Origin of the sequence: Cohnella zeiphila, from assembly GCF_014212055.1 — a bacterium.
Taxonomy (GTDB): domain Bacteria; phylum Bacillota; class Bacilli; order Paenibacillales; family Paenibacillaceae; genus Cohnella; species Cohnella zeiphila.
This window is the reverse complement of the sequence record NZ_JACJVO010000016.1, coordinates 57672-113123: the sequence shown is the minus strand read 5'-3', so window position 1 is coordinate 113123 and position 55452 is coordinate 57672. Positions and strand designations below refer to the sequence as shown.

70 protein-coding genes (1 of these 70 cut by a window edge) are annotated in these 55452 nt (G+C 50.4%); 62 read left to right on the top strand and 8 right to left on the bottom strand.

Annotated features, from left to right (window positions below; genetic code table 11):
* Nucleotides 1-505: 505 nt before the first annotated feature.
* The 14 genes from yyaC (at nt 506) to H7C18_RS13565 (ending at nt 17931) form a co-directional block, all read left to right on the top strand.
* Nucleotides 506-1036: a spore protease YyaC gene (yyaC, locus tag H7C18_RS13630; protein WP_185129624.1), complete on the top strand. Its 531-nt coding sequence runs from the start codon at nt 506-508 to the stop codon at nt 1034-1036.
* Between the two features lie 18 nt (nt 1037-1054).
* A complete protein-coding gene (locus tag H7C18_RS13625) occupies nt 1055-1855 on the top strand; it encodes an alpha/beta fold hydrolase (protein WP_185129623.1) in 801 nt (266 codons plus the stop codon).
* Between the two features lie 7 nt (nt 1856-1862).
* Nucleotides 1863-2534, top strand: coding sequence for a DUF6483 family protein (locus H7C18_RS13620; protein WP_185129622.1), 672 nt, complete (start codon nt 1863-1865; stop codon nt 2532-2534).
* 34 nt (nt 2535-2568) lie between these two features.
* Complete coding sequence (locus H7C18_RS13615) at nt 2569-3795, top strand: class I SAM-dependent methyltransferase (protein WP_185129621.1); 1227 nt, start codon at nt 2569-2571, stop codon at nt 3793-3795.
* A gap of 90 nt (nt 3796-3885) precedes the next feature.
* A complete protein-coding gene (locus H7C18_RS13610; protein WP_238357674.1) occupies nt 3886-5541 on the top strand; it encodes a histidine kinase N-terminal 7TM domain-containing diguanylate cyclase in 1656 nt (551 codons plus the stop codon).
* Between the two features lie 35 nt (nt 5542-5576).
* The gene (locus H7C18_RS13605) at nt 5577-6254 is read left to right on the top strand and encodes a GGDEF domain-containing protein (RefSeq protein WP_185129620.1); all 678 of its coding nucleotides are present in this window, start codon (nt 5577-5579) and stop codon (nt 6252-6254) included.
* 33 nt (nt 6255-6287) lie between these two features.
* Entirely contained in the window at nt 6288-6980 is a 693-nt protein-coding gene (locus tag H7C18_RS13600; protein WP_185129619.1) for a PilZ domain-containing protein, read from the top strand.
* A 169-nt stretch (nt 6981-7149) separates the two neighbouring features.
* A complete protein-coding gene (locus H7C18_RS13595; RefSeq protein ID WP_185129618.1) occupies nt 7150-9009 on the top strand; it encodes a cache domain-containing sensor histidine kinase in 1860 nt (619 codons plus the stop codon).
* Entirely contained in the window at nt 8987-10573 is a 1587-nt protein-coding gene (locus H7C18_RS13590) for a response regulator transcription factor (RefSeq protein WP_185129617.1), read from the top strand. Before H7C18_RS13595 ends, H7C18_RS13590 begins: the two co-directional genes overlap by 23 nt.
* A gap of 107 nt (nt 10574-10680) precedes the next feature.
* Entirely contained in the window at nt 10681-12450 is a 1770-nt protein-coding gene (locus H7C18_RS13585; RefSeq protein WP_185129616.1) for a glycoside hydrolase family 2 protein, read from the top strand.
* Between the two features lie 121 nt (nt 12451-12571).
* Nucleotides 12572-13822, top strand: a complete 1251-nt coding sequence (locus H7C18_RS13580; RefSeq protein WP_185129615.1) for an ABC transporter substrate-binding protein — start codon at nt 12572-12574, stop codon at nt 13820-13822.
* Between the two features lie 78 nt (nt 13823-13900).
* Nucleotides 13901-14803 carry a carbohydrate ABC transporter permease gene (locus tag H7C18_RS13575; RefSeq protein WP_185129614.1) on the top strand — a complete coding sequence of 301 codons (903 nt, stop codon included), beginning with the start codon at nt 13901-13903 and terminating at the stop codon, nt 14801-14803.
* Complete coding sequence (locus H7C18_RS13570; protein ID WP_185129613.1) at nt 14800-15642, top strand: carbohydrate ABC transporter permease; 843 nt, start codon at nt 14800-14802, stop codon at nt 15640-15642. The genes H7C18_RS13575 and H7C18_RS13570 overlap by 4 nt, the downstream gene beginning before the upstream one ends.
* Before the next feature lie 99 nt (nt 15643-15741).
* Nucleotides 15742-17931, top strand: coding sequence for an O-antigen ligase family protein (locus tag H7C18_RS13565; protein WP_185129612.1), 2190 nt, complete (start codon nt 15742-15744; stop codon nt 17929-17931).
* Between the two features lie 435 nt (nt 17932-18366).
* Here the strand turns inward: H7C18_RS13565 and H7C18_RS13560 are convergent, their stop codons facing one another.
* Both H7C18_RS13560 and H7C18_RS13555 read right to left on the bottom strand, forming a co-directional pair.
* Nucleotides 18367-18678 carry a dehydrogenase gene (locus H7C18_RS13560; protein WP_185129611.1) on the bottom strand — a complete coding sequence of 104 codons (312 nt, stop codon included), beginning with the start codon at nt 18676-18678 and terminating at the stop codon, nt 18367-18369.
* Nucleotides 18679-18884: 206 nt separating this feature from the next.
* Entirely contained in the window at nt 18885-19322 is a 438-nt protein-coding gene (locus H7C18_RS13555; protein ID WP_185129610.1) for a cupredoxin domain-containing protein, read from the bottom strand.
* 186 nt (nt 19323-19508) lie between these two features.
* On the opposite strand from H7C18_RS13555, the gene uptA reads away from it, so the two are divergent.
* The 9 genes from uptA (at nt 19509) to H7C18_RS13510 (ending at nt 27819) form a co-directional block, all read left to right on the top strand.
* Nucleotides 19509-20117 (top strand): undecaprenyl phosphate transporter UptA, encoded by a 609-nt coding sequence (gene uptA / locus H7C18_RS13550; RefSeq protein ID WP_185129714.1) that lies wholly within the window; start codon nt 19509-19511, stop codon nt 20115-20117.
* Nucleotides 20118-20472: 355 nt separating this feature from the next.
* Nucleotides 20473-21441: an ABC transporter permease gene (locus tag H7C18_RS13545; RefSeq protein ID WP_337913455.1), complete on the top strand. Its 969-nt coding sequence runs from the start codon at nt 20473-20475 to the stop codon at nt 21439-21441.
* A 13-nt stretch (nt 21442-21454) separates the two neighbouring features.
* Complete coding sequence (locus H7C18_RS13540; protein WP_185129609.1) at nt 21455-22315, top strand: carbohydrate ABC transporter permease; 861 nt, start codon at nt 21455-21457, stop codon at nt 22313-22315.
* A gap of 97 nt (nt 22316-22412) precedes the next feature.
* Complete coding sequence (locus H7C18_RS13535; protein WP_185129608.1) at nt 22413-24050, top strand: extracellular solute-binding protein; 1638 nt, start codon at nt 22413-22415, stop codon at nt 24048-24050.
* Nucleotides 24051-24321: 271 nt separating this feature from the next.
* Nucleotides 24322-25020, top strand: coding sequence for a GntR family transcriptional regulator (locus tag H7C18_RS13530; RefSeq protein ID WP_185129607.1), 699 nt, complete (start codon nt 24322-24324; stop codon nt 25018-25020).
* A gap of 307 nt (nt 25021-25327) precedes the next feature.
* A complete protein-coding gene (locus H7C18_RS13525) occupies nt 25328-25894 on the top strand; it encodes a thioredoxin family protein (protein WP_185129606.1) in 567 nt (188 codons plus the stop codon).
* 9 nt (nt 25895-25903) lie between these two features.
* A complete protein-coding gene (locus tag H7C18_RS13520) occupies nt 25904-26536 on the top strand; it encodes an MBL fold metallo-hydrolase (protein ID WP_185129605.1) in 633 nt (210 codons plus the stop codon).
* Between the two features lie 150 nt (nt 26537-26686).
* The gene (locus H7C18_RS13515) at nt 26687-27406 is read left to right on the top strand and encodes an SAF domain-containing protein (protein ID WP_185129604.1); all 720 of its coding nucleotides are present in this window, start codon (nt 26687-26689) and stop codon (nt 27404-27406) included.
* Nucleotides 27403-27819 carry a CpaE/TadZ family protein gene (locus H7C18_RS13510; RefSeq protein ID WP_185129603.1) on the top strand — a complete coding sequence of 139 codons (417 nt, stop codon included), beginning with the start codon at nt 27403-27405 and terminating at the stop codon, nt 27817-27819. Before H7C18_RS13515 ends, H7C18_RS13510 begins: the two co-directional genes overlap by 4 nt.
* 1 nt (nt 27820) lies before the next feature.
* Here H7C18_RS13510 and H7C18_RS13505 read toward each other — a convergent pair whose 3' ends face one another.
* From H7C18_RS13505 to H7C18_RS13490, 4 genes are all read right to left on the bottom strand, one after another.
* Entirely contained in the window at nt 27821-29245 is a 1425-nt protein-coding gene (locus H7C18_RS13505; protein WP_185129602.1) for a recombinase family protein, read from the bottom strand.
* A 62-nt stretch (nt 29246-29307) separates the two neighbouring features.
* Nucleotides 29308-29802 carry a hypothetical protein gene (locus H7C18_RS13500; protein ID WP_185129601.1) on the bottom strand — a complete coding sequence of 165 codons (495 nt, stop codon included), beginning with the start codon at nt 29800-29802 and terminating at the stop codon, nt 29308-29310.
* Nucleotides 29803-30010: 208 nt separating this feature from the next.
* Nucleotides 30011-30241 (bottom strand): helix-turn-helix transcriptional regulator, encoded by a 231-nt coding sequence (locus tag H7C18_RS36015; protein WP_420481860.1) that lies wholly within the window; start codon nt 30239-30241, stop codon nt 30011-30013.
* Between the two features lie 239 nt (nt 30242-30480).
* Entirely contained in the window at nt 30481-30873 is a 393-nt protein-coding gene (locus H7C18_RS13490; RefSeq protein ID WP_185129599.1) for a helix-turn-helix domain-containing protein, read from the bottom strand.
* 124 nt (nt 30874-30997) lie between these two features.
* Between H7C18_RS13490 and H7C18_RS13485 the strand changes: the two genes are divergently transcribed.
* The 14 genes from H7C18_RS13485 to H7C18_RS13420 all read left to right on the top strand — a co-directional run bounded on the left by H7C18_RS13485 (nt 30998) and on the right by H7C18_RS13420 (nt 37622).
* Entirely contained in the window at nt 30998-31219 is a 222-nt protein-coding gene (locus H7C18_RS13485) for a helix-turn-helix transcriptional regulator (protein WP_238357673.1), read from the top strand.
* A 43-nt stretch (nt 31220-31262) separates the two neighbouring features.
* Nucleotides 31263-32138 (top strand): DUF3102 domain-containing protein, encoded by an 876-nt coding sequence (locus H7C18_RS13480; protein WP_185129598.1) that lies wholly within the window; start codon nt 31263-31265, stop codon nt 32136-32138.
* A gap of 14 nt (nt 32139-32152) precedes the next feature.
* The gene (locus tag H7C18_RS13475) at nt 32153-32530 is read left to right on the top strand and encodes an ORF6C domain-containing protein (RefSeq protein ID WP_185129597.1); all 378 of its coding nucleotides are present in this window, start codon (nt 32153-32155) and stop codon (nt 32528-32530) included.
* Between the two features lie 26 nt (nt 32531-32556).
* Entirely contained in the window at nt 32557-32874 is a 318-nt protein-coding gene (locus H7C18_RS13470) for a hypothetical protein (RefSeq protein ID WP_185129596.1), read from the top strand.
* 128 nt (nt 32875-33002) lie between these two features.
* On the top strand, nt 33003-33182 hold the full coding sequence (locus H7C18_RS13465) for a hypothetical protein (RefSeq protein WP_185129595.1): 180 nt from the start codon (nt 33003-33005) through the stop codon (nt 33180-33182).
* A complete protein-coding gene (locus H7C18_RS13460) occupies nt 33166-33393 on the top strand; it encodes a hypothetical protein (protein ID WP_185129594.1) in 228 nt (75 codons plus the stop codon). The genes H7C18_RS13465 and H7C18_RS13460 overlap by 17 nt, the downstream gene beginning before the upstream one ends.
* 91 nt (nt 33394-33484) lie before the next feature.
* Complete coding sequence (locus tag H7C18_RS13455) at nt 33485-33706, top strand: hypothetical protein (protein ID WP_185129593.1); 222 nt, start codon at nt 33485-33487, stop codon at nt 33704-33706.
* 48 nt (nt 33707-33754) lie between these two features.
* Entirely contained in the window at nt 33755-34117 is a 363-nt protein-coding gene (locus H7C18_RS13450) for a DUF1642 domain-containing protein (protein ID WP_337913479.1), read from the top strand.
* Nucleotides 34096-34281: a hypothetical protein gene (locus H7C18_RS13445; protein ID WP_185129591.1), complete on the top strand. Its 186-nt coding sequence runs from the start codon at nt 34096-34098 to the stop codon at nt 34279-34281. The genes H7C18_RS13450 and H7C18_RS13445 overlap by 22 nt, the downstream gene beginning before the upstream one ends.
* A 220-nt stretch (nt 34282-34501) precedes the next feature.
* Entirely contained in the window at nt 34502-34744 is a 243-nt protein-coding gene (locus tag H7C18_RS13440) for a hypothetical protein (RefSeq protein ID WP_185129590.1), read from the top strand.
* Nucleotides 34745-34833: 89 nt separating this feature from the next.
* Nucleotides 34834-35049 (top strand): hypothetical protein, encoded by a 216-nt coding sequence (locus tag H7C18_RS13435; protein WP_185129589.1) that lies wholly within the window; start codon nt 34834-34836, stop codon nt 35047-35049.
* Nucleotides 35039-35749 carry an ERF family protein gene (locus H7C18_RS13430; protein ID WP_185129588.1) on the top strand — a complete coding sequence of 237 codons (711 nt, stop codon included), beginning with the start codon at nt 35039-35041 and terminating at the stop codon, nt 35747-35749. The genes H7C18_RS13435 and H7C18_RS13430 overlap by 11 nt, the downstream gene beginning before the upstream one ends.
* A 425-nt stretch (nt 35750-36174) precedes the next feature.
* On the top strand, nt 36175-36696 hold the full coding sequence (locus H7C18_RS13425; RefSeq protein WP_185129587.1) for a hypothetical protein: 522 nt from the start codon (nt 36175-36177) through the stop codon (nt 36694-36696).
* A gap of 53 nt (nt 36697-36749) precedes the next feature.
* Nucleotides 36750-37622 carry a DNA cytosine methyltransferase gene (locus H7C18_RS13420; RefSeq protein WP_185129586.1) on the top strand — a complete coding sequence of 291 codons (873 nt, stop codon included), beginning with the start codon at nt 36750-36752 and terminating at the stop codon, nt 37620-37622.
* A gap of 41 nt (nt 37623-37663) precedes the next feature.
* Here H7C18_RS13420 and H7C18_RS13415 read toward each other — a convergent pair whose 3' ends face one another.
* Complete coding sequence (locus H7C18_RS13415) at nt 37664-37831, bottom strand: hypothetical protein (protein ID WP_185129585.1); 168 nt, start codon at nt 37829-37831, stop codon at nt 37664-37666.
* Between the two features lie 273 nt (nt 37832-38104).
* Between H7C18_RS13415 and H7C18_RS13410 the strand changes: the two genes are divergently transcribed.
* The 14 genes from H7C18_RS13410 (at nt 38105) to H7C18_RS13345 (ending at nt 46601) form a co-directional block, all read left to right on the top strand.
* Nucleotides 38105-38371 (top strand): hypothetical protein, encoded by a 267-nt coding sequence (locus tag H7C18_RS13410; RefSeq protein ID WP_185129584.1) that lies wholly within the window; start codon nt 38105-38107, stop codon nt 38369-38371.
* Complete coding sequence (locus H7C18_RS13405; RefSeq protein ID WP_185129583.1) at nt 38364-38639, top strand: HD domain-containing protein; 276 nt, start codon at nt 38364-38366, stop codon at nt 38637-38639. The genes H7C18_RS13410 and H7C18_RS13405 overlap by 8 nt, the downstream gene beginning before the upstream one ends.
* Nucleotides 38636-38908: a hypothetical protein gene (locus H7C18_RS13400; protein ID WP_185129582.1), complete on the top strand. Its 273-nt coding sequence runs from the start codon at nt 38636-38638 to the stop codon at nt 38906-38908. The genes H7C18_RS13405 and H7C18_RS13400 overlap by 4 nt, the downstream gene beginning before the upstream one ends.
* Nucleotides 38901-39362, top strand: a complete 462-nt coding sequence (locus tag H7C18_RS13395) for a hypothetical protein (RefSeq protein ID WP_185129581.1) — start codon at nt 38901-38903, stop codon at nt 39360-39362. The genes H7C18_RS13400 and H7C18_RS13395 overlap by 8 nt, the downstream gene beginning before the upstream one ends.
* Nucleotides 39346-39786 (top strand): YopX family protein, encoded by a 441-nt coding sequence (locus H7C18_RS13390; RefSeq protein ID WP_185129580.1) that lies wholly within the window; start codon nt 39346-39348, stop codon nt 39784-39786. The genes H7C18_RS13395 and H7C18_RS13390 overlap by 17 nt, the downstream gene beginning before the upstream one ends.
* 57 nt (nt 39787-39843) lie before the next feature.
* Nucleotides 39844-40170 carry a hypothetical protein gene (locus tag H7C18_RS13385; RefSeq protein WP_185129579.1) on the top strand — a complete coding sequence of 109 codons (327 nt, stop codon included), beginning with the start codon at nt 39844-39846 and terminating at the stop codon, nt 40168-40170.
* 300 nt (nt 40171-40470) lie between these two features.
* Nucleotides 40471-41280 carry a DnaD domain protein gene (locus tag H7C18_RS13380; protein WP_185129578.1) on the top strand — a complete coding sequence of 270 codons (810 nt, stop codon included), beginning with the start codon at nt 40471-40473 and terminating at the stop codon, nt 41278-41280.
* Complete coding sequence (locus H7C18_RS13375) at nt 41255-42628, top strand: replicative DNA helicase (RefSeq protein WP_185129577.1); 1374 nt, start codon at nt 41255-41257, stop codon at nt 42626-42628. Before H7C18_RS13380 ends, H7C18_RS13375 begins: the two co-directional genes overlap by 26 nt.
* 69 nt (nt 42629-42697) lie before the next feature.
* Nucleotides 42698-43051, top strand: coding sequence for a BC1872 family protein (locus tag H7C18_RS13370; RefSeq protein ID WP_185129576.1), 354 nt, complete (start codon nt 42698-42700; stop codon nt 43049-43051).
* Nucleotides 43052-43057: 6 nt separating this feature from the next.
* Nucleotides 43058-43282 carry a hypothetical protein gene (locus tag H7C18_RS13365; RefSeq protein ID WP_185129575.1) on the top strand — a complete coding sequence of 75 codons (225 nt, stop codon included), beginning with the start codon at nt 43058-43060 and terminating at the stop codon, nt 43280-43282.
* The gene (locus tag H7C18_RS13360; protein WP_185129574.1) at nt 43257-43616 is read left to right on the top strand and encodes a RusA family crossover junction endodeoxyribonuclease; all 360 of its coding nucleotides are present in this window, start codon (nt 43257-43259) and stop codon (nt 43614-43616) included. Before H7C18_RS13365 ends, H7C18_RS13360 begins: the two co-directional genes overlap by 26 nt.
* A 916-nt stretch (nt 43617-44532) precedes the next feature.
* A complete protein-coding gene (locus H7C18_RS13355; protein ID WP_185129573.1) occupies nt 44533-45576 on the top strand; it encodes a coiled-coil domain-containing protein in 1044 nt (347 codons plus the stop codon).
* Entirely contained in the window at nt 45576-45788 is a 213-nt protein-coding gene (locus tag H7C18_RS13350) for a hypothetical protein (RefSeq protein WP_185129572.1), read from the top strand. The genes H7C18_RS13355 and H7C18_RS13350 overlap by 1 nt, the downstream gene beginning before the upstream one ends.
* A gap of 366 nt (nt 45789-46154) precedes the next feature.
* A complete protein-coding gene (locus tag H7C18_RS13345) occupies nt 46155-46601 on the top strand; it encodes a hypothetical protein (protein ID WP_185129571.1) in 447 nt (148 codons plus the stop codon).
* Nucleotides 46602-46611: 10 nt separating this feature from the next.
* On the opposite strand, the gene H7C18_RS13340 is transcribed toward H7C18_RS13345, so the two are convergent.
* A complete protein-coding gene (locus tag H7C18_RS13340) occupies nt 46612-46785 on the bottom strand; it encodes a ribbon-helix-helix domain-containing protein (RefSeq protein WP_185129570.1) in 174 nt (57 codons plus the stop codon).
* A 129-nt stretch (nt 46786-46914) separates the two neighbouring features.
* Between H7C18_RS13340 and H7C18_RS13335 the strand changes: the two genes are divergently transcribed.
* The 11 genes from H7C18_RS13335 to H7C18_RS13290 form a co-directional block, all read left to right on the top strand.
* Nucleotides 46915-47136 (top strand): 3-isopropylmalate dehydratase, encoded by a 222-nt coding sequence (locus H7C18_RS13335; protein WP_185129725.1) that lies wholly within the window; start codon nt 46915-46917, stop codon nt 47134-47136.
* 38 nt (nt 47137-47174) lie between these two features.
* On the top strand, nt 47175-47384 hold the full coding sequence (locus H7C18_RS13330) for a hypothetical protein (protein ID WP_185129569.1): 210 nt from the start codon (nt 47175-47177) through the stop codon (nt 47382-47384).
* A gap of 606 nt (nt 47385-47990) precedes the next feature.
* Nucleotides 47991-48116: a hypothetical protein gene (locus tag H7C18_RS35525; protein ID WP_273386666.1), complete on the top strand. Its 126-nt coding sequence runs from the start codon at nt 47991-47993 to the stop codon at nt 48114-48116.
* A 119-nt stretch (nt 48117-48235) separates the two neighbouring features.
* Nucleotides 48236-48406 (top strand): hypothetical protein, encoded by a 171-nt coding sequence (locus H7C18_RS13325; RefSeq protein WP_185129568.1) that lies wholly within the window; start codon nt 48236-48238, stop codon nt 48404-48406.
* A 217-nt stretch (nt 48407-48623) separates the two neighbouring features.
* Nucleotides 48624-49016, top strand: coding sequence for a terminase small subunit (locus tag H7C18_RS13320; RefSeq protein ID WP_185129567.1), 393 nt, complete (start codon nt 48624-48626; stop codon nt 49014-49016).
* Entirely contained in the window at nt 49013-50710 is a 1698-nt protein-coding gene (locus H7C18_RS13315) for a phage terminase large subunit family protein (RefSeq protein ID WP_185129566.1), read from the top strand. Before H7C18_RS13320 ends, H7C18_RS13315 begins: the two co-directional genes overlap by 4 nt.
* Entirely contained in the window at nt 50710-52863 is a 2154-nt protein-coding gene (locus H7C18_RS13310) for a portal protein (RefSeq protein ID WP_185129565.1), read from the top strand. Before H7C18_RS13315 ends, H7C18_RS13310 begins: the two co-directional genes overlap by 1 nt.
* A 90-nt stretch (nt 52864-52953) precedes the next feature.
* Nucleotides 52954-53913 carry a hypothetical protein gene (locus H7C18_RS13305; RefSeq protein ID WP_185129564.1) on the top strand — a complete coding sequence of 320 codons (960 nt, stop codon included), beginning with the start codon at nt 52954-52956 and terminating at the stop codon, nt 53911-53913.
* A 15-nt stretch (nt 53914-53928) separates the two neighbouring features.
* Entirely contained in the window at nt 53929-54894 is a 966-nt protein-coding gene (locus H7C18_RS13300) for a phage major capsid protein (RefSeq protein ID WP_185129563.1), read from the top strand.
* A gap of 22 nt (nt 54895-54916) precedes the next feature.
* On the top strand, nt 54917-55135 hold the full coding sequence (locus H7C18_RS13295) for a hypothetical protein (RefSeq protein WP_185129562.1): 219 nt from the start codon (nt 54917-54919) through the stop codon (nt 55133-55135).
* A 63-nt stretch (nt 55136-55198) separates the two neighbouring features.
* Nucleotides 55199-55452 carry the 5' portion of a hypothetical protein gene (locus H7C18_RS13290; RefSeq protein WP_185129561.1) on the top strand. 37 nt of this gene lie beyond the right edge of the window, so the window shows 254 of its 291 coding nt (coding positions 1-254); the start codon lies at nt 55199-55201; the stop codon falls past the right edge of the window.

The window sequence follows — 55452 nt, the reverse complement described above, 5'->3', positions numbered from 1 at the left end:
CATTCCGCTTTGCGAACGGTGCGGCGGCTCCTTTGAAGCATTTCGCAGCCGCCATCGATATCATCCAAGCGGCTTCGCCTGAAGCGAAAGGGTCGGACCGGCTTGCCAAACTTTCGGTTCCTGCCCATTGTACCATACGGGACCGGGCCTCGATACGGCCCTTTAGGGACCCCAATGGCCGTTTTAGTGGCTTTCCGCGGCTTGCCGTGATACCCTGATGGCATAACGTTTCGGCAAAAAGAAGGAGGGGTCCGCCATAACCGACGATAGAACCGGCAATCCAGGCACGGCGCGCCAAAGGGAGTCGGCTCCCCTCGCCGGCTCGGCCGCCGCTCCGTCGTCAAGCCCAGGATCGGGGGAAGAAGCTTCCGGAGTTCCCGACAGAGCCACCGGGCAGCAATCCCAATCCGGCTTCGGCTCCGCGCAAGGCATAGACTCCGAAGCTTCGCGGCTAAAGGCGCCCGAAGGCGGCCGTCCGGCCTCGCGGATCACGGGAGCCGAAGGCATGCGGAGCTTCCTGAAGGCGGTCGCGGAAAATCATCGAGGCGAGCCGATCGTATTCTTGTGCATCGGCACGGACCGCTCGACGGGGGACAGCCTCGGCCCGTGGGTCGGAACAATGCTGCGGAGCGCGCTCCTGCCGGCTAGCAAGGTCACGGTCATCGGCTCGCTGGAACATCCTTGCGATGCGGACCGGCTGCCCGGCGTGATGGCATCGCTCCCCGAGGGAGTCGCGGTCGTCGCTATCGACGCTTCCCTTGGACGGTCTGAGAACGTCGGCAAGTACGCCGTCGCGGCCGGGCCGCTGCAACCGGCTAGAGCGGTGGGCAAGCCGTTCTCGCCGGTCGGAACCTACAGCGTGGCCGCCATCGTCGGCGCGAACGGGCCGAAGCCGTATTGGACGCTGCAGACGGCTTCGCTTTATCATGTGATCGGACAGGCTCAGGAGATTGCGGACGCGATCGCGGCGGGCTGGGGGGACGGCGCCGATTTGAATTCGTGGAGACCGATTCGTTACAATAACGGTAATTCATAGAGAGGACGTGAATCCGACATGCCTACCGCCAAGCTGGCCAATTCTTTGCGGGTCGCTTACGCCGACGAAGGGCGGGGAACGCCCGTACTGCTGCTACATGGCTACTGCGGGAGCCGCCGCTACTGGGACGACGTGCTGCCCGCGCTGTCGGCGAGATTCCGGGTGATCGCCCCCGATTGCCGCGGACACGGAGAGACGGAAGCGACCGGGGGAAGTTACGCGATGGAACAGCTTGCCGAAGACGCCGTCCAATTGCTGGACGAGCTCGGCGTCGACCGGGCGTTCGTGCTCGGCCATTCCATGGGAGGTTACGCGGCGCTCGCTCTGAGCGAACGTTATGAAGACCGGCTGCTCGGGTTGGGACTGCTGCACTCGACAACTTTCCCCGACGACGGGGCGGGCAAGGCCGGGCGCGAGAAAGTGGCGAAGCGCGTCGCGGAGGAAGGCATCGCCGGGCATATCAACGATCTGATCCCGAAGCTGTTCGCGCCGGAGCATCGCGAGTCCATGCCGGAGAAGCTGCGGACAGCGCTGGACATCGGCTACGGGACGTCGCCGCTCGGCGCGATCGGCGGGGCGCTCGGCATGAAGGAGCGGCCGGACCGCCGCTTCGTGCTGGAGCGGCTGAGCGTTCCCGCGCTGCTGCTGGCGGGCGAAGCGGACGCCGTCATCGCGCCGGAGAAGCGGTTCCCCGTATCCCGGGCCGATATTTCGGCAGTAGAATTGGCCCGCTGCGGGCATATGGGGATGATGGAGGCTCCGGAAGCTTTCGCGGAAGCGATCGTATCGTTTGTCCGATCAAACGGGGAAGAAGGTTGAGGGACCGATGTACAGCCGCGATTACCTGATGAGACTGATCTCCCAGACGACGTCCATGCTGGCGCAGATCATGGGGCTCAAAGAGCAGAAAAAGCATGAAGAAGCGATGAACCTCATCGACGAATTTTTGAATCGGGAATTGCGGCTGCGCACCCGGCTCGCCCTCGGCTTGTCGGACGAAGACCTGCTGCAAATGCTGAGCGTGGGAGGCCAACCCAACCTGGAGCAAGTGGCGATGATGGCCGCATTCCTGCAGGAAGAAGGGGAGCTCCTGGAAGAAGAGGGGCGGCAGGCGGACGGTTTGCTGCGGTACGAGAAGGCGCTGCGCCTGATGCTTTACGTCCTGCGGGAAGGGGGGGAAATCCCCGCGCTTCGCTTGACGGAGAGGTCGGAACGGCTGATCCGGATTCTCGCTCCGTTCGAGCAGGAGCCGGAGACGAAACGGGCCGTCTGGCGCTACCGGGAGAGCGGCGGGGATTGGGCGGAAGCGGAAAATTTATTGTACGAGCTGTACGACGACGGGGCGGCGACCGAAGAGGACGGGGCGGCGTTCTACGACAGACTGGCGGAAAAGGACGACGATTTGCTCGAGCAAGGCGGCCTCTCCCGCCAGGAGCTGGAGGAAGGGCGAAGGCAGTGGCTGTCGCTGACGGACAGCGCCAAGGACGCGGCCCGGTAACGGGAGGCAGCATCGGGAAAGGAAGGCAATGAGAATGAGCGCGCAGACACAGCATGAAGAAGTAAGCAAGCTGATCGAAGATATCGTCCGGGAGGGAAACCTGCTGCAGGCGACCTTCAGCCAGCCGAGAAGCAAGGAAGACGGCACGGCGGTCAAAGTGTCGGTACGTCCGGTTCGGCTCAAAGGCGGTCTCGCCTATCAGTTCGAACGGCGGGTCGGCGCCAAGGCGCTGCATGCCAATCTGGCCCCCGACGAGGCGGCGGCGGACATGCTCCGGTTGACGGAGGGTTACCGCCAGGCGCTGCTCAAGACCCCGGATGAGGACATCCAGATCCTGGTCGGCAAGAAAGGCAAGCCCGCCCTGCTTCGCCGTCCGCCGACGGCCAAGGACCGCTCGGCCGCTGCTCCGGCCGTCCACAACCGGACCAAGTCGTACGTCCTGCCGGAAGGAGAGCCGGTCCCGTTCCTCGCGGAGCTGGGCGTCATGACCGAAGACGGCCGGGTGGTCAAAGCGAAGTACGACAAGTTCCGGCAGATCAACCGCTTCCTGGAGACGGTCGTCGACGTGCTGCCCGCGCTTCCGGAAGACCGTGAGCTGACGATCGTCGATTTCGGCTGCGGCAAATCGTATCTGACCTTCGCGCTCTATCATTTGCTGTCCGTCAAAGAACGGAGAAACGTACGGATTTACGGTCTCGATCTCAAAAAGGACGTAATCGAGTCGTGCTCACGGCTTGCCGGGCGACTTGGCTGGGACAAGCTCCATTTCGCCGTCGGGGACATCTCGCAATACCGCGAGACGAGCCGGGTGGACATGGTCGTTACGCTGCACGCCTGCGACACCGCGACGGACGCGGCGCTGCTTCAGGCGATCGGCTGGGAATCGCGGGTTATTCTGTCGGTTCCGTGCTGCCAGCACGAGCTGTTCGGCCAGATCAGCCAGCCTCTGCTCAAGCCGCTGCTGAAGCACGGCTTGCTCAAGGAGCGCTTCTCTGCGCTCGTCACCGACGCCGTCCGCGCGCAGCTGCTGGAGCTGGCCGGCTACCGGACGCAGCTTCTGGAATTCGTCGACATGGAGAACACCCCCAAGAACCTGCTCATCCGCGCCGTCCGCACCGGCCGGCCGGCTTCCTCCCGGGAACAGCTGGAGGAGTATGCGAGAATGAGAGATTTCCTGGGCATCTCCCCGTATATGGAAAACCATGCGGACGGCAGACTCTCCGCCTTATTGCGCGGCGAGGACAAATCGAATACAATCTAATTGATATTGTCGAAAAAAACCAGACTATGGTAGAATGAAGGAATTAAGTCCCACAATTTCCGGGAACAGAAACGTGAAAAGGTGAACGCCTTGGGACTCTTTCGACCTGATTTTCTTCTATTCGCATGTCTGTTCGTCCTGTTCGGGATCGTCATCGCAATTAACCGAATCACCCTTACGCACAAGGTCTATTTGGCGTTCCACTTTGTGATGATGCTTTGGCCGCTCGGGCAGTTCGCGGTTTCGACCACCGACCTTCCGCAGTACCAGGCGCTATTCTCTCAGATGTCTTTCGCAGCAGTCGGATTGCTCGGTCCCGGCTGGCTTTTTTTCGTTCTGTTCTTGACCCAGCGCTCCTCCCTGCTTACGCCGGCGCGCGCCGCTCTGTCCATGATTCCTTCGGTTCTGTGCATTGCGGCCATCGTCTGGAATCCGCAGCATTGGTTCTTCAGGCCGATTGACGGGCAGTACGCGGAACGCGGTTACGGTCCGCTTTTTTGGCTGCTCGCTTTGATCCAATTGGGCTACTTTTTCGCCACGCTGATCTTCATGTTCCAGACGCTGAAAAACGATTCCTCCGTCAACAAACGCAAGCAGATCGCCGCCGCCCTGATCGGAATGTTCGTGCTGACCGGCTTCGCCGTGCTCGATATTCTCGTCAACGTGCTGCTTCGCGACTCGCTTCCGGTCATTCCCGGGCTGATGTCGCTCGGCCTTCTACTTGCCGACTGCTGCTTTATCCTGGCCGTTTACCGCTACGGGATGTTCGATATTCTGACGATGGCCCAGCAGGATATCGTCAATCACATGGCGATCGGCATCGTCGTCATCGACGAGGAAGGCAAAGTGCTGGAGTCGAACCGGGGAGCGCGGCCGTTCGTGTCGACGGCCAAGGGCGGAATCTTCAGCATGGAAGCCTTCCTGGCGCCGGTGGAAGCGCAGGAGGAGGTCCGCGAGTTTCTGTATCGCTACCGTCACCATCCGGAGGAGAGGATGCGCACGGACGTCAGCCTGGCGGACGAACGATACGTGTCCGTCGAGATCTCCCCGGTTCTGGACGAGACCAAATCGGCGCTGGGGCGGGTCATCATGCTCCACGACGTGTCGGAGCAGCGGAAGCTCGTCGACGAGATGAACCGCAAGAACGAGGCGCTGCATGAGCGCAATCTGGAATTGATCACGATCCAGGAAGAGCTGTTCCGGGTGAATCAAAAGCTGGAGCAGATGGCCATTACCGACAGTTTGACCGGATGCTATAACCGCAGGTTTTTGATGCAGCAGCTGGAGCATGAAGTGCTGCTGAATTTGCGGTACCGCATTCCGTTCTCCATCTTCCTGTTCGATATCGACCATTTCAAGCAGATCAACGACATCCACGGTCATCTTGTCGGAGACGAAGTCATCCGCCGAACGGCCGACGCCGTGCGGACAAGCCTGAGAAGAACCGACATCCTGGCACGGTACGGCGGAGAGGAGTTTACCGTCTACTTGCCCCACACGAACCAGGAACAAGCCGGAATGCTGGCCGAGCGCATTATGCAATCCGTCATGGAGAACCGAGTCGAAGCGGGACGAGAGAAGGTCGGAATCACGATCAGCATGGGCATCGTCTCGGTGGATACGTTCGACCAGCAGGTCGTGGAAGTCAAGGAATACTTGCGCTCGCTGTTTTCTCGCGCAGATTCCGCCTTATACAAAGCGAAGAACGAGGGACGCAATCGGGTCATCGTGGCCCAGACAAGCTGATCGGGAAACAAGGCGATCGAATGGGGGAGAGAAGGATGGGCAACGTGGGGCGCCGCTGGGGGTGCGGACTGGCAGTGTCGATCGGAGCCGCGGCAGGAGCACTGTCCGCGTTTGCAACCGACGCGTGGACGTTCGCCGTCTGCTCCGGGGCCGGCTTCGCGGCCGCTTTGCTTCTTCCCGGCTGGCTGCTCGGCCGCAAGTACGACCGGGTCGTCGCCGAGTCGGAGAGGGACTGCCTGACCGCCTTGTTCAATCGAAGCTTCATGGAACGCTGCTTCTCCGGCCTTTCCGAACAGGCCACGCGGGGCCGCAAGAAAATATCGGTGACGCTCGTCGACGTCAACGATTTCAAATCGATCAACGATACATACGGCCACGGGGCGGGCGATCGGGTGCTTGTCCAATTGGCCAAGGCGCTGCAGACTTGCTCCGATCGGGGCGAGATCGTCGGCCGCTGGGGCGGAGACGAATTCGTGCTGCTCAGCCCTTACGCAGAGCGGGGGAGTTCCCCCTCGCTGCACCGCCACATCGCGGAGCGTATGGAGCAGCTCTCCCGCCAGGAGGACAAGCCGATCTCGGTTGCTGTCGGAACGGCCGTTTTTCCCGAAGACGGCCTTTACCTGGACGAGCTGCTGCACGAGGCGGACCGGCGAATGTACGCGGACAAGCTTGAACGCAAGCGGGGAGAAAGTCCGAGCCGGATGAACGCGTAATAGGCTTGCCGATCATGACATAGGGAGGGCGCAATGACGGGCAAGGGATCGACGGGCCAGGACAAGGAATTGTTGTCGCTGAAGGTGCTGCTTCATTGCAGGACGGTTGTGGAGAAGACGAATTTCGTGTCCACCGGAGTCATGACGCAAGTAGAGGGCGAGCTGTTCGAAGTGGAGCTCGGCGAGTTCGAATTGTTCGAGCTGGGGGAGAAGGTCAAGCTGACGGTGTACTCGCCGGCGGGCATTCAGACGTTTCATTCGATCGTCTTCGCCAAATACGAAGGAGCCATCGCGGTCATTCAGCCCCCGGTCGTGGGCCAGCGTTTTCAGGAAAAAAGAGAATTTTACCGCGTGGAAGCGGATGGGGTAGCCCGGGTCATGCGCGTCGTTCGCGACAGCGGCGAAGTGAAGCTGCTTGCAGCCCCGTTGGAGGCTATGCTCAGCGACATCAGTCTGGGCGGCGTCGGCCTCGTGACGGCGGACGCTTATCCGGAACTGGAAGCGGCGAAGCGCCTGGGCGCGGTGATCGACCTGGGGTTCACCTTCGCTTGCGATCTGGAGATGGTCAGACGAGAGCGCAGGGACCAGCTATTCGTATACGGATTGAAAATGAAAGTTCTCGATCCGGAAATGCTCCGTCCGCTGCGGGCGTTCCTTCTCCGCCGCCAGGTGGAGAAGCATATTATCAGCCGGGAAGAATCGTCGCGAAAACGCGGCATGAGCTAAGCCATCCTTTGGCGGATGGGCGGGAAGAGCGGACAGCGTCCGGGCCGGAAGCGGCCCGGCTTTTTTTTGCCCGTCGGCTTGGGCGCTTTCCATAGATTGACGCCAAGGATTCCGTGCACAAATGTCTAATAACTAGAGGAAAGCGACAGAAGACTGGGGGAACTGTCATATGAAGCTGAATTCTGCTTTGCGGAAAGCGGTAAATGTGAATAGAAATTATTACAAAAATTTACTTTTGAGAAATAAAATAGCTATTATCTTTTCCTTGCTTGTCACGATTATGCTGATCATACAAGGAAATATTTTCTATTCCTATTCTGTTAGAACCGTAAAAAATGAAATCATGAATCAAGCCAAGCAGACAGTGGAGCAAATCAGTTTGAATATCGATACGTATTTTAATTTTATCAATACATTGACCATGAATATCGCTGCTATGGATACCATAAGCGAAGCGGTTAAAAATTACGACGTCAACAATCCCAAGTGGGTCGACTACAACAGCTATCTCAAAAGTATCCTCGGGCAATATCCGCTTACGATCCAGTATGTTGTAGACGCTATCATGGTAAAAGACGGGTTCTCCATTACCGATAAGTCGTCATCCGTCCGGAAAGACTTTAATTTTTACAAGCAGCCTTGGTTTATCACGGATAGCAGCAACAGGCTGAAAGTCTCCTTCTCCGAACCTCATTTGAACAATTACTACTACAACAATTCCAATGAAAAGTATGTCATCTCTGCCATCGTCCCGGTGAGAAATTGGCAGGAGAGCAGCAAAACCCAATATGGGACCTTGGTATTCGATATCGGCATCGAAAAAATAAGCAATATTTTCAACGAAATGAATATAAGAAACTCTCAAACGATCTATATCATCGATAGTAAAGGCAAAATCATCGCAAACACGAACAGTAAACTTATCAATACGGATCTCCAATTGCCGTTTTTGAATGAAGTATTGGACAATGAAAAAGGGTCTTTCGTGAAAAATTCGAATGGCGGCGACCTTCTGGTGAACTATTCGACTTCTCCCATCACGGGTTGGAAGACCCTGATCATCACAGATATGACGGAGTTGCAGCACGTATCCGAAAAAATGGGGCTCACGACGGCCATCATCGTCATAGCGGGTATTTTCATTGCCATTTACTTTTCCGCATTCGTATCGACGAGAATCACCAAATCGATTTCCAGACTAAAAAATAAAATGTACGAAGTCAGCATCGGCAATTATCATGTCAAAGTACCGGTTGAAAGCAATGACGAGGTCGGCATCCTAAGCAAATATTTCAACAGCATGGTGGATGAGCTGAAAAAACTGATCGATGAAAATTACATTGTCAGGATCAAGCAAAAAGAAGCCGAGATCCATGCGCTGCAGGCCCAGATCCAGCCGCATTTCTTAAATAACACCCTGCAATTGATCCATTCCATGGCCGTATTGGGCAGAAACGCTGATATTGAAAAGACCATCCAAATGCTAAGCAGCCTGCTGGATTATGTGCTCTTTGAGAACGAAGATTTCGTATCGATCAAGGACGAGGTTCGATATCTTGAATGCTTTTTGCAGATCCAATACGGCAGCAATAAACGGCTGAATTACAGCATTCAGTTGGATGAAGCGCTTGAGCTTCATGTGATGCCCAAATTGCTGCTGCAGCCTCTGGTTGAAAATGCGTTGATCCATGGATTATCAAACCGGACTTCAGCTTGCGTGATCGAGATCGAGATCAAATTGGAAAATTCCTTTGTCACGTTCCGTATACATGACAATGGAAAAGGGATGTCGCCGAAGGAGCTTGAACATGTCTACGAGAGGATGAAGAAAAAGGATATGAATGCGAAGAGCATCGGACTGCGCAATGTCTATGAAAGAATAAAGCTGAAATATTACGAGGAAGGAATGCTTGAGATCCAGACCAAAGAAGGAGAGGGAACGAGCATTCTGATTAAAATACCCGAGAAGTATATGATCAACGCTGCAGCAAGGAGGTTGAAGGATCATGAAGATACTGATCGTCGATGACGATGAAATCATTGTGGAAGCGATATGCCAATTGATCAGAAGGTCCGGTATCGATCTTGTCATTGCAGGAACCGCCTACAATGCAAAGGACGCCATCCGGATTGCCCAACGGGAAGCTCCCGATATGATTCTTACCGACATCTATATGCCCGAAATGAACGGAATCGATCTGATGCGTGAAATCCACAACCAAGGGATGAGGGCCAAATTTATCGTTCTAAGCGCGTACAGGGATTTCGCCTATGCCCAGCAATCGCTCAAATTCGGGGCTTCGGAGTACATTTTGAAACCGGTATCAGAGCAAACGCTGGCCGATACCTTAACCCGTGTCATGACGATCATCGTCGACGAAAACAAGGAAAAGGATCTGAAACGGGAATTGGTAAAAGACAGACTCTACTATGCCTTAACCTCCGATAAAATGCGTGAAAAGAACGAATCGGCCCTTAACAGCTTGTTGCCTTCCGATGGCGAGGAAGGGTGCTTTAGAGTTGCCGTATTCGAATTCAACGAAATCGATAGCGAAGTCAATCTGTACGACAAGGATAATGTCATGGAAGTCGTTCAAATCATCCAAAGCATTTTCTGCGATCCTTCTCCGAATATCGTTTTTGACCACGACCCTCATCATATTGTCGTTCTGATGAAAGCCTATCAAAGCCAATGCGGGAATGACGCCGGGAATATTTTGATCGGTCATGCCATAAAGGCCAAAAACGAACTCATGGCAAAGTTGGGGCTTAAAACGAATATAGGGATAAGCAATCCGGTAAAGGCAAGATCCGATCTTCCATCCGCGTACAAAAAGGCCGTTTATGCGACAAGAAATAAATTTTATATGGGGATGGAGACCGTTACGGTCTTTGACGGCCGGAAAGAGATGGACACGGATCTTACGAACCTTATGAGTACCATATCCAAAAAGGTCGTTGAACTGGCCGAACAGATCAATCTTTTGGCATCCGAGAAAGCACGGGGTGCCCTCGACGAAATTTTTGAGATGTTCTCTGAAAATAGCAGCTTGCATCCTGACAGTATCTACACGGCTTGTTTTGAAATCGTTCTTGTCCTGAAATACGAAACTTCAAAGCTGATGCCGGACTGGCAGACACACCAACGTCTTTTTAAATTAACGATCGACGATATAAGAAAATACGGCACGATGAAAGAGATCCATCATTTTCTGGTCAAGCTTGTCGCGAATTGCATCGCGTCCCTGTCGCAGGAGCAGCAGGAAGGCGGGTCTGCCGTTATATCCAAGGCCATCAAGTTTTGTAAAAACAACTTATCGTCAGATATAACGCTGGAGATTATGGCCGAGCACCTCAATATGAATAAGAGCTACTTCTCCTTTTTGTTCAAAAAGGAAATGGGAGAGAACTTCTGGAAATACCTTACGCAGCTTAAATTGGAAAAAGCCAAAGAATTGCTGACGGAAACGAATCTGAAATCCTACGAAATTGCCGAGATGGTGGGATATAAAAATGCGAGTCATTTCGGCAAGGTATTCAAGGAGCATGAAGGCCTGACCCCTTCCGAATACAAAGAAAAGCATATCTATTGAAGTCCCAAATATCCGAATAGAAATCCAAAAAGCCCGTTATTTCAAGATGCGCATTCCGGGTTTAACATGAAATTGTAATCGGACAGCTTATTCAAGGAGGAAGCACGATGCTGAATGACAAAGCAGTGCCAAGGCCGGAATATCCGCGGCCGCAGATGGTACGCGACCGATGGATGAATCTGAACGGCGAATGGGAATTCGAAATGGATCATGGCAAAAGCGGCAGGGCAAGAAAGCTCCATGCAGCGGATCGGCTTGCAGGGAAGATCATCGTGCCGTTCTGCCCCGAAAGCAGCCTTTCGGGCGTGGAGTATAAAGATTTCATGGCATCCGTATGGTACAGGAGGGAGTTTCACGTGCCTGCCGAATGGCAAGGGCAGAGGGTCCTGCTGCATTTCGGGGCGGTGGACTATGAAGCGGAGGTCTGGATCAACGGAGTTTCCGCCGGCAGGCACCAGGGAGGCTATTCCCCCTTCTGGATAGACATCACAGATCTTCTGGTTGCCGGAGACAATACCGTTACCGTGTGCGCCGAGGACGATATCCGCTCAGGCTTGCAATCAAGGGGCAAACAGAGCGCCCAGTATCATTCTCACCAATGCGATTATACCCGAACAACCGGAATCTGGCAGACGGTCTGGCTGGAGTGCGTTCCCCGGCATTATATATCCGGGTTGAAATATATCCCCGATCCTGATAATCGCTGCTTGCATATCGAAGGGTCGTTGATTGGAGAAGCCGACGGTTTCGTCTTCAGCGCTGAAGCCACGTTCGGTTCAAAGAACGCCGGAAACGGTCGCGCGGTCGTTACAGGACAGAAGGTTGAATTGACCCTTTCGCTTGCGGAAATTCATCTCTGGGAGCCGGGAGTGCCAAATCTCTACGATCTCGAGGTCCGACTGTATCATGGAAATGAATGCGTTGACAAAGTATCGAGCTATTTTGGCTTGCGATCCGTCAAATGGAACGATCGTGCGATTCTCATCAATGGCAAGCCCATCTTTCAAAGGCTGATTCTGGATCAAGGCTTCTATCCGGACGGCATTTATACGGCTCCCTCGGATGCCGCATTGAAAAACGACATCGAAATTTCCATCGGCTTGGGCTTTAACGGAGCGCGGCTGCATCAGAAGATCTTCGAACCAAGGTTCCTGTACTGGGCCGACAAGCTTGGATATCTCGTATGGGGAGAACACGGCAGCCGTGGACTGGATATCACCTCCCCCATGGGCCTGGAAAGAATGCTGCCGGAATGGATGGAAATTGTTGAAAGGGATTTCAACAGTCCTGCCCTGATCGGATGGTGTCCTTTTAATGAGACGTGGGACGTCAAGGCGGGTCCGAGCCGGATCGCGCAGGATGACGAGGTGCTGCGGATTGTCTATCATGTCACCAAAGCGATCGATCGCACGAGGCCTGTCATCGATGCAAGCGGCAACTATCACGTTATAACGGACATATTCGACATCCATGATTATGAACAGGATGTGGAGAAATTTTCCGCCAGATACGAGCCGATGAAGACCGGGGGAGAAGTGTTCAATACATTCCCGGACAGGCAGAAATATGAGGGACAGCCGTATTTCCTCAGCGAATACGGCGGCATCTGGTGGAACCCCGAGCAGAAGGACGACAAGTCATGGGGCTACGGGGACAGGCCGAAGAGCGAAGAGGAGTTTATCGCCAGATATAAGGGGCTGACGGATTGTTTGCTGGATAACCCCCGGATCTGCGCCTTCTGCTACACCCAGCTTTACGACGTGGAGCAGGAAGTGAACGGCTTGTACACCTATGACAGAAAATCCAAGTTCGATCCCGAAATCATCCGGAAGATCAATTCGCGTACGGCGGCGATAGAAAAAGAAAGCTCCCGATAAAATCCCGTCAATATCGCCTCCCGTACGCCGATCAGGGACTGGGATTCCGCCAAAGTCGCAAGCGGGGGGCATTATAAGACATAATTTTAAAGCGCTTACGAATGAAAAGAGGAGGATCTACATGAAAAAACCGGTCGCTTTGCTGTCGAGCTGTTTGATCGTCTTCTCCGTCTTATCGGGGTGCGGTAACGGTTCCGGTTCGAATGATTCAACAAAGCCTGAAGAGCAAGATAAAAACAAAGTGCATATCAGTTTTGAAACGACGCATAACCCGGCTCTCTTTGCGGAATTTAAGGCGGACTTCGAGAAGAAAAATCCAAATATCATTTTAGATATGACCTATATAGACGACAACAACAACAACTCGGCAGCCAAGCTTGCAGCAGGAACGGCGCCGGATATTATCGGCGTAGATGCGAATAGAGTCAAGGGCGGCTTCGCGCTCGACTTGACCGGCCAACCGTTTATCGACAGACTGACGGATACGGCAAAGCTTAGCGTCCAGGAACCCGACGGGAAATTTTACAAGGTTCCTTTGGATACATGGTTTCAAGGCATCATGTACAACAAAAAGATTTTCGCGGAAAACAACATAGAGGTTCCCAAAACATGGGACGAATTTATCAAAGTTTGCGAGAAATTAAAGGCGGCAGGTATTAAACCGATCTCAGCGGGCAATAAAGCCGGAGACGTTCTTGGGAAGGAAGCCATCGGCGTCATCCTGTCGACAGGTGCGATCAACGAGCCGGATATTGAGGCGGGAAAAGCTACCTATTCCGAAAGATGGAAAGCGGGACTTACGGAATGGTACAAAATCGTTCAGGCCGGATATGAAGGAACCGATTCCTTCGGCATGACCGTGGACGATATGATCAACGAGTTCCTGGCGGGTAAAGTCGCCATGATCGATATGGGGAACTGGCAGGTTGCAGACATGCACGAGAAAGCGCCGGACCTGGAATTCGATACCATGCCGTATCCATCCGTTGAAGCAGGACAGGATCGATGGATTGTCGGCGGCTCGGGCGGCGGATTCGGGGTATATGCGCAATCGAAGCACAAGGAGGAAGCACTTGCATTTCTGGACTATGTCATGACGCCGGAAGGCAATGCGCTCTATATCAAAGCCTCGCAGGGCGGCCCGACCGTAAAGGGCGTCGAGACGGAAATCGATCCTTCCATGAGTGGAGTGTCGGATGCTTTGGAGGCCGGTCGAGTCTATGCCCCTTGGGAAAGTCTGAAAAAGATAGGCGGAGGAGCCTTCATTAGAACTTGGTTCAAGATCAATCAAGAACTGATTGCCGGCGGCAAGACCGTCGATCAAGCCCTGAAAGAGTTGGACGATTACGTAGCAAGCCAACTGAATCCGTGATCTTGCTTTCCTATAACGGGACCGAAACATAAGGTGGATTCGTCCACCTTATGTTTTAAGAGAGAGGTGCAGCATAACTTGATTAGCGCGAAAAAAAAGAAATTCAAATCGGCAATTGAATATGAGATTTTGCTTCTTCCCGCGCTGTTGGGGTTTGCGATTATTTTTCTATATCCCGCAGTGAAATCGATTATTTATAGCTTTACGGACTTTTCGGTATTCAACAGGACCATCAGCTTTATCGGATTGAAGAACTTTATTGACATCTTTCATGATGACAGGCTGACGGCGGCCATTAAAAATTCAACCTTGTACGCCGTTAGTTTTACTGTCCTGCAGTCCGCATTTGCCATTCCGCTGGCCGTTGCGTTGGATTCAAAAATAAAGACCCGCAATATATTAAGAACCGTATACTACATGCCTCATATTTTCAGCGCCTTAATCATCGGATATGTCTGGTCTTTCAATTTTTCAACCAGTTCTTTTGGCCTTATCAACAATACGTTGAAGGACATCGGATTGGGCTTCCTGGCGCAGAATTGGCTCGGAGACCCGCGCATCGCCATTTATTCGTGTATTTTCGTGGCGGTATGGCAGGGAACCGGATATGCCATGATGCTCTATGTAGCCAACTTGCAGAGCATACCGCGCGAAATGTATGAGTCGGCAGTGATTGACGGTGCCAGTCCGTTTCAGTCATTTCGACATATCACGTTCAGTTTTTTGGCTCCTGCCATGACCATTACGACTCTGACCGGCATGATCGGAGGGTTAAAGGTTTATGAGCAAATCGTCGCATTGACAAACGGCGGTCCGGGCTATGCGACGGAGACGTTGACAACGGCTCTCATGTACAGAGGCTTTACGGAGAATCGATACGGCTACGCCTCCGCATTGGCGGTTATTATGATGATTGGCATCATGATCATATCCTTTATACAGCTTCAAATTCTTTCCAAACGCGAGGATAAATTGTTATGAGGATAAGTCATGAAAAATATAAATCGCGCGATTATATCATGGAAATCGTTCTTTGGATCTTATCCCTGATCATCCTGATCCCTTTTTACTATCTGGCGGTAAATACATTCAAGTCTCCGGCGCATGTCACCCATGCTCCAATGGCGCTTCCGGGCGCAGATTTCTCCTTCTCCTCGTATCAAGAGGCATGGAGCAAAATGAACTACCCCAGGGTATTTATCAATAACCTTATTTACACGGGAGCCAGCGTTGTTCTGAACTTGTTCGTATCTTCGATGGCCGCCTACGCTTTGGTGATGAAAAGAACCAGGTTTCATCGATTTATTTATCTGCTGTTTATTTCGTCGATCATGATCCCGTTCCAAATGCTGATCATTCCGTTGATGAGAATGTTCTCGGATTTTCATATGATGAATACTTATCAAGGGGTTATCTTGGTTTATGTATTTACAAATATTTCATTTGTAACCTTTTTGTACTATAGTTTTGTCAAAACGATTCCCCCTCAGCTTGAAGAAGCGGCGAGAATGGATGGCGCAACGGTCATGCAGACCTTCTGGCGCATTTATTTCCCTCTATTGGTCCCGGTTACGGTAACGGCCGGCATTAATTTGGTTATTGGCTTCTGGAACGATTTTTTGGTTCAGGTGCTGTTCATCAGCAAACCGGAAATGCAAAACATTACGAGAGCCGTTTTCTCGAATGTCGGTCAATTTACAACGGATTGGAGCACGCTTTTGCCGATGTTCATGCTCAGTATGCTTCCGCTGATCGTTTTCTTTTTTTTCATGCAAAAGTATATCGTGAAAGGACTCGTCGCCGGCTCGGTTAAAGGTTAACGGGCGAACCGCGATTTTCTATAAGTCGGGGGTCGAATGTGCTATTATTTGGAAGTGGGGGACAAATAATAGGGAAGAACCGATGACCGGAGGAAAATCATGATCGGCTTTTTCAGGCGAATAACGGGCGTTGCGATCGCTTGCGCCATGGCGTTCGTCCTCTGCCTGTCCGCTTATCGCCAAGGCCTTTTTTTCGACCCGGACCTGTACCCGTTTGAACTCGCGCTGATCGGGTGCGCGGCGATCGCGGGACTGGCCGGAGCGCTAGGAGTCGGCTCTCTGCGGGTAAGACCATGGATGCTGGCGCCGCTCGCGGTGGCCGCGGCTTATGCGCTGCAGCTGGCGATTCATCCGGAATCGGTGAAAGGGACGGAGGACCACTTCCTGCGTTGGACCGCCTACGGCTGCTGGACGGTGCTGCTCGGCTTGGCGCTGGCGAGTCCGAAGCGCCGGACGGCAGGCTGGATCGCGTTTCAGGCCGCGGGGGCGTTCGTCGTCCTCGGAGGCTGGGCCGGTTGGGCGGGCTTGCTGCGCTTCCCGGAAGTCATTTTCCGTTCGGACGAATCGGAGCTTGCGTCGACCGGCGCGCGGCTGGCCGGCTTCCTGCAATACCCGAATGCTTACGGGGCGGTCGTCGCCTTCCTGACGCTGGTGCAATGGCAGCTTCTTCGGTCCGGGCGCAAGGGGGCAGCGGCCTATGGGGCGTATGCGCTCGTTCCGTGCCTTTCAGCTCTGATGCTGACGGAATCGCGGGGGGCGATGCTTGCGCTTGCGCTCGGTTTCGTCCTGTCGCTGGCGCTGGGCAAGAGGAGCGATCGGGGAATCGGAATGGCGGTAGCCGGCCTGTCGCTTGCTATCTCCGCCGGCGTTGCCAGCGTCGCTTTCGCCGCCATGCGGTCCGGCTTTCCGGGGCCGAGCCTATGGGCGCTGGCGGCCGGCACGATCGTCGGCGGTCCGGCGCTCCGCGCGCTGTGCCCGCGGAGCGGCGATGCCGGAGACGGCAGCGGCTGGAGACGGAGATCGGGTTGGGAGACCGCCGCCGATCGGATTCGTTCGTTTCCCGGCGGACTCGTCCTGTTGCTGCTGGGGATGGCGGCGGCGTATCTGCTGTTGGCCGGGGGCGGACACATTCCTTCCGATGGGGGAGAATCGCGGCTGAACGGCAACCTGGAGACCGCCGCCTCCCGCCAGATCTACTACGCGGACGCACTGCGGATGTTCCGGGACCGTCCTTGGCTCGGCGCGGGGGGGGAGAGCTGGCGCATGCTCGTCGGCTTGTATCAGACGAGTTCGTACTCCGCCGGGGAGGTTCACAGCGGTTACTTGAATATTTTGATCGATGTCGGTCTGGCCGGCTTGCTGGCGCTTCTGGCGTTCCTCGTAGGATACGCCGCTCGCCTGTGGGGGAGCAGAGCCGTCTCCTGGGGCCCGGCGGCGGTATTGCTTGCCCATGCGGCCGTCGACTTCGACTGGTCGTACGGCTTCGTGTGGCTGCTGCTGCTCGCCTGGCTCGCCTTGCATATGCCCGCGGCGGAAGAAGACGCCGCGGGCGTCCGGCGCCGCCGCTTCGCGTTGGCGCCGCGCCGGGCAGCGCCGCTGTGCGCCGCGCTGCTGCTCGGCTTCGCCGCCGCGGCGCTGCCCGCGGCTTGGCGCAGCGCTTCCGCCGTGCGCGAGTACGATGCCGCGCTGGCGTCGAATTACGCGCGCGAGTCGCATCTGCGCGCGGCGCTGGCCGCGAATCCGGAGTGGACCCGGATTCGCCTCGAGCTCGTCCCTCTCCTGCCGGCGGCGGAGAGGGAGAGCTTGCTGGCGGCGGGGCTGCGGTACGAGCCGCATTCGCCGCCGTTGGAGCTGCAGCTCGGCATGACCGATGTCGAGCTGGGCAAAGCCGCCGCCGCCCGCGGTCATTTTCGCGAAGGCTTGCGGCTCTCGCGCTTCGACCGCGAGGCGCAGAACGCGGCGATCGCGCAGATGGCGTCGCTCGCCGACCGGCTCGCGAACGCCGGAAGGCAGGACGAAGCCCGCGTCGCGGCTGCCGGCGCGGTCGAATTTTACGAGAATTACCGGCAGTTGTACCGTGACGCGTATGCGGGAACCGACAATCCCTGGGACGACAAAGAGCGGGCTCTGTTCGTCGGCGCCAAAGTCAACGCGGCGAGGGCGCTGATTCTGCTGGGCCGCCGGGAAGAAGCCCGGGAGATTCTGCTGGAGGCGAGCGAAGAGAACGCTCCCGACTGGCAGGAGCAGGCGAACGACCTGCTTCGGCAGTTCTCCTCTTCCGGCGGTTAGGCATCGCCGGATGATCCACGGGCGGATAAGGGCCGCGGCAGCTCGAAGAGAGCAACTCGATTCATCACTTGAACGAAATTACCGCGCAGTGGCGCCAAGAGAGCAACCAGCTTACGCACATGATCGGAATATCGGTGAAGTAGCGCCAAGAAAGCAACCAGCTTACGCACATGATCGGAATATCGGAGAAGTAGCGCCAAGAGAGCAACCAGCTTACGCACATGATCGGAATATCGGTGAAGTAGCGCCAAGAGAGCAACCAGATTACTCACCTGATCGGGATATCGGCAAAGTGGCACCAAGAGCGTAAGGAGGTTACACACATGTCACCTAAGCCGAAATCGGACGCCTACCGAGCCTCGTTCATTCATGAAGAAGGGGACTGCCGGCCGGCAGTCCCCTTCTCTCGTAGGTCACCGACCCTGCGCCACCGGCCTAACCCCCGAAGGCCGAGCGGAAGGCTGAGGCTAACGAATCGGAGTCCACGCTCCAAAGTTCGGCGATTTCTCCGCATACTTCTTTTTCCCACCAATCCGCCAGCTTTTTGCGATCGCTGCGATTTTCATGAATCCAGAGCAGGTTGGCGACGACCTTTTTGACGTATTGTTCTTCCGCTTGCTTGACCAGCTCGGCGGGAACGTACTGGCGGAGCCGCTTCACGGTACGGTACAACTCGACGCCGCACGCTCTGCGGATGCTCCGAAGGCTGGGCAGCGGGGCTTCGTGCTTCGGCTGTCCGGTTCTCATCTGTCATCCTCTCCCGCCATACTTTATGCGGGCGCGGAGAAGAGGGTCACAAAGGGAAGTTCGGAATAGGCCCGCCAACCATACCACACCGGCACTCGAAGCGACAATTCGCCGAAAGAAGCGCAACAGTTGAACTGCTAAAGCGTCCTGCCCTCAAACATCGAAAAGCCCCGCCGAAGAGCGGGGCGATTCTGGTAAATGTCAGATTACTGAACGACGAGATAGCCGACCATCGGCGGATCGGTATGCGTCGTGCAGATGATCGGGTAAGTGCCGGCTTGCTTCGGAGTGAATTTGACGATCGTCGTTTTGCCCTTGGCGATTTCGCCGGAAACGCCCAGCCCCTGAATCTCGAAAGGGTGAGACTCCCCATTGACGCCGCTTAACCGCAGTTCGACTTCTACCCCTTTTTGCACGACGATGGTTCCCGGATCGAAACGGTAACCCTCCTGTTGTTTGCCGCTCGAGTCCGTCATGTTGAACTCGACGGTCTTCACTTGCTGGACCTGAGGCCCGCCCCCGATCGGGGCCAAAGCGGGTTTCGACTGCTGCCAGCCGACATATGCACCGACCAATACGACCGCCACCGCCAGAATCAAATACCATTGCAGCCTTCTTTTGCTGATAAAAAAGACTCTGTTCATGGCCTGCTCTCCTCTTAGCGTTTTCTTGTCCATTAAGAATGTATGCCGGGGCCCGTCCGCTCATGACAAGCCTTTTCCGGCAGATTTGCAATCGCGGCGTCCGCCCCCTTATGATAGAATAGGCTTGCCATTCGCAGGGGCCAAATATAGTTACAAAAAAGAACGGGGAGTGGGAGAGCGAGGATGATGGATACGCTGCACGAGTGGCTGAGCCAGCTGTTAAGTTGGATTGAGAGCCTGGGCTATTTCGGAATCATTATCGGGCTCGCGATCGAGGTGATCCCGAGCGAAGTCGTTCTCGCTTACGGCGGGTACCTGGTATCAAAGGGCGATATCAACTTTTGGGTTGCCGTTTTGTGCGGTACGATTGGCGCCATTTTGCAGCAATGGCTGCTGTATGCGATCGGGCGCTACGGCGGGCGGCCTTTTCTGGATAAATTTGGAAAATTTCTGCATTTAAAGCCGAAGCATATCGATCTCGCGGAAAAATGGTTCGACAAATACGGCCCGATCATCGTGTTTACCGGGCGATTCGTTCCGGTCATGCGCCAGGTCGTGTCCATTCCGGCCGGCATCGCGCGGATGAACCTGACCAAATTCACGATTCTGACGGTGGCCGCCTCCCTGCCTTGGTCGATCCTGTTTATCTGGCTTGGCAAGACGCTCGGTTCCCAGTGGGAGAATATCGACGAGAAAGCCGCGCCGTACGTGCAGCCGGCCATACTGATCGCGCTCGCGTTGCTTGTCGTTTACTTCATGTATCAGTTCATTCGCCGCCGCAGCAAGTCGGTTTAAGGAACCGGCTCCTGCACAATCGAACCAGCGCCTGCCGACGAGCGGGCGTTTTGTTTTTCATCGGGCTTCTTCTCTGTTTCTCGTGCTGTTTTTTGCTTATGGCATTGACAATTCTTCCAGTGGATCATTATAATTGAACTAGTCATACAAGTGATCCTAATAATTCTTCTATTACCATGTGAATGTTCGTTGTCCGGAGTACTGCACCTGTAATGCTAGGATTTGAGAAGGTGATGTCTATTATTTTTGCGTTATTATGAATGCGCTGTCATGAATCTGGGAAGCGGCTTTAAATTTGACAGCGCTTTCAGAGAGGGGATGTTGATTTTATTTGAGGAGTAAGGGGTTGTGGCTGATGAAAGCAATGAATAACAGCGCTGCTCTGGAAAAAAGGAAGACCATTGAAAATCCGTTGAAAAGAAAGAAGGGATTCGAGTACTATATCAAGCGCGATTTTTTGCTTTACCTTATGTTGTGTATCCCTGTTGCGTATATCGTGTTATTTAAATATGCCCCTATGTATGGCATACAGATCGCTTTTAAGGACTACAACATCTTCCAGGGAGCCGGCAAGAGTCCGTGGAATGATTTTGCAACTTTTAAGCAAATTTTTTCATCGCTGCAATTCTATCAGGTTGTCAGAAACACATTGGTACTGAACGGTTTGGATTTGATTGTGGGATTTCCGGCGCCGATCCTATTGGCTCTGTTAATCAACGAGTTGATATGGACCAAGTTTAAAAAGGTAAGCCAGACGATCCTGTATCTACCGCATTTTCTTTCCTGGGTTATTATCGGCGGCATTGTTGCCCAGTTGCTTTCGCCCACAGGCATGATAAACTCCTTGATCACCCATATGGGCGGCGAACCGTTGCCATTCCTGACGAACAAATATGCTTGGGTTGCTACTTATGCTTTCATCGGAGTATGGCAGAACGCGGGATGGGGAACGATTTTGTATCTTGCGGCGATGACGGGAATTGACAGGCAATTGTATGAAGCGGCCGATGTAGACGGTTCGGGAAGGTTGGGGAAAATTTGGTATGTTACGTTGCCGGGGATCAGACCGACCATTGTGATTCTTCTGATCCTGCAGCTTGGCAATATAATGGCGATTAACTTCGACCGCCCGTTCAACGTTCAAAACAACCTTGTTATGGATTTTGGCGACGTTATCAGCACCTATGTTTATCGTGTAGGCATTCAATCTGCAAATTTTTCGGTCGGTGCGGCTGTCGGTTTGTTCCAGTCGGTTATATGCTTGATATTCCTGTTAACTTCCAATTTCATATCCCGCAAATTAGGGGATAATGGCATTTGGTAAGGAGGCGCTGTCCATGTCTCTGAGATTAAAAAACAGAATAGTCGACTATTCATTGGCGTTCATTGTTTTAATTGCTGTTTTTGTATGCCTTGCTCCTTTTCTTTATATTCTTTCGCAATCGCTCAGCTCGAATAGGGCAATTGTGTCCCAGGCCGTTACCATCTATCCAATAGACTTCAATATAGAAGCCTATAAGGTTGTTTTCGGGGATTCCGGTATGTTGTACTCGTTGTTCTATACGGTGGTTCTGGCGGTTGTATTTGTGTTCATAGCTCTGACCGTTACCATATTGTCGGCGTACCCGCTGACGAAAAAAAGGTTAAAGGGCAGAAACTTTTTATTGCTCGTCATGCTATTCACCATGTATTTCAGCGGCGGACTGATTCCGGATTATTTGAACGTAAAGAATCTGAATCTTTTGAACACGCCGTGGGCGCTGATTCTTCCGGGAATGATGAGCGTTTACTATATGATCATTCTGAAATCATTCTTCCAGAACCTGCCCGACAGCCTGGAGGAAGCCGCTTATCTCGACGGATGCAACGACCTGCAGATTCTGCTGAAGATCGTGCTGCCTCTTTCCAAGCCGGCGCTTGCCACGATCAGCTTATTGTATGCCGTATTCAGATGGAATTATTTTCAGGATGCTCTCTTCTACATTACAGACCAGGATTTGTACACGATACAGCTTAAACTTTACAACGTGATCAACGTTTCGCAGCAAATGGCCGGGGAGAATATCAATGTCAATCTGCCTTCGGAGGCATTGAAAGCGGCCAGCATCATGTTTGGCACGGTTCCGATTCTTCTGGCCTATCCTTGGCTCCAGAGATACTTTGTATCCGGCATCATGATCGGTTCTGTCAAAGGTTGATATAGATGCGCGAATCGGATGATTTCATCCCGTTCACGAATTTATATAAACAATTGTAAATTTTCCAAGTATCCCATTGAAAAAGGAGTGGTCTTTCTTGAAGACAAAGGCACTCAAATTGACTAGTATCCTCTTGGTAGCGCTAACAATTGCATCGGCACTGGCCGCTTGTCAGAGCAAATCGTCAAACGGTTCGGCAAGCGACACGCCAGGCGGGACAGCAAGCGGGACAACAAACGATACGGCAAGCGCTCCGAAAGAGCATCGAACCCTGACGGTCGAAGTATTCGACCGGGGTAAACCCGGACAGCCGGATTTGAACAATAACTTCTGGACCAAGTATGTCAACGATAACTTCGGGAAGCAGTTCAATGTCACCGTAAACTTCGTTCCGGTTCCCAGAGCCCAGGAAGTGGACAAGCTGAACGTATTGATGGCAGCAGGCCAGGCGCCTGACATTGTCTTCACCTACAACCAGGGCGTGGTTTACAATTATGTACAGCAGGGCGGTTTGGCAGAGCTTGATTCGGTTCTCCAGCAGTACGGAGCTACTCTTACCAACTATCTCGGCGATGATGTGCTTAAGTACGGCAAATTTAATGGCAAGCAGTATGCAATACCGGGCAAGAGGACTGTGCTCGCTGGCGACAATACGTTTATCCGAAAAGACTGGCTCGATAAACTGGGCCTTCCTGTTCCTACTACGCCGGATCAGTTCTATGACACCATGGTTGCCTTCAAGGAGAAGAATCCTGGAAATGTTAGCGGCGTTATTCCTTTTGGATATTCTTTGCAACCTCCGTATCCCGGGCTGGGCTATATACCGGAGGCCTTCAAACCATCCAATCTGACTGAAGAACAGTTTGCCACCTTCCAGGCGCAACCAATCTGGATGTCCAACTGGAATCTTCCGGGATACGACAAAGCTGTTCAGTATATGAACAAGATGTACAATGCAGGCTTGATTAGTCCGAATTTCGCCATTGACAAGGACGGCAAGATGCTCGATGCCGATGTTTCCAATGGCAAAGTCGGGGCGTTCATTACCAACTGGGATGGTCCGTATCGAACGGCTCCCGGAACCTTAACCAACCTTAAGAAGAATGTTCCTGGCGCCGAGCTCATTCCTATCGATCCATGGCAGAATGACGCGGGCAAGCATCCCAAGAACGGATACAGCCCGAATGGCATGTATATCATTATGCCGAAATCAAGCAAGAATGTTGATCTTGCCGTCCAGTACCTCAACTGGATGGCCGATTCCAAGGTAACCCTCTTCCTCCAGAACGGGGAGGAAGGCGTGGACTACAACATGGTGAACGGTGTTCCTAAACAGACAGGAACGACGAATTCGGGCGAGAAGATGATGACGGTTGCCAACAACCTTGACTATGATTTGCTTTCGAACGGCATCGAACTTGGGGATCCGCAGAAGAATGCCGCAGCCATATCTGCCGGGTACCCCGGCTTTGAGAAGGAAGTGGAGAATGCGTTGAAAGTCGGGATGACGGACTATTATTCTCTATATTACTATTCGTCGCCGAATACGGCTGATGCGAAATACAACTCTGCGCTTACGAACCTTTCGGCACAAATGCTTGCGAAGCTAATCGTTTCCAAACCTGCCGATTTGGATAAGTTGTACAAAACATTGGTTCAACAATATATGGATCAGGGGGGCCAGGAGGTTCAAGACGAGTATGTTAAGAATTACAAGGCTCAGAATAGCCAATAATAAGGCTTCTTGCTCAAGGAATGATGGATATGGGCGGCATAGCGGCTAATCGTAAAGCGTACGAGGAATTTTACGAATATCCCCGAATAAGTTCATGCTGAAACGTCAGCCGGTTCCCCGTTTTTCGGGGAACCGGTTCCATTAAATAAGCAGGAGGGAGGATGCTCTTATAACGGGGGTAATGTCGAAGTTCCGACCGGACGGTTCTTTGAACTTTGCCAACGCTTTGTTATACTAGTATTACTTGTGCTGCCGGAGGAGAGACGAAACAATGAACAAAAGGCTGGACGCTGCACGAGATTCGAAAGGGCTGATTCGGGACTACGTCTACGACACCCTCAAAAGGGAAATTATGGAACTGAAGCTGGAGCCAGGCCGCTTCATCTCGGAGAAAGACGTCATCGAGATGCTTCAGGTCAGCAGGACGCCGATTCGCGAATCGCTGGTCAAGCTCTCGCAGGAGGAGCTGATCGAGACGATTCCCCAGAAAGGCTCTTTCATCTCATTGATCGATCTGGAGCTGGTGGAAGAGTCGCGGTTTGTGCGCGAGAATCTGGAGAAGGCAATCGTGAGGCAAGCGTGCCAGCTGCTAAGCTCGGAACAAGTGCTGCAGCTGCAAAATCTGATCTCGCTGCAGGAACTGTGCGTCGAAGAGAAAAACTTCGAGCGGTTGTTCGAATTGGACGAGGAATTTCACAAAACGATCGTCGTCGGCTGCGGCAAGACGAGGACCTGGGGGATGCTGCAGCAACTGAACACGCACTACAACAGGATGCGCTTTCTGCGGCTGGCCGTGAATTACGATTGGGAGATCATCTTGTCGGAGCATCGCGCGATCACCCGCGCCATCAAGGAAAAAGATCCGGACGCTGCGGAGCATGCAATGTCAGAGCATCTGAGCAGAGTCATCTTTGAGAAGGAAGAGCTGCTGCAGAAGTACCCGTCCTTTTTCAAAAGATTATCTAAGTAAGAATAATGGATGTTGGATGAAAGACTGATTCTTTGCATGGACTCAGGATCAGCTTTTTCATTTTTTGGCTCTGTTAAACTTTAGGGTTGATTTTCTTGTTGAAAGCCGCAACGTTCGGCTCTGCGTGCGCAATCCGGTTGCGCTCCTGCGACGAAGCGGTTAAAGCTGCAGCCTGCAAAGGTGGCATCGCCGCAGCCTCGCGTCGCCAAACGTCGCAAGGGCTCCTGCCCGCCCCGCTGCGGCCGCCGGTGGAATCTGCTACAATGGAGGTTGAAGCGAACTAGAACGAGAAAAGAGGGATTTCGCGATGAGCCAGCAAGTAGCGGACAAGCTGAACAAGGGCATTTCGCCGCAGCAGTTCATGGACGGGATGGAGAAAAACAAGGACGCGTTCCGCCAAAATTACGACGATTTCGCTTGGCCGGACGACGAGACGCGCGAGTATTTCGAATCGCTCAACAATCGCGACGATCTGCGCGCCATGATCATTACGGCGGATTGGTGCGGCGACGCGCTTCGCAGCGTACCGATCGCGTTCCGCGCGCTGGAAGCGGGAGGCGTCCCGACGGAAGTGATGATCATCGAGCAGCATTACGACTTGATCGACCGGTTCCTGACGCTGGGCGGCCGTTCCATTCCGATCGTGCTGATCGTCGATACCGGCGGCGCGGTACTGGGCAAATGGGGCCCGCGCCCAAGCCAGGTCCAGGAAGTGATGATCGCCTTCAAAGAGGCCAATCCCGACCGGGAGGCGCCGTCCTACCAAGAGAACCTTTCGGCGGCGCGCGAAGAGATGAAGCGCCGGTACGGCGAGGCGTCGAACTATACGCCGGCCGTTCTGCAGGAGCTTCAAGATCTGATTTCGCGGGTGTAAGGAGAGCGCATGCTGACTTTTCAACGATTCGAGCTCGGCCCGCTTCAGACCAATGCATACGTTCTGGTCGATAAAACCCGGACGAAAGCGGCGGTTATCGACCCCGGCACGCCGGATCCGGCGCTTTTGCGGCGTCTGGAGGGGCTGAAGGTCGAGGCGATCCTGCTCACCCACGCCCATTTCGACCATATCGGGGGCGTTGCGGAGCTTCGCAAGCGCTTCGGGTGCCCGGTATATTTGCACGCGTTGGAAAAGGATTGGCTGACCGATCCGGTCAAGAACGGTTCCGCCCGCTGGTCGGACGTCACGGCCCCCGTCAGCTCGGATCCGCCGGATAGGGGCTGGACGGACGGCCAGAAGCTGGAACTGCTTGGAGAGACGTTCGAGGTGCTCCACACGCCCGGTCATTCCCCAGGCAGCGTCAGCTTGCTTTGCGGCGATCTTTTGTTCGCCGGGGACGCCTTGTTCCGGCGCTCCGTCGGGAGAACCGACCTTCCGGGAGGGGACGGAGCCGCGCTCGCGCGTTCGATCCGGGAGAAGCTGTACGTCCTGCCGGACGAAGTACTCGTCCTGCCGGGACACGGTCCCGAGACGACGATCGGCGAGGAGAAGCGGGACAATCCATACGTCCGTGCCAAATAACGCTTTACACAACCATCCAGATCTGCTAGTATTAACTCTATCGAATCTATTATATATGGCTACGGCTGCGAAGAACGCAGGCGATTGAGAGCTAACGGCTCTCTCGCTTGCGTTTTTTTTTATTTTGATTCCGAAAAAGGAGGCGAGACCGTGAATCGCAGACGGCAGATGGCGATCAGTTTAGCAGCCGCCTTGTTGTCGGGATTGCTCGTCTACGGCATTTATTGGCTGCAGCTCCGGCATATCCGCTTGGAGGAGAAGGTGCCGGTCGTCGTTCCGAAGCAGTTCATCCCGGCGGGGACCGTTCTGGACAAGAGCATGCTGACGACGGCGCTCATTCCGAGAAGTTCGCTGAAGGAGGACATGTTGTCACGGCCGTCCGACGCGGACGGCATGCAGACGTTCGCGCCGCTCGGGACCGGAGAGCCGCTGCTGGACTGGAAGGTGTCCATGTACCCGCTGCTGCCGAAGGAAGGGGAAGAGACGTTTCAGGTTCCCCGCGACTATATCAAGTCGGTGTCCAACGGCATTCGCGCCGGAGACTGGGTCGTCGTTTACTTGTCCTCGGAGGCGGAAGGCTCCCGCAGGCTGTACGCCGAGCCGGTCATCGTCGCCGCCGTCAAGACGGCGGCGAATACGGAGATCGACGACCCGTCCAATCCGAGCGTGCTGTCGATGGCATCCGGCGACAAGGAAAAGATGTACGCTTCGCGCCGGGACGCCAACGGCAACATCGACGCCGTAAACTTGAATCTGACGGAGCGGCAGTGGCTGGAGATGGATGCCGCTTGCAAGGACGGGAACGGGAAACTCGTGATCGCTTTCGCGTCTTCCGCTCCCGGCATGGATGGGAAGGAGGCGGGATCATGAGGCACGAAACGGGAGGCTTGGCCGTGTTCGCGGGTTCGACGCCGAATATCGGCACGTCGGTCGCCGCTTTCGGAACTGCGTTTCGGATCGCCACCGTCACCGGCAAGCGAGTCGGATTTCTGTGCTTGAATTTGAAAAGCGCCAAGACGCATCTCTACTTGGGCATCGATCGGCCGGAGGTAACGCTGGACGGGCTTCGGCCGGAGTTGAAGGCCGGCACGCTGACGGGAGAGAAGCTGCGGGGGTATGCGTTTGCTCCCTCCCGGCTGAACGGAGTACACGTCCTGTTCGGCAATCTGTCGCGCGACCAGGCGGAGTATTACGAGCCGGAGCAGATTGAACGGCTGCTGGCGGCCGCCAGGCAAGCGTTCGATCTGACGATCGCCGAAGTCAGAATCAAATTATGGGGATAATTTATAGAGTGATCGGTGTCGGATAAGTATTAAATGTGATTTCCGGATTCGTGCCTCTAGAGTGAATCTTGATCGAAAGCACGATCTTCCGCAACATGATTTTCTGTTCTTCTTCGCTCCATTCGTCCCAAGCGTCCCCAATTTCCTGGATTAATGATACATCCACAGTTTCAGTTGTGGCCGCAGCTTCGCTATCCTTAAATTCTTCCATGAGTTTTTCCGCAGATTCCTTTTCCTCTTCCAGATCCTTAATCCGTTTCGCAACGGCAGAGGCTTTTACCGCACCGATTTGAATGGCTTCCATTAAGTTTTCGAGTCCTGTTTCCGCCACATTGATCCGCGCCTCAAGTGCCGCAATAATGTCTGAATTGTCCTGCTTATTATCAACACTTTCATTTTTAATATCATCCATATGTGTGGACATGTTCTTAATCATGTTGATAACATAGTCTTCTACCTTCACGCGTTGATGATATCCCATATTACAACTATACGGCTTGAACTTTTGATTTTTACAGCAAATATAGTCTTTGTAATAAAGTCTGCCGTTACTCTTATGCTTATATTGTTTTGTCTCATGGACAACGGACGATCCGCATAGTGCACATCGGCAAAGTCCAGTAAGCAAATATTCGCCGCGCGGCGGAAGTCCGTCGTTCCTGCGCTGTATCTCAACTTGTGATTTTTTCCATGTCTCCGCATCAAGGATCGGTTCGGTTGTGCTTTCGTACATCGTACCAGAATAAAGCATCTTGCCAGCATAAGCAGGACGGCATAGGAGCCGCTTAATGACGCTGGCGTCGAATGTATGGGTTGGGTGCCTCTCCTGAGCCCATTTGCCAAGTTGACTGTAAGATTCGCCATCAAGAAACCGTTCGAATACTTCTCTTACCGTTTCGGCCTCGTCGGGGACCATCTCTAAAAAGTCTCCAGATTCGTGCCATGTGTAGCCAAATGGCGCATGCCCTCCATGCCACTTACCGCCGCGTATACGCTGCAATTTTCCGCCTACCGTACGTTCCACAATCATATCCCGTTCGAGCTGTGCAAAGACCGCCAGAACGCCGATCATCGCCTTTCCCAAAGGCGTACCGGTATTGAACGGTTCTGTTGCCGAAACGAAAGACACGCCGTGCTTTTCGAATACATCTTCCAGCAGATAAAGGACATCTTTTTGCTTCCGCGAAAGCCGGTCAAGCTTCAACACGATAACGGCATCTATTTTCTTTTCCTCGATATGACGAATCATACGACGCATACCTGGCCTATTTAGGTTTGTAGCGGTTTCGCCGTCGTCCATGTAGAAAGTAGAGTCGTCCCATCCCTGAGCCTTACAGTAGGCTTCTAGGCGCTCTCGCTGCATGTCCAGCGAATAGCCTTGAACCTGATCTAATGTACTGACGCGTAAATAACAGGCAACGCGCATGATATCACCTCAATGTCATTGTATAAGGAATGAGAGAAATAAGAAAACCCCCGAGTGGGGGGTTAACGATCCATTTCAATAATGTCTGGATTATCATTTATTTTTTGTTGCATTTCCAAATAATCTCTAGCCGGTTGATTATATTTAAAGTCAATTAAAGCAATTCCTTTGTGATACCACCACATAGACATGAGAGCAAGTATTGGATATAAGATCTGATAAACAATTCCATTGTACGGGTTTTTGAATAAATCATGTACAGATACGCCAAGAAATATAAGTTGTAGCACAGACCAAAGACTTATTGCATAATAGAGAACTTTTACCTTCAAATTATTGATAATTGCAAACTGATCTCTTGGTAATATGAAGTATGCAACGGCAATCGCAAAATAAATTGCAACAAATGTATTAGCTATTAATCCTTCGATTGACCAGAATGTTTCATAAGGTACAATCTTAACGCCCCATCTTACAAAATCAACATTAATCTTCATGATTAAATAGTAGACATAATATCCAATCGGTATTCCAACAATCCAACGTATGCCTCGCATCTAAATACACCTTATACTTTCCCCATCGGCTGGGGGAGTTGCTGTGATTCATTCCGACTATATACGACTAATTTATAGTTCAATTGACATGTTTTCAAGTTTTAATTTTATTCATTATTGAAACCGATATCAAATGAGCCTATTATTAACAGTACACATCATGTAAGATTGTAACGTAGGGACGTTACTTGTGGCCAAGAGTAGTTTCCTACTCCCTGCCTATCCCCGAAACTTTAATTTCGTATAGGTCGTCCAGTTTGCAGTTTAATGCTTCCGCGATGATTGCAGACACCGGAATGGTCATGATCACACGCAAATGAATATATGCAGATATTCTTTGCTTTGATATTCCGGTTTTCTCTGCCAGCCAAACTTGCGACTTTCTCTTACGATAAAGTAATTCGGGGATTCGGCATCGTACAATCTCGGCTGAGATCATGACGAAGCCACCCACATATAATATTTTTTTTACCTCAAAACCCGAACGTATATTCCCATCCATCCAGTCGCATGATATCATGTTTACCATAATGGCAAAAGCGGCTGCATCATGATAAGGGAGCTGAGCGAATGGAGGCTGAGTTAATTGAACTGGCAAGACTGATCATCGAGAAAAAGAATCTGTGCATTTCTGAGTCTGAGCTTGCGAGATTGATTCAGCAAGAAGTTAGAGAATCATTATTTTTTGTTTTTAATGACGTTGGCAAGAGTCGTTAGATAGTTCTCCAAACTTTCCATGATGAGGGGGTCATCAGATAAAGTAACATTTAGTTTTCTTTCTACTCGTTTCACAATTTCATCTATTTTACTTTTAGGGAGCGTAGATTCGCTCTCTTCTTTGTCTTCATCTAAGTATCCAGCAACCTTCATTAGTTCTTCATATGGGTAGTTGTAACCTTTTGAAATAGCCCTCAATGTATCAGGGGTTGGACTAATAGGTGCGTGTGTCCTCGGATCCACTCCTTTTTCGAGAATACTCCAGTAAGTGTAGCTGATTCCCGTTTTATCATTTGCCTTTCTTAACGAATCCTTACCTCTTATTTTCCTTATCAGATCATTTATCTCAGACAATGTTTTTCCTCCTCGTCAACCATACATTACACTATGTTACACAAGAAAAAAACACGGGATACGTTAATCATACTTGACACCTTTGACAACCATGTGCTACTATCCAATCAAGGAGGTGTTACACATGGATAACAAGTTGCGAGAGATTAGATTGGACATTGGAATGCCAATAGCAGAACTAGCAAGACGAGCAAAGACAAGTCGGCAAACCATCCACGCTATTGAAAACAAGTCTCGCAAAAGTATTAGCGGATCGCTTATGTTCAGAATCGCTGATGCACTAAAACGAGACGAACGCGAAATTTTTTTTGATCATCATGTTACACATGTTGAACAGTCAGCATAACAATTTCGACAACTTAATTAAAACACCTTTAAGGATGATGACCATGAGTCAAATTGTGTTATCTGACGATCTGGTTGAAATCACGGCAGAGATCAATAGTTACAAGCAAGTCGCTGGACAAGCTGTATTCGAGATTGGCAAACGGCTTAAGCATGTAAAAGATAACGACCTAGCACATGGACAATGGTACGAATGGCTAAAATCCGTTGATGTTACTCCACAGACAGCAACAAGAATGGTGCAGGCATATGAACAATTCGGAAACCGTACGACGTCGTACGATTTACCAACAGGGAAGATTTTCGAAATGCTATCGCTACCGGAATCGGTTGATCGGCAAGGTTTCATCGAAGAAGCACACACCGTTCCTTCAACCGGTGAACAGAAGACAGTTGATGAAATGACCGTGAAGGAACTGCGAGAGGTAAAGAAAGCACTTCAAGAAGTCGAGCGTGCCAAAGAAGAATCCGATAAGCGAGCAGAACAGGCAAAGCATAGCGCTCACCACTTCGAGAAACTATGGAATCAAGCAAAGAACCAACCACCCATAATTCAGACCAAAACTGTTGCGCCTAGTGATTATGAGGAGTTACGGTCGCAGGCTAACGAGGCTCAACAATTAAGGAATGAAAATGTGAAATTGCAAAGGGGTCTGATCGAACAGAGAGCAGAATACGAGTCGAGATTGTCCAAGGAAGATAAGAATTCATCTATTAATAAAGAACTTCGTAAAGGCTGCAAGGAACTTCTCCAGAATCACGGACTTTATGCAGAAGCAATTATATATTCACTTTCTTTAAGCAACGGAGAAAGAGAAGCGGCGCAAATTATTGAAGCCTTTCAGATGCAGTACAGCCAAGAAGTCCAATCATTTTTTAACAAAATAAAACAAATGACCGCCGTTAGATCGGTCGGATAGAAGGGATGATTTCAATGTCAACAAAATCTTTAGTCGATCATCGTCTAGACAAAATTCTTTCGGCACTTGAAGTAGTAATTCCAGATGTGCAAGACCTCAAGTCCCGTGTCGGAACTCTTGAAATGAACATGGTTTGCGAATCACGCAAGCGCCTAAATTTGAAAAAGAGAGCAGAATCACATGTTACCAAAATCCTTGGCGGGAAGGACTCGGATGCCTACAAAAATGATTACCGCGGAACGATCCGCCATCTATGGATGGACTATTGGCAAGCCTTCGGAGTCACAACTTATCACGACACACCAGCAGTTTTGTATGACAAGGCAATTGAATTCATAGACGAATGGCGTCCGCAATCTATCCGTGGGCTTGAAGATACGAAATCTGCTTAAAAAACAAACGAAGGGATTGATAGAAAATGAAAGAACGCGAATTTTCTTATCAAGAAGGAATAACAGAAGGTCGTTTAATCGAAAATGGATTCTTTGCAATCGGAAAATCAATGTTCGTTTGCAGGACGAATTCTATCCTGTATATCGTCACAAATCCACAAGAGGGAGATTCTAGATTCGAATTAATTGAATTGAATTCAGAACAGCCAGAAAAAGAAATGGAATACACAGCTTTTATTGAGTGGGCTAGGAATGACGATTTTAACTACCCACGGATCGATGTAAAAGGATCAATTCACGACATAATCGAGATCGCAAAAATAGCAAAAGCAAACTTCAAATAAGGAGGCCAACCATGAAACTCAGCACAAGAGACTTACACCCTGACGTACAGAAAGACGTTAACCGACTTCTTGCCATAGCTGCTGAGAGAAAGAGTAAAGCAATGGAGAAACAGAAAGGAGCCTAAACAATGGGCATCAAACTATCCGCTTACTACCACGGACGTTTCGTCCAGATGATCAGAACCGCTGACGGCATCATGGACAAGCTTAAAGCCCTTGAATACTACGAAAAGCATATGGAGGAAGTAGAGGCAGACTTCCTTACAGAAGCTTGGAGAAAGGATGATGACAATGGCAAAGCCAGCTGAACAGCTTCCTAATCACGATCGGTTCGGCTTCCTTCCTTATCGCGAACCAACTGCAAATAATCCTCACAAGTTGGGCGAATGCGGCTGCGGATGCGGTGAAGATGTAACGAACGATTGCGCCTATCTCAAGTGGGACGAGCGTGTATGGGTGGATCGTGGTCACGTGATTCAGTACCTCAAGAAATACGACGACCTGGAGGAGGTAGGCTAAGTGTGGCCATTTAAGAAAAAGAAGAAGCAGAAACCGCCGTTATCGAGTGGGATTTATGTTCCGGAGAATAAAAAGTGATGGAGGATTAACCATGGAAAAAGAAAAAATTGACGAACAGATCAGAGAATTACGGCAACGAGCATTTTCGGTTTGGCAGGATGCCCAAAAGCTAGTTCGAGCAAATGGGCATGATGACATGATTTTCTTTAGATACCCAATAAAATCTCGTGCTATTGAAATGGTGGATAACCTCGAAATCATCGGAAAATTTCTTAAGGAGGCCCAATCCCATGACAACACGCCGACAGCCTAAGCCTAAAGTAAGAAATCCATTCGAAGGGAGTTGCTTGAATTGGAAAAGGTGAAATTGCCGCGTGAAGTGGCGGAAGCAATGGACAAGGTAAAAAAGCATGCTAATCCCGACATTCTGTACGACATCGAGTATATGCAAACCGTTTGTGAAAACAATCGATGGGACGCTCCAAAGCTTCAGCCCATCTACGATTGGTACAGACAGAATAAAAAAGAGTATCTTACTGCCCTGGTCAACGGATACGAAGTAGAACAGACGATGGAGGATATGCTCAAGAAATTCTTCGAAGAAAATGTAAATGATCAATCACAACGATCTCGCGGAGTTTGTATTGGAATCATCAAAACTCTAGATATCCTCGGGAAATTTATCGAAGGAGTGAATGTTGAATGGGACGCGAAGAATACGTAAATTACCTCCGCAATCACGCCAAAATCATCGGTTGGCTCGCTGATGAAATCGAATCGGACAAGACCATTACAACAGCTTGGATGATCGATTGGGAAGTACACCGAGAAGAACAATTTCTGATTGAACCGGCAATCATTCCAGATACGAAGGAGGATGCAGCTTAAATGGATTGGAAAACTAGCATGAATTTCATGCTGTGCTGTGTCGTCGTTCAATTGCTAGTAATCATCGTACTTCTGACCATGATTGTGACGAAGTGACTATGATTCCGACAGATCGCACGTTGTATATCGAACTCGCCAGAATCAGCAAAGACAAACGAGCACGATGGGTCTACTTCCGCAATTTCGTCAGAGTGCTGAACAAAGAGAGGGGCAAAGGGAAATGTTGAGTGAGGAAAAGATTGCGAGAACGACAAGATTGTTATCTTTCTACCTTGATGGCGCTTCACCGGCACTTATCAATGATTTGGATGAAATTTTTACTGAATTAAGAACTCTCCAACAACAGAGCAAACAGATGAAAGAGGCATTGGAACGGGTCGTTGAAGTGAAGTGGGACTACAAAATCGCCGTTCGAATAGCAAAAGACGCTCTCCAATCCCTACAAGGAAGTGACACCAACTGACACAGGAACAAAGAAAAAGAGTCCGCGCCAACGGACCCATTGTGACAATGCTCAAGTCGATTGTACCAAACTAACGGAGGTTTTGATAGATGGAGAATAAGCGCCGAATTATCCTCCAACGAGTAGACGGCGCATTCGTAAACCTTAAGCTTGAACCGGTCAACAATCCATCAGCCGCCGCCCGATTTAATGATATTTCTGCATACGAAAGCTTCATATATGGGTTTTACGGCCCGTCTGATCCATCCATGTACAAACCAGTTTATTTATCGATAACTTACGAGGTGATTGGAGATGTGCAGTAAGTCGGAATCAATCGGCAAGATATCCGCAGCTCTCGTGGCATTTAGTGGAGAAGTGAAATCGATCGGTAAGGACGCTAACAATCCACATTTCAAATCCCAATATACATCGCTTGACCACATGATCGATGAGACGAAACCACTTCTCCATAAACACGGATTGACTGTCATGCAGTTCCCAGGTGGAGAAGGGGAGAAGGTTACCGTTAGAACGATGATTCTGCACGAATCCGGAGAGTGGATCGAATCCGAACCGCTTACGCTTAAACCCACCAAATTGGACCCGCAGGGGGCCGGATCCGCAATCACTTATGCACGTCGGTACAGTTATGCTGCCGCTCTCTCCTTATCCCTTGGAGACGATGACGACGCCAACGCCGCCAGCGCTCCTCATATGCCCGCACAAGCCACACAACAATCTAGGCAGACACAATATAGCGGACAACAGCAAAGCACGTCACAGACGGCTACAGGAAGCCAAGGTGGTATATCGGAAGCGCAAGTTAGGTACATTCATAAGCTTAAAAGCGACAAGAACGTTCCGGACCAAGATTTTATTCGGATAGTCAAAGAAATCGGCAAAGGAAAAGAAAGTATCAAGGAATTTAGTAAATCGGAAGCAAGCGAAATCATTAACCTTTTGAACAACTATGTCGCCCAAGAATACTTTGCACCGGATATGGAAGAAGATTTGCCATTTTGAGGTGATCCCATGTTCGAATATCGACCGGTTCCCAAACCATCACACAAGAAAATCAAAAAGGAACAGAAGATCAATCACAAACGGAACGCACCCCGGTTACGTGATCGTGGCCGGGTACGTCCCGAAGTCTACAACGAAGCGTATGAACGTGCTGGAGGTCGCTGTGAACGCTGCGGATACAAAGACGGATCAATTGATCCAACGGGGCAGAGATGGGGCCTAGAGGGCGCACACGCGGTCAGGAGGCGTCACCTTGAACAGACAACAGCAGACGACATTATCATGCTATGCGGTCCGTCAGTGAATACAGGCACTTGCCACAACTTTGCCGATTATTCGAGAGCCGGTCGTGAATGGATGTTAGAGCATCAAAAACGAAGGAAGTCCAATAAAGGCGCATAGTCGCTAAGGGAGAGATATGGGATATGAACGCATCCATAAATATTGGAATCGAAAGTGAAGAATTAAGCTATTACCTCAAAGAAGTCATTTCTGATATAGCCTCTGAGGAAATTCGGAAAATGGTCAAGCAGCAAGCGGAGGAAATGGTCAGGCAAGAGATTACGCGAATTGTTGCCCCTATCGTTGATTCTTATCTCGAAACAGCCATTGTCGGACGCGAACACTTTTCTGCTCACGATCGATTTACAAGCCGGAGAGAAGTCGACAAGTTTATCAAAGCGATCATCATGAACTATCTGGACGAACCTGTTTACCATTATTCCAAGTCGGACAATACGATTTCCGGAAGGTACGCACATTCTGCATCATCTGGAAGAGAAACAAGGGCAGAACTTTGGATTCATGAAAAAGCGCGTAAATTCGTTGATACCGAATTGTTCGACAAGCTGGAATCTCGTCTCAACGAAGTCGCTAAAAAGCTGATTCCAAGCGATGAGAAGATGCAAGAAATCATCAAACAAGAAGTGAAATCACTGTTCAGTTAAGGCAATCATCAATACCGGGGATATCAGGGATATTCCCCTAGAGGGTGGGAGACATGAACGCACTCAGCCTATTCAGCGGTATCGGGGGAATCGACCTCGCTTGCGAATGGGCCGGCATCAAAACGGTTGCGTTCTGCGAGAGAGAGCCGTTCCCGCAAGCTGTACTCCGCAAGCATTGGCCTGACGTGCCCATTTATGACGACGTTTGTACGCTTACGAAAGAGAGGTTAGATGCGGATGGAATCGACACTCAAACAGTTGGACTTATTTCCGCCGGATATCCTTGCCAGCCTTACAGTCTCTCCGGGGAGCGAGAAGGCCAAGAAGATGACCGCGCTCTCTGGCCTGAGGTTAAGCGCCTATTACAAGAGATCCGCCCCCGTTGGTTTGTTGGTGAGAACGTTGCTGGACACGTCTCTTTGGGCCTCGACGATGTGCTTTCTGACTTGGATAGTCTCTCGTACTCCTGGGAAGCGATCGTACTTCCAGCTGCAGCTGTCGGTGCTCCACACAGGAGAAGCCGGGTCATCATTTTGGGCCACTCCGAGCGCGTCGGATTCACAAGGGAATCATGGGGGGGGACAAACGAGTTCGCTTCGAACGGATATTTTCAACTGGAAAGCGAATCAATCGGAGCAATCAGGGCAGCTCAATCCCGAATGGGTCGAATGCTTGATGGGGTTTCCGAAAGATTGGACCAACATCGATGGCCAACTGGACGAGGGGAAAATCAACATGAATGGGAGCCGCCTCGGATAAAGAACGAAATCAAGAATCGAGCTGCGCGGATAAAGGCTCTCGGAAATGCCGTTGTCCCGCAGCAAATCTATCCCATCGTAGCAGCAATCAAGCAGATAGACGATCTTTTGCGCGACAGCGCCTACGAATCGAACGAATCCACCCAGCCGAAGGCGAAGGCCGAATAAAGAGCATTTAGGGAGGGACATCCCCTCCCCCAAATAAGGGATTACTCGCCTACATCAGGAGACAAGTAGAAATCAACCAATTCTCTAGCTTCTTCAACGGTAGCAACTTCCTTTGATCTTAAAGTGCCAAAATCGACGCGATATCCAGACTCAGATTCATATTGCAAAATTAAATGCTCTTTATAAGTTTCTATTTCTTCATATTGCATCTTGAACACCACCAATTTGGTTGATACATCCATTTTACGATTTTATGGGGACGGAGGAAAGAGAATATGGGCAATAAAACGGAATTATCCGACCAATCAAAGTTCATTTGCCGAGAACACTACGACAAAGACTGCGGCGGATGTTAACTAAGACCGGAATGTCCTTCTCCAGTTTGTCCCGGCCGGGAAGCATTAAACAGATGGATCGAATCAATCAATGAGAAAGCGAAAACGTTAACGTTATTTTAACTACCCGAAAAGGAGAAATCGGATATGCGATTGAATGCAGATAAAATTCAAGTCGGCAAGCGTTATGTGATGGTCGAGAGACCATTATATAAAGCCATTGTTACCATCATCGCAGATGAGAGGGGTAAGAGTGGCAAAGATTGGGACGGGTGGAAGGTCCGCTTCGAAGAGGTTCATGGTCGCATGAATCCGAAGATTGGCACTGAGATCAGCGTTGGGTGGAGCGAGAAATACAGTCATTACGCGCCGATTGAGTTCTATGAGATCGAGGAGGCCACCAATCATGAGTGACGCTGTATGCCGTAAGGCGATATCTGAAGGAATTTCCCATTTAAAATCCATTAATCCTGAATTGCGTGGGGCATACGGAATCGTGGAGAAGATGATCGAATCCCTCCCGTCCATCCCCTCTCTAGCAGATGTTTTTAGACGGCGAATAGCTGACCAGCAGCGGTGGGGAACTCCAGTAAGCAATGAGATCGTGAAGGAGTTACGCGCCGTTTGGAATGAGCTTGAAGCCCTCTGCCCTAGCGGTGAGCAGAAGGAGGATGGAGAATGATCACTTTAACAACGAATAATGGTCAAATCAGCATAGCGCCGGAATTGATCACGTCAATTGTAGGAGACGCAGACGGATCGCAGATCAACACGATGTCCGATGTGGTATGCGTAGAGGAGAGTCGGCAGGAGATAGTCCGCAAGATCATGGAATACAAGTTGGGAATGATCAGATATGCTGCGACTCAACAAGCGGAAAGACGTGACGAAGGTTATGTAGAGATGACAGAACTGGAGCGCCTTGCTGGATTGGAGGATTCCGATGCCTGATAACAGGATAGAAGCTCTATGGGAGAAATCGAAGCCCGGAAGGGTGATCCCGTACAACGCTGGAACGCTGCACGAATTGATGGGCGATATCCGCTATCTCCTCCAACAGAACGAACAACTCGAACAGCGAAATGAAGAAAAGTATCAAATCCTTCTGCGTATCGAAAAGGAAGTCAATGAGTTTGTGCGGCTTACTGGCGTTGAACTCGGAGATACGGTGGAGGAGCAAGCAGCGGCGTTTAATCGAGTACTCCAACAGTCCCGAGAAGAGAACGAACGGATCCGAGAGGAACGCGATTCTTTCCAACGAGTAGGAATTCGCACGATGGAAGAACGGGACGATTACCGAAAAGCGTTGACGCAATACGCGCAAGGTCTAGTCGATCCGCATCTCGCAAGACGCATCCTATCCCGTTATGAGAAGGGAGAGAGCCAAATTGAGCAGGGAGATTAAATTTCGCGGCCGTCATATCGATACCGGCGAATGGGTATACGGAAATCTGATCGGGACTGACGTCATTGTCGGACCTATTGTTGAATGGGACAGCGAATACTTCAACACGGAATATTGGGTGAAGGTCGATCCTGAAACGGTCGGTCAGTATACCGGCCTCCAAGACCGCAACGGCAAGGAGATTTTTGAGGGAGATTTCGTAACTCTAACCAAGCGTGATGAAGAATACGTGATTCAAGGCAATGGGTACATGGATGTCGGAATCGAAAATGGATGGTCAGTAAGCGGAACGGTGAAGTTTTTGCATAACTCATGGTTCATCGAAGAAGACAACGAAAAAGGATTGCCTTTGGATTTTGAGGGAAAACAGGCGTTAGAAATAATCGGCAACATCCACGAAAATCCGGAATTGCTCTCAGCTTAAATCAAATCCCAGAGTCCGATACAGGGTCATTATCCAATTAAGGGGAGAAGAAGGAACATGGAGATCAAACAAGGTGTTACCAATCGTGGATTCGATATTATCATTTTCGAGGATTTTTACGGAATTGAATGCAGCATACAGAAGTCGTCGATTGCGACGGAAGACGCCATTTGGTTTGGGTGTTCGGAAGCAAATCCAAGGATTATGGCAAATCAAACGCTAGGAGGTGGAACGGGATGGGTTCCATATCCGATGCCAAAAAGAGTGGCAATGGACACAAGGATGCATCTGACTCGTGATCAGGTTAAAGAACTTCTTCCAATCCTGAATGCATTCGTTGAAACTGGCGAGCTTCCAAATTTGTCCGAGGGAGGCCAAGAATGACCATGAACCCGGGGACGGAGTTGGTAAAGGTCGATTGCTTAGATTGTGAAGGAGACGGGTGGACAGTCACCCACGCATACAGCGGATATCCTGAGCAGGAGATTTGCAGAATGTGTGGCGGCTCGGGAGTCGTCGAAGTACCAAAAGAGATGGCTATAGGTTTGGGCGCTCTGGAGGGACAAGCAGATGAATGACATGATCTATCTCAACCTATGGATCATCTACGACAAATCGCGGAGAGCATTAGACAACACATTGCGGAGGGGGTAACTCCCCTCTTGGTGGGAAGGAGGAAATGGGGTGGCAAAGTATCGGCAGATTCACGTGAGCTATTGGCAAGACGGGTTTATCTTAACGCTTCCAGCAGAGGAAAAGTATTTCTACTTGTACCTGATGACCAATAGTAAGACTACCCAATGCGGTATTTATGAGTTGCCGCTTAAGGTTATCGAAATGGAAACGGGGTTATCTCCGGATCGCATATTCGAACTCATTCATAAATTCATCGGATACAAAAAGATCAAGTACAACGAAGAGACGAGAGAAATTTTCCTTCTCAACTGGACAAAGCACAACAATATGAAAAGCCCGAAGATTATCTCTTGTTGTGTCAAAGAATTGGAAACCGTTAAGCATATACCCTTTATTGAAGAGTTTGGACAACTATGTAAACGGTATGGATACCCTATCGATACCCTATCGATACTCAGACAAACCGGTTTGGCAGAGTATGGGGAAAAAGAAGAACAAGAACAAGAACAAGAAGAAAAACAACAACAAGAAAAGGTACCTGTCGTCGTCGTTTTCCCAAATATCTATAACTTCTACGAATCGGAAGGGTTTGGGCTACTCAGTTCATCCATTCGTGATGACTTGGATGACCTTGTTAATGACTACGGAGAACGTTGGGTTTGCGAAGCGATGAAGGTTTCTGTAAGGCGCGGAAAACGAAACCTTAGCTTCGTGAATGGCATTCTTAAGAATTGGCGATCAGATGGAGTTGACGAGCCTTGGACTGAGAAGGAAAAACCATCACCAAAGTTTTCAGAAGAAGAACGGTTGAAGATGGAAAGGGAGCGTCCGAATGAACGACCAATTATCAATCTTTGATCACGATACGGCGCTTAAAGCCGAACAGCAGGTTTTAGCGTCCGTGTTCTTCGATCCAACAAAGATGGACGACCTTATTCAGATCCTTTCGTACGATGACTTCTTTTCCGAGCGGCACTCCTTAATCTTCAAGGCATTAAAGCACATGCACGGAAAATCAATGCCAATCGAGATTATGACGGTTGTTGACGCGTTAAACCGTCGCGGGCAGTTAGAACAAGCTGGCGGCGTTGGCTATCTATCCGAACTATCACGAGCTGCACCAACAGGCGGGTATGCCGTGCACTACGCGAACATCGTCATGAATCATTCGTTGCAACGGAAATGCGTTAGGCTGGCGCAGGACATTATACAAGTCGCTAGGGAACGGGATTACGAGACGGCAGAAGAATGCTATGCGGCGGTTGATTCCCTTGTGAACCAGTTGAGGCCAAAGACTACGGGCAACATGAGGACGTTCGACGATACTGCAGAAGAGTATGAGCAATTCCTTAATACCCATGATGACCTGATAAAAACCGGCTTCCCGCAGTTTGACGAACAGTTCGGAGGGATCGGACGCGGCTGGCTCTATATCATGGCTGGCCGACCATCTGTCGGGAAGACAGCAAAAGCGCTTCAAATGGCGTATCAAATTGCACAGCAGAATTGCGGAGACATCTTGTTTTGGTCGCAAGAGATGACCTTTAGTCAACTCAAAAACAGGATCATGGCGAACCTTACCGGCATCTCCTTTGCAAAAATCCGCATGAAGAACCTTACCGCAGACGAAAAGGTCACGATCATGAAGGCGCATAAGGTAGTCGGTCAATATCCATTTAAGGTTGAGGACTCGCATGGAATCACGGTTGAACATGTCCGATCGGTCGCAAGGCAGGTCAAGCGAAATTCCGGGAAGGTTGGAGCCATATTCGTTGATTACCTTACGCGGATGAACATTCCAGCTAAAAACGGGATGACCAGGGCGCAAGTAGTCGGGGAAGTGGCGAAAACATTCAAGTACATCGCGCAGGAAATGGAGTGCCCCGTCATTCTGCTGGCCCAACTTAATCGTGAAGGAGCCGAAGGGGAACCGCAGCTCCACCACCTGAAGGAGTCAGGGGACATCGAGCAAGAGGCCGATATCGTTGAATTCCTTTGGAAAGAGCCTGATCAAAATGACACAAGCAACGGTGTCATCGTCAATTCATCGATTGCCAAAGGCCGCGACACCGGAACAGGCACATTCAAATACCGGTTCAAAGGATGGGTGATGCGCTATGAGGACGAGATCGAACGGCCACAACCAAATTCAGAGGGCTATATCACGAATCACCGCACTGCTCGAAGACGAAACGGATCAGCATAAGAAAGAGCAGCACCTACGGGTGCTTCGCACTCTTAACCATGCATTATCAGCAAAGGAGAGATAACAGGGATGAGTAAACTAGACCGCGCCGCTATCCTGGCTATGGAGCCGGGGAGAGAACTCGATGCGCTTATTGCGGAGCATGTGATGGGATTTGAGGTTGCCAACCGTGAATACGGAGTATTCATCATCGATGGACTGAATAAACAGTGGGAACCATCGACCGACATAGCCGCAGCCTGGGAAATTGTTGGGAAGTTCGATCCTGAAGGATTCATTGTGAATTACCTCGGAGAACTCAGCGCGTGGGGTGAAGGGTGGCACGCGGTATTTTGTTACAACCATCATGTTCATAAATGTTCAACACCAGAGGAAGCAATCTGTAAAGCAGCACTATTAGCCAAGCTAGAGAGTGAGGGTTGATGAGAAGTGAGAGATATTTTATTGCGGATGAATAACGAACTCTATGAAACATCTAAGAGGAAAAAGTCTGAAGGGTTATTTCAACAGGCATTCGAGGCTGGTCGATTGGATGCTTATGCAGAAGTCTATGGAATTCTTAAGAAATATACGACGGAAATATTACGCGAATATGATTCGCTTGATGCGAAAGTGAAGGTGATGAGAAGTGAACCAAACGATCAAAGTAAATAACCTGCCGCCAACTCAGAACGAGCTTAGACGAATGCACTTCCAGACCATCGCAAAAGAAAAGACCGAATGGGAACGAGTCATGTGGTTCATCGTCAAGGAGCAGAAAATCGTGCCGATCAAAGCGGCGAGTATCACGTATGAATTCTTCTTCCCGGATAAGCGTAGAAGAGATCCGGATAATTACGCGGCCAGCGCCAAGATGCTGCAAGACGGATTGGTTAAGGCGGGTATTCTGCCGGACGACAACTTTGACCATGTGCCAGAGCTGCGGATTAAGCGTGGGGGAATCAGCAAGAACCCGTATATCCTGATTCATCTGGAGGAAGTCTCATGACCGACCAACAACTTCTCTCAATCTACACAGCCGAACGAAGCGAAATCCAGAGGCGTATCGAATGGGCGAATGTCATATGCCCAAAGTTGGAACGTTTGAAGCAACGAAAGAATGAGTTGGACACGCTGATTGATACACTTCAACGGCAAGGGGCCTAGGAGGCGTTTAGAGCGATTCTGTAGTCTGGACAGGTAAAACTACCAATCTATCAAAATGAGTGCCGTATGAGGCTCACAGAAAGCGAGAGAGGCATATGAACAAGGCGGCGTGGTTACGTGGCATTGCAGCAGACGTTAAGAGGTCGAAGTTGAGGAAGGAGAATAGGAAATGAGTATGTTGGGCCGAGATGAACATATGAACTGGCTTCAAGGACTAAAGGTTGGCGATGAAGTCACGTACCACAGTAGATTTCACGGAGACATAATAACGACAATCGAAAAAATAACGCCAACTAGACAAATCAAGACGGCAGATGGGAAGACGTTTAAAAATGGGGTTTGCAGATATGATTCATGGACGTCGTTTCACATCCACCCCGTAACAGACAAAATCAGACAAGGAATCGAAAAGAAAGACCTGATCTATTACTTGGATTCGAAACTAAACCTTAACCAACTCACAATTGAGCAATTGAAATCAATAAAAGCGATATTGGAGGGCGATGATCATGGTCGGAAAAGTAAATAGAGTAGAGAAGGTAATCCCAATGAGCAGCAGGAAGAAACGACCGACGAAGGAGGAGTATAAGAAATACACGAAGCGTCCTCCGGATGGACCAAATGGGTGTGCATAAATAATTTATCATACCACACTTTAAGGTGGTGATTGCTCAATAAATATAGAAAAATGGCGAAAAATGTAGTATAATTAAAGAAAAGTGAACATTCGGAAGATTATGAACATTTGGAGGGTAAACATGGAAACAATCGAGCAACTACAAGCGAAGCTTAAGCAAAAAGAGGCAGATATTCAGGATTTGAGGTCTAAGGGGAACTATGCAGAAGCAACTAAGCTTGAAGAAGAGTCGGCTAAGATCCAGTACGATATCGAGCAAAAACAAATTCAGGCACAAGTTGATGAGAAAGTGGAATCGGACGCTATCACTTTTGCGGTTGACGGCGTAGACCTTACAGATTTGCCGGTTGAAGTCATTAAGCTTGCTGAGGCAATCGTCAGAGCGGACCGTAGACGTATTTACTCTGAACAAGCTATCCAAGTCAATGAGTACGAGACAAAGCAGAAGGACCTGGAAGCGCAACTAGCAGATGCTAAGTCGCAACTCGAAGCCACGCAACAAGAACGGAATACGTATCAGCAGCAATTGGCTGATGAAAAGAAGCTACGGACGGATGCGGAAAGCAAAAGAGACGCGGCAGTTCAACAACTTGTCGAAGCGCAGAAAGAAAACGAAAGCCTGAAGGAGCAGCTTGAAGAGTACAAAGCATCTGAGGCATTCGCTAATACCCAAGCTCAACCGAAGGTGTACACGACGGCGGACGAAGCAACAGAGATCAATCAAGCACTTGATTCCGTGAAGAAGTTCTACAAGTCCCTGGAAGACTGGGGAAGCGTAATGAAAGTCACCAAGCCGGATGGATCTTTCGAGCTTGTACCACGCCAAACGGTAAATGAAGAATGGACAGCGGCAGACGTTCCAGAAACGGCGGACACCACATTTCGCCAAGAAACTGATACTCCCAACAATACGAGCGTTGAAGCTGATTCTTCCCAAGTGGCTGATGACCAAGTAAAAGTCCCGGCAGTAGGTGGCTCCTTTCAAGAAACAACTGATACGGGAGTTTCCGGATCATCGGACGAGGCTGTACGAGACGTACATGGCGAGGGTTCTACGGGGGGAGCTGAATCCCTGGAAGCACGGGTGAAGGATTTGGAGGATGGATTCAAGAGGCTGTCCGATGTAGTTGCTGAGCTGATCAACGAAAAGGACGTGGCGGCGTAATGAAAGTACGGATCACATACGGACAAGGATCGTTCTGGTATGAGAACAAAGTCGGTGAAGTGTTCGAGGTCGAAGATAAGCTTTCATACGGCGATTATCGAGTGAAAGGCGAAGAACGAAATATCTGCATCGAACATTGTGAAGTAGTCAAGGACGAAGACGACTATATCGGCCCAAGCATCTCGTCAACGCGCTTAATGCTGAATAATTAACCACCAATAACCACAGGGAGGATAACGAAATGGAAAACTTGCTGAAAGTATATTGCACAGAGTACCCGGAAGAAGGATATACGTATATCACGCAAGAGGAATACGAAAAAAACAAAGACGAATGGACGATTATCAAACAATAATCCAATCACTACAGGGAAGGCGGCTACACCGGCCGTCTTCTCGGTAAGGAGGGAATATGGGGAAGGTCGAGCAGATTGAGGACGGATACACTCATGTCTTATGCGTACACGCTGGACCAGATATGCATGATGAAGAAATAGTTGAATTGACTGACGGTTTAGGTGAATGCCCGAGGTGCGGAAGAAAGTATTTATCAAAACCAGAATAAGGGGTGAATCCGGCATGAGTAACTTCGATTGGGATCGAACATACAAAGACCTCTGCAATGAGATCGAGATCCTGATGATACGCAAGGATGAATTGGATAAGGAATTGGGCATCATCAAACGCCGGATATATGCCTCGGGTCCGCGTACAAAGCTCGTAGCGAGCTATAGCGGTATGCCAGGGGGCGGAAGCAACGAACGGCCCATAGAAGAAACGTGGAGCCTATACAATGCCGTAGAAGAAGCACTAGAAGATGTGAACGACATCCTGGATTTGAAACTTGATGCAAAAAAGAGTATGGAAAAGTGCATGAGCCAATTCGATACGCTGGAATACCGAGTGGCCTACATGCGAGACGTGGAGCGTAAGCGAATAGCCAAGATTGCGGACGAACTCGGCTACTCATACGATTGGATCGCAAAGATCAGCAGCCGGTTAAAAAGAATGCGGAATGTTGGCTAAGAAAAGCGGCCTACTCCTTAACGGAGAGGCCGTATTTTTCTAATAGCAGCGTTACAGCTTGGTCTAGCAACTTTGATTTTGGTATGTCTGTGTTTAGGTGAAGTTCCTCAAACTTGTCCGCGAGATCCTTACGCAAGGAATTCGATATCGCCTTCCTGTTAATCAACCCACGATTACCACCCATTCTTTCAACTCCTTTTCAAGTATATTCTAACTAAAAACAAAATTGAATTCAATTAATTTCAAAAAAACACTTGTAATTGAATTCAATTGAATGTATAGTATAGACATAAAGAACAAGGGAGCGATGAAAATGGAAATCGTAAAACTGAACGGAACGCTTGCATTTCAGGTGAGAGGCGGGTACATCAAGCCCACAGGTTACGCGCTCAAGATGGCTGACGGTTCATTCGTCGGCTTCGCGCAAGACGCCGGGCCATATATTCCGATAGGCGGACGGAAGGCGCTGCAAGCAATCGTCGACGCCGGAGGCTTTACTTCCTTCGACGGGATGGTTCGCTGGTCGGCTAGATAATCGAGGGGCTTCGCCCCCTCCTGGGAGGAGGTAATGATGTGAAGGAAGATTGGACATTTCAGCACCAACATGACAACCACGCGCCAATTCCGATGCCGAAATACAAGGACGGAGATAGGATCATATGGGAAGGCGAAGAAGTGACCATACACGGCTCGGGTAGGCCAACGTCGTCTAAATCAATCGCGTACGATATCAAGGAATATCCGCATATGTTTGTTTGGGAGAACGAAATCACGGGAGCATAAAAACCACGCTTGATGGGATTGGAACCGGCCGAAATGAGGCAATTTAGTACAAAAAAAATCAATCCATCCGTGCTAATATGATATTAGGTTATCCATGCCGGATGAACCTGACGGAGAAACGCACCTTGGCCCCCAGGCTATCGCGTTTCTCCTGATGATGGTGATAAGCGCCCCACCGTCGAATATGTGCCGGGTAAATTCCCGGACCTATAACGAACGGCGCTTAACATAATTGGACTGAACCCGAGCAAGACTCGGCAGTAGGCCCGAACTGTGGCTTTGCCGCTGAGCCCTAAATCGGCGGTCATCCATGCGTGGTAAGAAGTAAATGGATCACACGGTTCGGAGGAGCGCGGTTAATAACCCCCGACTGGAGACGGCACGGGAACCCCGTGGAGCTCGTCTGGAGCGAATAGCGAAGCAACCAGACCGCCAACCGTAACGATAGCAGCGTTGACGTGATCTAGGAGACAGTCCCTTATGGGGCTGTTTCTTTATGTTTAGGGGGAATAAGCCAATGAAATTCAACCTACATCATTTTCTAACGGTGATGTCGATCATCATGGGGACAATCGTTGGTGGACTGTTGGCGCAGGGGTGAACAGGATGAACGAAAACGAATGCTTGCATTGCCATACAGAGCTTGAAGGCGGCGGATTGTGCGAGGACTGCATGATCGAACAGACTGATTTTGTTATTGCGGCGAATGCCGCCATCGATTCGACCGAATAAGCCCAGTGAAACGGGGGCCGGATATGAATGGTGTACTAATATTCATTGTTCTTCTACTCATTCTAGTAGCTGCTTGGTGGGGTCAATGGAAAAGAAACAGGATGTAAGGAGGGGATGACATGGACGGTATTGCAGTAGAAAAGAAACTTGTCATTACCTACGATGTCGTTAGCGGAGTGTTCACGGTTGAAAACAATGATGATATGGCATATGGCGAGATACTGGCAGCGCTTGAGTACACCAAGTTTCTGACGTTGAAGGACTGGTTAAAGGGCGAGGAATTGCTATAAAGTGCAAATAAATGGCCATAAAAGCGAACTCTATACAAAACATCGGTGAAATTAGTGCAAATGGGGTGGTGATTTGAAGTACACCGTATCCTGTTCATGCTGCGGAAGCAAAGACAGCATTACAAAGACAACCATCTTCAACAACTGCATCAAGTTTGTGTGCTCATGTGAGGCGAGCAAAGGGCAAGAACAGACCATTTGGAAATGAGGTGAGGTTATGGCGAGGAGAGGCAGGCCGCCGAAATATGACGAGCAGGATAAAGCCAAACTCGTCGAAGAATTCGAACGGTACATTGAGACGGAAGATGTTCCAATCGTTGCAGAGTTCGCAGCAAGCCACGGTTTGTGGAAGTCCTATTTCTACGATAACGCAGAATTTGCGAACCTCGTAAAAAGAGCAGCATCAAAAAAGGAATCGGCGCTAGAACGAGGCGCGTTAAAAGGCACATTAAACCCTACGATGGCTGTATTTTCGCTTAAACAACTTGGGTGGAGAGATAAGCCGGATGGTGATGCGGATCTAAAGACGCTCGTTAAACTACTATCTAGCGGTGCAGGATTCACACCTGAGCAGATCGAGGCCATATTAAAGGCAGGCGGGAGCGAATGAGCCTAGCCACATTACTTAACAGCGCAGATAAACGCGTCATACAGGCGCTTAAAATAGCAGCAGAGAACCAGAAGCGCAAAGACACGCTAAGAAACGTGAACAGCGCGTATGAATGGATCGATCAAAACGGATTCACAAACGAGAACGGCGTATCGATGGAATTCGATGACCGTTCTTTTTTGATTGAACCACTATGTGACGAATCTAAACTGCTGAGCGTGCTTAAGTGCTCTCAGGTAGGATTCAGCACAATCAGCATATTCAAGAGTGCGTACATGGCGATCAAGTACGGATACAACGTCATATACACACTTCCGACCGATAGTGACGTTGAAGAGTTCAACAAAGCCAAGACGAACCGCATATACGACAATAATCCAAGCATGAAGCAGTTCCTGACGGAAGACAGCTTGCATACCAAAGCATTCCGAACGCTGGACGGCGGCAACGTTGGATTCATATTCTCGAAGGGCACATACGGTCGTTCGGCATCGATCATGCAGACAGCAGATATTCTGATCAAAGACGAGTTCGATAGGAGCAATCAAAATGTCCTTAACGCCTATAAATCACGGATTACAGCAAGCAGTTACGGAGCGGAGTGGGAATTCAGCAATCCTACTTTCCCAAGCTTCGGAGTCGATTACACTTATCAACTCTCAGATCAAAAGCATTATATCTACTGGTGCCCTAAGTGCAATCACGCTTCATACATTACTTTTGAGGCAGAAGGATTTGATGGAGGAAATACACACCATGTCTGCAAAGATCGAAAAGAGTTTGTCTGTGGAGCTTGCGAATCTATTCTTGATCGAAGAACTGCTGAAAAAGAATGGGTCAGCAAATACCCAAGCAAGCACGGAATAAGCGGATATTGGATCAGTCAAATGATGGCCCCATGGATTAGCGCTGAGAAGCTGCTAAGGGAGCATCAATTGACCCTGCCGGACGTATGGGCCAACTTCTTTCTCGGACTGCCATACGCAAGCAACAGCAACAGTCTGGACCCGTCCAACATCGTCAAGAACGTGCAATACGACGATAATGGCTATGTGATGAAGAATCCCGGCAAGTATCGCGTATTAGGTGCAGACGTTGGCGGAACGATCGACAACCCTCATTTCCACTGTGTTAAAGGGACTGAGGATGGTATCGACCATATCATTAAGATTCAGGGTGAGGACGCGCTACACAATTACCTCAAAATGAACAATATCAGCATGGTCGTAATCGATAACGCGCCTTATCCTGAGATCACAGCCAGGCTCACACGCGCATTTCCAGGAAAGGTCTGGAGATGCGTTTTTGATTATAACGACAAGCGCAAAGAACTCTATGATACAGACTACAAAACGCGGATCGTGAACGTGCATCGTACACGCCTCTTTGACCGCGTTGTAGACGGCTATATCACAGGTGAGCGCAAGATTTACATGGACAACATGGAGTCTACGTTATCGGCCATGCAGAACGGATCAGAGAGCCTATGCAGGCATTGGAAAGCACAACGGAAGGTAGGTACAAGCGGTGAGACGAAAGCGCAGAACAGCGATAACAAGGATCTTAAGTTTGATCGGATCGGCGACGCAATACCGCAATGGATAAATGATGGGCCGGACCATTACAGTTTAGCGGACGTTTACAACCAATTGGCACAAGTAATCATCAAGAAGCACATGGAAGGGGTGATCTAGTGGCAGAGAGAAAGCAGCAGGAGCCAGACGAACTAAAGAGCCGGTTCAAAAGAGACTTAGGCGAAGCAAAGAAGTTTATGGAGCCGATTCAGCAGAAAATGGACCGGAACTACAAAGCCTATGCTAACTGGCGAGACAAGGATGAGGTAACGTTCAAGACGTCTGACCTGTTCGAGTATGTTGAGACGGTCGTCCCAATCGTCACCAATAACCGTATCCGCGCTCTCGTGCGGTCTGATTATCCCGACTATGTGACACACGCCAAGGGATTAAACGACATCCTAGACAACACATACGACACGAACAATTGGGACTATGAGTCACAGTCCGTCATGCGTATGGCGCTTATCTATCGATCGGCATTCGCATATACAGGCTTCGATAAAAACTATCGCAACGGCATCGGAAACTTATGCATCAAGAAGGTTAACGGTCGTTGGTGCCTGGTCGATCCATCTGCGGTGGACTTGGAGGATTCCAGGTTCTTTTTTTATGTCGAGCCCAAGCGTAAGACAGAGGTCTATAAGGACTATCCGAAAAAGAAACAGGAGATTGAGGACAGTTTCCGCAATGGAGATCAGATGGGCCGATACTCCGGTAATGATTCCGGTGGGTGGTTCAATCAATGGTTGCGGACGGTCAAAAACTTCCTGACGTTCAATCAGGACGTGACAGCAGCAAGACAGACGGACCGCGATACGTTCAATGCCGAACTGAGCGAGCAGGAGAAGCACAAAAACGTCATCGCCTATATCCATTACTGGTATCGGGATGATAAGGACGAATGGCGCGTATCCTACTGGGCCGATGAAGTGTTCCTAAAGGACGAAGCAAATCCATTCTGGCACGGCTGTCTGCCTTATGACATCTACAGTCCGGTCAAGGATCCAATGTCTATGCTAGGGATGGATATTAACGAGCAGATTGACACCATGAACGCGAACCGTAACGTGCTGATGAACTACACGATCGCAAACGCTGGCCTACACGCTAATCCGCCGTTGATGTACAACACGACGATGGGTAACGTGAAAGAGCCGCAGAAGCTAAGACAGCAAGCATTTGGTGACGGGATAATTCCAATCAATAACCCGGACAATATTCCACTAAATGCACTTGCAGACTTCATGTTACCGCCTACGCTGCCCGCTAACGTGGTCCAACTGTTCGACCAGTTAGGCAACATTAAGGACAAGGCAACGGGCGTCAACGACTCTTTCCGAGGCACACAGAACGCCACAAGCGGTAAAGAGGTGCAGCTACAGCAAGAAGCGGCGTACACGCGGATTAAGACGATGATTGACCAATTTGAGTTGTTCAACAAGAAGATTGCCGAAAAGGTCATCGTAAACGCCATGCAGTTCTACACACAGAATCGCGGGTTCAGGATCAAAGGTGATTACACTAAGTATGATCAAGACCAACAGCTTGCCGAAATGAATGGTCAGGAAATGCCATTCGAGGTTAGGCCGATTCCGAAAGGGATTGATCAAGAGGGCAACCAAATTAACGACCGGACAGAGTTTTTCATCTACGCCAATCCGAGCGAGTGGACAAAGCTGGATCCGGAAGAAGATACAGCAGAACAACCGGACGAACAAGAGAGTGATGACAACCCATCGGAGGAAGAAGTAGAGAAGGCCTTTAAAATCCTCCAAATGACCGTTGAGATCGAAGCCGGTTCATCTCTCCCTCAGTCTCGTCTTGCGCGTCGTGAAGAGGCCGTACAGCTCGCAGAGCTTGGCATGATCGATCAGGAGTCCGTGTTGGAGATGTACGACTGGCCGGACCGCGAAGAGATCATTAAGCGCATGCAGGAACAAGCCGCGAAGAACCAAGAGGCACAAGCGCAAGCGGCACAGGCCGATGCTCAGGCTAAGATGCAGATCGAGACAGCCAAATTGCAGACGCAGAAGGAGATTGAAGGGATGAAGATGCAGACTGATCTTACCAAGCAGCAGATGAGCGATAAATCCAAGATGGCACAGACACACGCCAACAACTCCGCCAAGGCGTCACAGGAAGGATCGGGAAGCGACGGCAATAGTTTGGCCGAGGTTCTGGATAAAGTCCGTCAGACGGTCCCGGAGGCCGCTCAAATGAGCGATGAGCAATTGATATCGATTCTGACGCAAGGTCAACCAGTGCAATAAAGATCGGGGCGTTCCTAGCCGTAGGGCGCCCCTTTCTCATACCAATTTGCGCCGAACACCCTTAATCGGACTCGGCAGGAGGTCATTTATATGCAAAAGCTACACCCTTTCTTCAACATGGATGAATCAGCGGCGGCAAGTTCCGGTGAATCGTATCGGGACATGTTCACGCGGCTGGATTCGGCGGATGATGTACAACCGGAAACGGACACGGACGCAGAAGTGGAAGAAGAAAGCGCAGACCTGGAAGACGGTGGATCGGATGCCAGTGAAAGCGACGACGATCCGCAGGAAGAGGACGGGACAGAAGAGGTTGAGGTTGAGGTAGAGGACGAGGACCCAGAGATCAGTTTGGGCGAAGGCAAAGCATCTGTTAAACGCTCGGAACTGATCAAAGGCTACCTGAGACAAAGCGATTACACCAAAAAGTCGCAAGAGTTGGCCACTCAGCGCAAAGAGGTTGAAGCTTTGTCCGAATCTCTCAAGCCTGTCAAGGAATGGCGCGATCATATGGACGCAAATCCATGGCTGTGGCAGCAGCTTAACACAGCAATCGCGCGGTTCAACGAGGAAGGCGTATTGCCGATTGAGGAGGTTTTACAGGACTCCCAGTATGGCAAGTACGTCAATCATCTCCTGGCCGAGAATAACCGGCTCAAGAAGGAGAACGAAACTATCAAGGGCGATTATGAGGGCGTCAAGCTGACGAGCGAGATGTCCAATCTTCGCACCGAACTACAGGCCGAGTACGGCGACCTTGTAACGGATGATTACATGCAACAACTCCAGGACCGGGCGAAGAATGAAAAGCTTTCAACCGCAACGCTTCGGGAGATTGCAGATGGTCATCTTGCCAAGGAGAAGTTGAAAGCCTCTGATACGTCCGTAAAGAAGGCTACGAGGCAAGCAGAGGCCAAGGCAGTACAAAAGCTGGCAGAGACACGCAAACGCGCTCCCGAGGCTCCTACGGCGCGAGCGACGGCACCAGCAAGCAAGGAACCAGACAGACGTGGCGGATGGGGCAACTTCTTCCGCAGCCTATCAGACTAATAGGAGGATGACCACATGGCATCTCATTTTGACAAATACTACGCATCTTGGGTGAACGAAATCCCCAAGCAAATGTACGACAACATCTCCCGGCGCTCGCCGACGATGAAAATGCTCATGAAGAACAAAAAGAGCTGGGACCAAGGCGGCGATACGATTCAACCGGCAATCGAGTACGCCTACGCCTCCAATGCGGGGTCCTATCGTGGCTATGACACACTGAACATCGAGCCGCAGCAAACCGTTACGGATGCAGAATTCCGGCGCAAGCAACTGTACGCATCGATCGTGTACAACGGCTACGAAGTCGCGTCGTCTCGCGGCAAGAATGCAATCTTCTCCATGGCTGAGATCGCCATGAACGGTGCAGAAACGGCGCTGTTCAACCTGATGGCAACGCAAATCTTCGCGGATGGCACAGGCAACGGCGGCAAAGACATTCTCGGCCTTCCGGCAGCCGTTGACGATGGCACCAACGTAGCAATCTATGGCGGAATCGATCGCACGACGAATACGTTTTGGAAAGCGCAGTATGACGATTCCATCGGCTCTATAACCAACGATATCCTGACGCAATACTACGTTGCTGCATCCCGTGGCGGTCTGCAAAACTCGCCGGACTTCATGGTTGCTGGATTCACCGCATGGCAAGCCGTGAACAAAGTCGTATCGGGTCGCTATGAGACGCATAGCACGGTCAACGACGCTGGCAAGATGTTCGGGAACCTCGGCTTCCCGTTCATCAACTTCATGGGCGTACCGGTTGTGTATGACGAGTATTGCCCGACAGGTGACCTTTACATGCTCAACTCGGATACAATCCAGCTCTGGACGGACCCGGTCATCAACTTCAAGCCGTCTGAACTGGTCAAGCCTCCGAACATGGACGCAAAGATCGGTCAAATCTTCTGGTCTGGTGAGCTGGTTTGTACGCAACCCCGCGCCAACGTTCACTTGAAGGGCATCACAGGCGCGGCCTAATACACTAAAGGAGGAATAATCAATGACACAAGCGAGTACGAACAGCACGTTCAAGAATCAAGCGCTGGCCAATGCAACAGGGGTTTCGTCCACGGCGAAACAGGAAATTACGGTCGAATTTTTGGCTGCTGATCCGGCAGACAAAGCGACCAACTTTCCCCGCATTTGGGTAAACACCACGACAGGTGCACTCAAATACACGGTCGATGGATCGACGGTCAAGACGGCGACAGTAACCTAAATAACCTTGGAACTGGGCGCGTCTTAGGATTGCGCCCTTTTTCCGTTTGAAAGGAGCTTTCCAATGTCCTACAACGTGGATCCAAAATGGTTGGAGGAAGAAGTATACGTCACAGCACAAGACCCTGTAACGCTTCGATTCGGTGGCATTGACTATGAGATTAATGGCAAGCCGACGATGCTTAAGCGTGGCGTCGCCTACCATTGGCAGCAGCAAGGTCACGATGTCCAAACATCAGACGTACCACAAAGTGAGATCGAGGCTAGAATTGTCTCCAATCCTCTCGAAGAGAACGATAGGGGCGAAGCTTTTCCGGG

Excerpts from the sequence above, each read along its gene's own strand:
- H7C18_RS13435 (WP_185129589.1), top strand. The coding sequence starts at position 34,834 with ATGGAGAATAAGCGCCGAATTATCCTCCAACGAGTAGACGGCGCATTC.
- H7C18_RS13335 (WP_185129725.1), top strand. The coding sequence starts at position 46,915 with ATGGAAATCGTAAAACTGAACGGAACGCTTGCATTTCAGGTGAGAGGC.
- uptA (WP_185129714.1), top strand. The coding sequence starts at position 19,509 with ATGGATACGCTGCACGAGTGGCTGAGCCAGCTGTTAAGTTGGATTGAG.
- H7C18_RS13400 (WP_185129582.1), top strand. The coding sequence starts at position 38,636 with ATGATCACTTTAACAACGAATAATGGTCAAATCAGCATAGCGCCGGAA.
- H7C18_RS35525 (WP_273386666.1), top strand. The coding sequence starts at position 47,991 with ATGAACGAAAACGAATGCTTGCATTGCCATACAGAGCTTGAAGGCGGC.
- H7C18_RS13505 (WP_185129602.1), bottom strand. The coding sequence starts at position 29,245 with ATGCGCGTTGCCTGTTATTTACGCGTCAGTACATTAGATCAGGTTCAA.
- H7C18_RS13420 (WP_185129586.1), top strand. The coding sequence starts at position 36,750 with ATGAACGCACTCAGCCTATTCAGCGGTATCGGGGGAATCGACCTCGCT.
- H7C18_RS13355 (WP_185129573.1), top strand. The coding sequence starts at position 44,533 with ATGGAAACAATCGAGCAACTACAAGCGAAGCTTAAGCAAAAAGAGGCA.
- H7C18_RS13545 (WP_337913455.1), top strand. The coding sequence starts at position 20,473 with ATGAAAGCAATGAATAACAGCGCTGCTCTGGAAAAAAGGAAGACCATT.
- H7C18_RS13350 (WP_185129572.1), top strand. The coding sequence starts at position 45,576 with ATGAAAGTACGGATCACATACGGACAAGGATCGTTCTGGTATGAGAAC.
- H7C18_RS13475 (WP_185129597.1), top strand. The coding sequence starts at position 32,153 with ATGTCAACAAAATCTTTAGTCGATCATCGTCTAGACAAAATTCTTTCG.
- H7C18_RS13415 (WP_185129585.1), bottom strand. The coding sequence starts at position 37,831 with ATGCAATATGAAGAAATAGAAACTTATAAAGAGCATTTAATTTTGCAA.
- H7C18_RS13580 (WP_185129615.1), top strand. The coding sequence starts at position 12,572 with ATGAAAAAACCGGTCGCTTTGCTGTCGAGCTGTTTGATCGTCTTCTCC.
- H7C18_RS13530 (WP_185129607.1), top strand. The coding sequence starts at position 24,322 with ATGAACAAAAGGCTGGACGCTGCACGAGATTCGAAAGGGCTGATTCGG.
- H7C18_RS13445 (WP_185129591.1), top strand. The coding sequence starts at position 34,096 with ATGGGACGCGAAGAATACGTAAATTACCTCCGCAATCACGCCAAAATC.
- H7C18_RS13295 (WP_185129562.1), top strand. The coding sequence starts at position 54,917 with ATGACACAAGCGAGTACGAACAGCACGTTCAAGAATCAAGCGCTGGCC.
- H7C18_RS13480 (WP_185129598.1), top strand. The coding sequence starts at position 31,263 with ATGAGTCAAATTGTGTTATCTGACGATCTGGTTGAAATCACGGCAGAG.
- H7C18_RS13620 (WP_185129622.1), top strand. The coding sequence starts at position 1,863 with ATGTACAGCCGCGATTACCTGATGAGACTGATCTCCCAGACGACGTCC.
- yyaC (WP_185129624.1), top strand. The coding sequence starts at position 506 with ATGCGGAGCTTCCTGAAGGCGGTCGCGGAAAATCATCGAGGCGAGCCG.
- H7C18_RS13465 (WP_185129595.1), top strand. The coding sequence starts at position 33,003 with ATGGGCATCAAACTATCCGCTTACTACCACGGACGTTTCGTCCAGATG.
- H7C18_RS13325 (WP_185129568.1), top strand. The coding sequence starts at position 48,236 with ATGGACGGTATTGCAGTAGAAAAGAAACTTGTCATTACCTACGATGTC.
- H7C18_RS13410 (WP_185129584.1), top strand. The coding sequence starts at position 38,105 with ATGCGATTGAATGCAGATAAAATTCAAGTCGGCAAGCGTTATGTGATG.
- H7C18_RS13565 (WP_185129612.1), top strand. The coding sequence starts at position 15,742 with ATGATCGGCTTTTTCAGGCGAATAACGGGCGTTGCGATCGCTTGCGCC.
- H7C18_RS13570 (WP_185129613.1), top strand. The coding sequence starts at position 14,800 with ATGAGGATAAGTCATGAAAAATATAAATCGCGCGATTATATCATGGAA.
- H7C18_RS13440 (WP_185129590.1), top strand. The coding sequence starts at position 34,502 with ATGTTGAGTGAGGAAAAGATTGCGAGAACGACAAGATTGTTATCTTTC.
- H7C18_RS13470 (WP_185129596.1), top strand. The coding sequence starts at position 32,557 with ATGAAAGAACGCGAATTTTCTTATCAAGAAGGAATAACAGAAGGTCGT.
- H7C18_RS13560 (WP_185129611.1), bottom strand. The coding sequence starts at position 18,678 with ATGAGAACCGGACAGCCGAAGCACGAAGCCCCGCTGCCCAGCCTTCGG.
- H7C18_RS13555 (WP_185129610.1), bottom strand. The coding sequence starts at position 19,322 with ATGAACAGAGTCTTTTTTATCAGCAAAAGAAGGCTGCAATGGTATTTG.
- H7C18_RS13425 (WP_185129587.1), top strand. The coding sequence starts at position 36,175 with ATGAACGCATCCATAAATATTGGAATCGAAAGTGAAGAATTAAGCTAT.
- H7C18_RS13625 (WP_185129623.1), top strand. The coding sequence starts at position 1,055 with ATGCCTACCGCCAAGCTGGCCAATTCTTTGCGGGTCGCTTACGCCGAC.
- H7C18_RS13305 (WP_185129564.1), top strand. The coding sequence starts at position 52,954 with ATGCAAAAGCTACACCCTTTCTTCAACATGGATGAATCAGCGGCGGCA.
- H7C18_RS13520 (WP_185129605.1), top strand. The coding sequence starts at position 25,904 with ATGCTGACTTTTCAACGATTCGAGCTCGGCCCGCTTCAGACCAATGCA.
- H7C18_RS13345 (WP_185129571.1), top strand. The coding sequence starts at position 46,155 with ATGAGTAACTTCGATTGGGATCGAACATACAAAGACCTCTGCAATGAG.
- H7C18_RS13315 (WP_185129566.1), top strand. The coding sequence starts at position 49,013 with ATGAGCCTAGCCACATTACTTAACAGCGCAGATAAACGCGTCATACAG.
- H7C18_RS13340 (WP_185129570.1), bottom strand. The coding sequence starts at position 46,785 with ATGGGTGGTAATCGTGGGTTGATTAACAGGAAGGCGATATCGAATTCC.
- H7C18_RS13370 (WP_185129576.1), top strand. The coding sequence starts at position 42,698 with ATGAGTAAACTAGACCGCGCCGCTATCCTGGCTATGGAGCCGGGGAGA.
- H7C18_RS13525 (WP_185129606.1), top strand. The coding sequence starts at position 25,328 with ATGAGCCAGCAAGTAGCGGACAAGCTGAACAAGGGCATTTCGCCGCAG.
- H7C18_RS13510 (WP_185129603.1), top strand. The coding sequence starts at position 27,403 with ATGAGGCACGAAACGGGAGGCTTGGCCGTGTTCGCGGGTTCGACGCCG.
- H7C18_RS13590 (WP_185129617.1), top strand. The coding sequence starts at position 8,987 with ATGAAGATACTGATCGTCGATGACGATGAAATCATTGTGGAAGCGATA.
- H7C18_RS13605 (WP_185129620.1), top strand. The coding sequence starts at position 5,577 with ATGGGCAACGTGGGGCGCCGCTGGGGGTGCGGACTGGCAGTGTCGATC.
- H7C18_RS13300 (WP_185129563.1), top strand. The coding sequence starts at position 53,929 with ATGGCATCTCATTTTGACAAATACTACGCATCTTGGGTGAACGAAATC.
- H7C18_RS13395 (WP_185129581.1), top strand. The coding sequence starts at position 38,901 with ATGCCTGATAACAGGATAGAAGCTCTATGGGAGAAATCGAAGCCCGGA.
- H7C18_RS13485 (WP_238357673.1), top strand. The coding sequence starts at position 30,998 with ATGGATAACAAGTTGCGAGAGATTAGATTGGACATTGGAATGCCAATA.
- H7C18_RS13540 (WP_185129609.1), top strand. The coding sequence starts at position 21,455 with ATGTCTCTGAGATTAAAAAACAGAATAGTCGACTATTCATTGGCGTTC.
- H7C18_RS13595 (WP_185129618.1), top strand. The coding sequence starts at position 7,150 with ATGAAGCTGAATTCTGCTTTGCGGAAAGCGGTAAATGTGAATAGAAAT.
- H7C18_RS36015 (WP_420481860.1), bottom strand. The coding sequence starts at position 30,241 with ATGATCTCAGCCGAGATTGTACGATGCCGAATCCCCGAATTACTTTAT.
- H7C18_RS13375 (WP_185129577.1), top strand. The coding sequence starts at position 41,255 with ATGAACGACCAATTATCAATCTTTGATCACGATACGGCGCTTAAAGCC.
- H7C18_RS13615 (WP_185129621.1), top strand. The coding sequence starts at position 2,569 with ATGAGCGCGCAGACACAGCATGAAGAAGTAAGCAAGCTGATCGAAGAT.
- H7C18_RS13600 (WP_185129619.1), top strand. The coding sequence starts at position 6,288 with ATGACGGGCAAGGGATCGACGGGCCAGGACAAGGAATTGTTGTCGCTG.
- H7C18_RS13430 (WP_185129588.1), top strand. The coding sequence starts at position 35,039 with ATGTGCAGTAAGTCGGAATCAATCGGCAAGATATCCGCAGCTCTCGTG.
- H7C18_RS13405 (WP_185129583.1), top strand. The coding sequence starts at position 38,364 with ATGAGTGACGCTGTATGCCGTAAGGCGATATCTGAAGGAATTTCCCAT.
- H7C18_RS13585 (WP_185129616.1), top strand. The coding sequence starts at position 10,681 with ATGCTGAATGACAAAGCAGTGCCAAGGCCGGAATATCCGCGGCCGCAG.
- H7C18_RS13500 (WP_185129601.1), bottom strand. The coding sequence starts at position 29,802 with ATGCGAGGCATACGTTGGATTGTTGGAATACCGATTGGATATTATGTC.
- H7C18_RS13385 (WP_185129579.1), top strand. The coding sequence starts at position 39,844 with ATGGAGATCAAACAAGGTGTTACCAATCGTGGATTCGATATTATCATT.
- H7C18_RS13460 (WP_185129594.1), top strand. The coding sequence starts at position 33,166 with ATGGCAAAGCCAGCTGAACAGCTTCCTAATCACGATCGGTTCGGCTTC.
- H7C18_RS13455 (WP_185129593.1), top strand. The coding sequence starts at position 33,485 with ATGGAAAAAGAAAAAATTGACGAACAGATCAGAGAATTACGGCAACGA.
- H7C18_RS13320 (WP_185129567.1), top strand. The coding sequence starts at position 48,624 with ATGGCGAGGAGAGGCAGGCCGCCGAAATATGACGAGCAGGATAAAGCC.